At 40.9% G+C, this 57671-nt stretch carries 52 protein-coding genes and 1 riboswitch (1 of these 53 running past the window's edge); of the genes, 20 read left to right on the forward strand and 32 right to left on the reverse strand.

Annotated elements, in window-relative coordinates:
- Positions 1–55 precede the first annotated feature (55 nt).
- The 5 genes from surA to apaH are packed head-to-tail and all read left to right on the forward strand — an operon-like array spanning position 56 to position 4383.
- Positions 56–1375 carry a peptidylprolyl isomerase SurA gene (surA, locus tag PSF31_RS12745; RefSeq protein WP_036958000.1) on the forward strand — a complete coding sequence of 440 codons (1320 nt, stop codon included), beginning with the start codon at positions 56–58 and terminating at the stop codon, positions 1373–1375.
- Positions 1359–2351, forward strand: a complete 993-nt coding sequence (gene pdxA, locus PSF31_RS12750; protein ID WP_004257669.1) for a 4-hydroxythreonine-4-phosphate dehydrogenase PdxA — start codon at positions 1359–1361, stop codon at positions 2349–2351. The genes surA and pdxA overlap by 17 nt, the downstream gene beginning before the upstream one ends.
- Positions 2348–3157 carry a 16S rRNA (adenine(1518)-N(6)/adenine(1519)-N(6))-dimethyltransferase RsmA gene (rsmA, locus tag PSF31_RS12755; protein ID WP_004257672.1) on the forward strand — a complete coding sequence of 270 codons (810 nt, stop codon included), beginning with the start codon at positions 2348–2350 and terminating at the stop codon, positions 3155–3157. Before pdxA ends, rsmA begins: the two co-directional genes overlap by 4 nt.
- 18 nt (positions 3158–3175) lie before the next feature.
- A complete protein-coding gene (gene apaG / locus PSF31_RS12760) occupies positions 3176–3553 on the forward strand; it encodes a Co2+/Mg2+ efflux protein ApaG (RefSeq protein ID WP_004257676.1) in 378 nt (125 codons plus the stop codon).
- Between the two features lie 2 nt (positions 3554–3555).
- Positions 3556–4383, forward strand: coding sequence for a bis(5'-nucleosyl)-tetraphosphatase (symmetrical) ApaH (gene apaH, locus PSF31_RS12765; protein ID WP_036958002.1), 828 nt, complete (start codon positions 3556–3558; stop codon positions 4381–4383).
- A 73-nt stretch (positions 4384–4456) separates the two neighbouring features.
- Here apaH and folA read toward each other — a convergent pair whose 3' ends face one another.
- Entirely contained in the window at positions 4457–4951 is a 495-nt protein-coding gene (gene folA / locus PSF31_RS12770) for a type 3 dihydrofolate reductase (protein ID WP_096864071.1), read from the reverse strand.
- Positions 4952–5189: 238 nt separating this feature from the next.
- Between folA and PSF31_RS12775 the strand changes: the two genes are divergently transcribed.
- Positions 5190–5804 carry a LysE family transporter gene (locus PSF31_RS12775; protein WP_004257687.1) on the forward strand — a complete coding sequence of 205 codons (615 nt, stop codon included), beginning with the start codon at positions 5190–5192 and terminating at the stop codon, positions 5802–5804.
- 67 nt (positions 5805–5871) lie between these two features.
- On the opposite strand, the gene ftsP is transcribed toward PSF31_RS12775, so the two are convergent.
- From ftsP to nudF, 7 genes are all read right to left on the reverse strand, one after another.
- A complete protein-coding gene (ftsP, locus tag PSF31_RS12780) occupies positions 5872–7287 on the reverse strand; it encodes a cell division protein FtsP (protein ID WP_004257690.1) in 1416 nt (471 codons plus the stop codon).
- Between the two features lie 352 nt (positions 7288–7639).
- Complete coding sequence (locus tag PSF31_RS12785) at positions 7640–8374, reverse strand: 1-acylglycerol-3-phosphate O-acyltransferase (protein ID WP_036958188.1); 735 nt, start codon at positions 8372–8374, stop codon at positions 7640–7642.
- Positions 8375–8483: 109 nt separating this feature from the next.
- The gene (parC, locus tag PSF31_RS12790; RefSeq protein ID WP_096864070.1) at positions 8484–10739 is read right to left on the reverse strand and encodes a DNA topoisomerase IV subunit A; all 2256 of its coding nucleotides are present in this window, start codon (positions 10737–10739) and stop codon (positions 8484–8486) included.
- Between the two features lie 33 nt (positions 10740–10772).
- On the reverse strand, positions 10773–12668 hold the full coding sequence (gene parE, locus PSF31_RS12795) for a DNA topoisomerase IV subunit B (RefSeq protein WP_094961099.1): 1896 nt from the start codon (positions 12666–12668) through the stop codon (positions 10773–10775).
- Positions 12669–12755: 87 nt separating this feature from the next.
- A complete protein-coding gene (gene yqiA, locus PSF31_RS12800) occupies positions 12756–13337 on the reverse strand; it encodes an esterase YqiA (RefSeq protein WP_096864098.1) in 582 nt (193 codons plus the stop codon).
- Between the two features lie 7 nt (positions 13338–13344).
- The gene (cpdA, locus tag PSF31_RS12805) at positions 13345–14184 is read right to left on the reverse strand and encodes a 3',5'-cyclic-AMP phosphodiesterase (RefSeq protein ID WP_004257710.1); all 840 of its coding nucleotides are present in this window, start codon (positions 14182–14184) and stop codon (positions 13345–13347) included.
- Between the two features lie 143 nt (positions 14185–14327).
- Positions 14328–14966: an ADP-ribose diphosphatase gene (nudF, locus tag PSF31_RS12810; protein WP_164560938.1), complete on the reverse strand. Its 639-nt coding sequence runs from the start codon at positions 14964–14966 to the stop codon at positions 14328–14330.
- Positions 14967–15271: 305 nt separating this feature from the next.
- Between nudF and tolC the strand changes: the two genes are divergently transcribed.
- The 3 genes from tolC (at position 15272) to PSF31_RS12825 (ending at position 18934) form a co-directional block, all read left to right on the forward strand.
- Positions 15272–16660 (forward strand): outer membrane channel protein TolC, encoded by a 1389-nt coding sequence (tolC, locus tag PSF31_RS12815; protein WP_036958003.1) that lies wholly within the window; start codon positions 15272–15274, stop codon positions 16658–16660.
- Between the two features lie 399 nt (positions 16661–17059).
- The gene (locus PSF31_RS12820) at positions 17060–17764 is read left to right on the forward strand and encodes a DUF1190 family protein (RefSeq protein WP_176489297.1); all 705 of its coding nucleotides are present in this window, start codon (positions 17060–17062) and stop codon (positions 17762–17764) included.
- Between the two features lie 6 nt (positions 17765–17770).
- Positions 17771–18934, forward strand: a complete 1164-nt coding sequence (locus PSF31_RS12825; protein ID WP_004257729.1) for a glutathionylspermidine synthase family protein — start codon at positions 17771–17773, stop codon at positions 18932–18934.
- A gap of 81 nt (positions 18935–19015) precedes the next feature.
- Here the strand turns inward: PSF31_RS12825 and ygiD are convergent, their stop codons facing one another.
- Positions 19016–19819, reverse strand: a complete 804-nt coding sequence (gene ygiD / locus PSF31_RS12830) for a 4,5-DOPA dioxygenase extradiol (RefSeq protein WP_176489296.1) — start codon at positions 19817–19819, stop codon at positions 19016–19018.
- 225 nt (positions 19820–20044) lie between these two features.
- Positions 20045–20698 carry a 3,4-dihydroxy-2-butanone-4-phosphate synthase gene (ribB, locus tag PSF31_RS12835; protein ID WP_096864069.1) on the reverse strand — a complete coding sequence of 218 codons (654 nt, stop codon included), beginning with the start codon at positions 20696–20698 and terminating at the stop codon, positions 20045–20047.
- Between the two features lie 158 nt (positions 20699–20856).
- Positions 20857–21009: riboswitch (FMN riboswitch) on the reverse strand.
- Between the two features lie 232 nt (positions 21010–21241).
- On the opposite strand from ribB, the gene ubiK reads away from it, so the two are divergent.
- Positions 21242–21508 carry a ubiquinone biosynthesis accessory factor UbiK gene (gene ubiK / locus PSF31_RS12840; RefSeq protein WP_004257742.1) on the forward strand — a complete coding sequence of 89 codons (267 nt, stop codon included), beginning with the start codon at positions 21242–21244 and terminating at the stop codon, positions 21506–21508.
- Between the two features lie 40 nt (positions 21509–21548).
- Here ubiK and PSF31_RS12845 read toward each other — a convergent pair whose 3' ends face one another.
- From PSF31_RS12845 to PSF31_RS12860, 4 genes are all read right to left on the reverse strand, one after another.
- The gene (locus tag PSF31_RS12845) at positions 21549–21902 is read right to left on the reverse strand and encodes a type II toxin-antitoxin system HicB family antitoxin (protein ID WP_004257748.1); all 354 of its coding nucleotides are present in this window, start codon (positions 21900–21902) and stop codon (positions 21549–21551) included.
- A 170-nt stretch (positions 21903–22072) separates the two neighbouring features.
- Positions 22073–23500, reverse strand: a complete 1428-nt coding sequence (gene hldE / locus PSF31_RS12850; protein ID WP_096864068.1) for a bifunctional D-glycero-beta-D-manno-heptose-7-phosphate kinase/D-glycero-beta-D-manno-heptose 1-phosphate adenylyltransferase HldE — start codon at positions 23498–23500, stop codon at positions 22073–22075.
- A gap of 92 nt (positions 23501–23592) precedes the next feature.
- Positions 23593–26439, reverse strand: a complete 2847-nt coding sequence (glnE, locus tag PSF31_RS12855; RefSeq protein ID WP_164560937.1) for a bifunctional [glutamate--ammonia ligase]-adenylyl-L-tyrosine phosphorylase/[glutamate--ammonia-ligase] adenylyltransferase — start codon at positions 26437–26439, stop codon at positions 23593–23595.
- A gap of 12 nt (positions 26440–26451) precedes the next feature.
- On the reverse strand, positions 26452–27414 hold the full coding sequence (locus PSF31_RS12860) for a CYTH domain-containing protein (protein ID WP_096864067.1): 963 nt from the start codon (positions 27412–27414) through the stop codon (positions 26452–26454).
- Between the two features lie 280 nt (positions 27415–27694).
- Between PSF31_RS12860 and PSF31_RS12865 the strand changes: the two genes are divergently transcribed.
- Both PSF31_RS12865 and PSF31_RS12870 read left to right on the forward strand, forming a co-directional pair.
- Entirely contained in the window at positions 27695–28309 is a 615-nt protein-coding gene (locus PSF31_RS12865; protein ID WP_036958005.1) for a TIGR04211 family SH3 domain-containing protein, read from the forward strand.
- A 14-nt stretch (positions 28310–28323) separates the two neighbouring features.
- Positions 28324–29553, forward strand: coding sequence for a multifunctional CCA addition/repair protein (locus tag PSF31_RS12870; protein ID WP_096864066.1), 1230 nt, complete (start codon positions 28324–28326; stop codon positions 29551–29553).
- Between the two features lie 39 nt (positions 29554–29592).
- Here the strand turns inward: PSF31_RS12870 and folB are convergent, their stop codons facing one another.
- The gene (gene folB / locus PSF31_RS12875) at positions 29593–29952 is read right to left on the reverse strand and encodes a bifunctional dihydroneopterin aldolase/7,8-dihydroneopterin epimerase (protein WP_004257772.1); all 360 of its coding nucleotides are present in this window, start codon (positions 29950–29952) and stop codon (positions 29593–29595) included.
- A gap of 108 nt (positions 29953–30060) precedes the next feature.
- Between folB and plsY the strand changes: the two genes are divergently transcribed.
- Positions 30061–30717: a glycerol-3-phosphate 1-O-acyltransferase PlsY gene (gene plsY / locus PSF31_RS12880; RefSeq protein WP_004257775.1), complete on the forward strand. Its 657-nt coding sequence runs from the start codon at positions 30061–30063 to the stop codon at positions 30715–30717.
- Positions 30718–30990: 273 nt separating this feature from the next.
- The gene (locus PSF31_RS12885) at positions 30991–32523 is read left to right on the forward strand and encodes a methyl-accepting chemotaxis protein (protein WP_096864065.1); all 1533 of its coding nucleotides are present in this window, start codon (positions 30991–30993) and stop codon (positions 32521–32523) included.
- Positions 32524–32593: 70 nt separating this feature from the next.
- On the opposite strand, the gene tsaD is transcribed toward PSF31_RS12885, so the two are convergent.
- Positions 32594–33613, reverse strand: a complete 1020-nt coding sequence (gene tsaD, locus PSF31_RS12890; RefSeq protein ID WP_094961091.1) for a tRNA (adenosine(37)-N6)-threonylcarbamoyltransferase complex transferase subunit TsaD — start codon at positions 33611–33613, stop codon at positions 32594–32596.
- A gap of 330 nt (positions 33614–33943) precedes the next feature.
- Here tsaD and rpsU point away from each other — a divergent pair, with 330 nt between their 5' ends.
- The 3 genes from rpsU (at position 33944) to rpoD (ending at position 38116) form a co-directional block, all read left to right on the forward strand.
- A complete protein-coding gene (gene rpsU, locus PSF31_RS12895; RefSeq protein WP_001144069.1) occupies positions 33944–34159 on the forward strand; it encodes a 30S ribosomal protein S21 in 216 nt (71 codons plus the stop codon).
- A gap of 170 nt (positions 34160–34329) precedes the next feature.
- Positions 34330–36075 carry a DNA primase gene (dnaG, locus tag PSF31_RS12900; protein WP_094961090.1) on the forward strand — a complete coding sequence of 582 codons (1746 nt, stop codon included), beginning with the start codon at positions 34330–34332 and terminating at the stop codon, positions 36073–36075.
- Positions 36076–36181: 106 nt separating this feature from the next.
- A complete protein-coding gene (gene rpoD / locus PSF31_RS12905) occupies positions 36182–38116 on the forward strand; it encodes an RNA polymerase sigma factor RpoD (protein WP_071585863.1) in 1935 nt (644 codons plus the stop codon).
- Positions 38117–38186: 70 nt separating this feature from the next.
- On the opposite strand, the gene PSF31_RS12910 is transcribed toward rpoD, so the two are convergent.
- Both PSF31_RS12910 and PSF31_RS12915 read right to left on the reverse strand, forming a co-directional pair.
- Positions 38187–38579, reverse strand: coding sequence for a hypothetical protein (locus PSF31_RS12910; protein ID WP_096864064.1), 393 nt, complete (start codon positions 38577–38579; stop codon positions 38187–38189).
- Positions 38580–39911: an MFS transporter gene (locus PSF31_RS12915; RefSeq protein ID WP_164560936.1), complete on the reverse strand. Its 1332-nt coding sequence runs from the start codon at positions 39909–39911 to the stop codon at positions 38580–38582.
- Positions 39912–40010: 99 nt separating this feature from the next.
- Here PSF31_RS12915 and PSF31_RS12920 point away from each other — a divergent pair, with 99 nt between their 5' ends.
- Positions 40011–40910 (forward strand): LysR family transcriptional regulator, encoded by a 900-nt coding sequence (locus PSF31_RS12920; RefSeq protein ID WP_004257812.1) that lies wholly within the window; start codon positions 40011–40013, stop codon positions 40908–40910.
- 128 nt (positions 40911–41038) lie between these two features.
- Here PSF31_RS12920 and PSF31_RS12925 read toward each other — a convergent pair whose 3' ends face one another.
- The 13 genes from PSF31_RS12925 to PSF31_RS12985 form a co-directional block, all read right to left on the reverse strand.
- The gene (locus PSF31_RS12925) at positions 41039–41338 is read right to left on the reverse strand and encodes an HdeA/HdeB family chaperone (RefSeq protein ID WP_036958008.1); all 300 of its coding nucleotides are present in this window, start codon (positions 41336–41338) and stop codon (positions 41039–41041) included.
- A 233-nt stretch (positions 41339–41571) separates the two neighbouring features.
- Entirely contained in the window at positions 41572–42867 is a 1296-nt protein-coding gene (locus tag PSF31_RS12930) for an MFS transporter (RefSeq protein WP_004257818.1), read from the reverse strand.
- A gap of 93 nt (positions 42868–42960) precedes the next feature.
- A complete protein-coding gene (locus PSF31_RS12935) occupies positions 42961–43422 on the reverse strand; it encodes a RidA family protein (protein WP_096864063.1) in 462 nt (153 codons plus the stop codon).
- 9 nt (positions 43423–43431) lie between these two features.
- Positions 43432–44592 carry a M20 family metallopeptidase gene (locus tag PSF31_RS12940; RefSeq protein ID WP_272683198.1) on the reverse strand — a complete coding sequence of 387 codons (1161 nt, stop codon included), beginning with the start codon at positions 44590–44592 and terminating at the stop codon, positions 43432–43434.
- 15 nt (positions 44593–44607) lie between these two features.
- A complete protein-coding gene (locus tag PSF31_RS12945) occupies positions 44608–45675 on the reverse strand; it encodes an alanine racemase (RefSeq protein ID WP_096864061.1) in 1068 nt (355 codons plus the stop codon).
- 11 nt (positions 45676–45686) lie between these two features.
- Positions 45687–46346: a helix-turn-helix transcriptional regulator gene (locus PSF31_RS12950; RefSeq protein ID WP_004257829.1), complete on the reverse strand. Its 660-nt coding sequence runs from the start codon at positions 46344–46346 to the stop codon at positions 45687–45689.
- Positions 46347–46630: 284 nt separating this feature from the next.
- Positions 46631–47731, reverse strand: a complete 1101-nt coding sequence (locus PSF31_RS12955) for an ABC transporter substrate-binding protein (RefSeq protein WP_004257836.1) — start codon at positions 47729–47731, stop codon at positions 46631–46633.
- Positions 47732–47814: 83 nt separating this feature from the next.
- Complete coding sequence (locus tag PSF31_RS12960) at positions 47815–50016, reverse strand: TonB-dependent siderophore receptor (protein WP_096864059.1); 2202 nt, start codon at positions 50014–50016, stop codon at positions 47815–47817.
- A 214-nt stretch (positions 50017–50230) separates the two neighbouring features.
- Positions 50231–51001: a class I SAM-dependent methyltransferase gene (locus PSF31_RS12965; RefSeq protein WP_096864058.1), complete on the reverse strand. Its 771-nt coding sequence runs from the start codon at positions 50999–51001 to the stop codon at positions 50231–50233.
- Between the two features lie 13 nt (positions 51002–51014).
- Entirely contained in the window at positions 51015–51365 is a 351-nt protein-coding gene (locus PSF31_RS12970; RefSeq protein ID WP_096864057.1) for a cupin domain-containing protein, read from the reverse strand.
- A gap of 36 nt (positions 51366–51401) precedes the next feature.
- Complete coding sequence (locus PSF31_RS12975; protein WP_004257851.1) at positions 51402–52142, reverse strand: ABC transporter ATP-binding protein; 741 nt, start codon at positions 52140–52142, stop codon at positions 51402–51404.
- Positions 52139–53158: a FecCD family ABC transporter permease gene (locus tag PSF31_RS12980; protein ID WP_096864056.1), complete on the reverse strand. Its 1020-nt coding sequence runs from the start codon at positions 53156–53158 to the stop codon at positions 52139–52141. The genes PSF31_RS12975 and PSF31_RS12980 overlap by 4 nt, the downstream gene beginning before the upstream one ends.
- Positions 53151–54239 carry an ABC transporter substrate-binding protein gene (locus tag PSF31_RS12985; protein WP_096864055.1) on the reverse strand — a complete coding sequence of 363 codons (1089 nt, stop codon included), beginning with the start codon at positions 54237–54239 and terminating at the stop codon, positions 53151–53153. Before PSF31_RS12985 ends, PSF31_RS12980 begins: the two co-directional genes overlap by 8 nt.
- Positions 54240–54334: 95 nt before the next feature.
- Here PSF31_RS12985 and PSF31_RS12990 point away from each other — a divergent pair, with 95 nt between their 5' ends.
- Positions 54335–55051 (forward strand): Crp/Fnr family transcriptional regulator, encoded by a 717-nt coding sequence (locus tag PSF31_RS12990; protein ID WP_004257865.1) that lies wholly within the window; start codon positions 54335–54337, stop codon positions 55049–55051.
- Between the two features lie 39 nt (positions 55052–55090).
- Here the strand turns inward: PSF31_RS12990 and PSF31_RS12995 are convergent, their stop codons facing one another.
- Entirely contained in the window at positions 55091–57148 is a 2058-nt protein-coding gene (locus PSF31_RS12995; protein ID WP_096864054.1) for a TonB-dependent receptor family protein, read from the reverse strand.
- 258 nt (positions 57149–57406) lie between these two features.
- Here PSF31_RS12995 and PSF31_RS13000 point away from each other — a divergent pair, with 258 nt between their 5' ends.
- Positions 57407–57671 carry the 5' portion of a S8 family serine peptidase gene (locus PSF31_RS13000; RefSeq protein ID WP_096864053.1) on the forward strand. Its footprint extends 1280 nt past the window's final position, so the window shows 265 of its 1545 coding nt (coding positions 1–265); the start codon lies at positions 57407–57409; its stop codon lies off the right edge, out of view.

Consider the following 57671-nt stretch of genomic DNA (forward strand, 5'->3'; position numbering starts at 1 on the left):
TAAAAAGAGATTAGCCCGCTTTTGCGGAATCAAAGTCAATATTTATAGGACCATTATGAAGAATTGGAGAACGCTTATTCTGGGACTGATGTTCGCAAGCTCCACTGCTTTGGCTGCGCCTCAGCAAATGGATAAAGTGGCTGCGGTCGTCAATAACGGTGTTGTGCTGGAAAGTGACGTCCAGAATATGATCAACACAGTAAAACTGAATGCTCAGAACGCACGTCAACAGGTGCCTGATGATCAAACTCTGCGTCATCAGATCCTTGAGCGTCTCGTTATGGATAACATCATTTTGCAAATGGCTAGCCAAATGCAAATCAATATTCCAGATGAAGCCGTGGATGCAACTATTACTGATATCGCTCGTCAAAACGGTTTAACACTACAGCAAATGCAACAACGTTTAACCGCTGATGGCATCAATATGAATCAGTATCGTAGCGAAATTCGTAAAGAGATGCTGATTGCTGAAGTGCGTAACAATGAAGTTCGCCGTCGAGTGACTATTTTACCTCAAGAGGTTGATTCTCTTGCTGAACAAATGAGCTCACAAGCAAATTATGAGATGGGCGTTAATTTAAGCCATATCTTGATTCCGTTAGCAGAAAACCCAACACAGGAACAACTAAAAACCGCTGAAGCATTAGTGGATAAAATTTTAGCTGAACTGAAAAAAGGCGGAGATTTTGGTAAGTTAGCTATCGCTTATTCAGCAGATCCTCAAGCACTGAAAGGCGGTAATATGGGTTGGTCACGCCTGCAAGAATTACCCGTTGTGTTTGCTGAACAACTGAAAAATGCGAAAAAAGGTGATGTTGTCGGCCCTATTCGCTCTGGTGTCGGCTACCATATTTTACGTGTTAACGATGTCAGTGGTGGCAGCCAACCTATTTCTGTCACAGAAGTGAAAGCACGCCACATCTTGATTAAGTCATCACCAATTATGGATGATGCACAGGCAAGACAAAAATTAACCAAAATTGCTCAGGAAATTCGTTCAGGCAAAATCTCATTTGAAGATGCAGCAAAAGAAAACTCTGAAGACCCAGGTAGTGCGTTAAAAGGCGGTGAATTAGGTTGGAATATGCCTGATATCTATGACCCAGCTTTCCGCGATGCGCTAATGAGACTGAATAAAGGCGAATTAAGCCAACCTGTTCAATCAAACTTTGGATGGCACCTAATTCAATTAGAAGACACACGCAACGTTGATAAAACAGACGCGGCGCAAAAAGATCAAGCTTACCGTTTACTGTTTAATCGTAAATTTAACGAAGAAGCACAAAGCTGGATGCAAGAACAACGCGCTTCTGCTTACGTGAAAATAGTTGATGGTCGTGACAGCCAATCTACAGATGAAAAAACAAATTAAGCCTATTGTTATCACCCCCGGTGAACCAGCCGGGGTTGGTCCAGACCTACTTATTCAGCTCGCTCAACAGCAATGGCCTGTTGAGTTGGTTGCCTGTGCCGATCCTGATTTATTACGCCAGCGTGCCAAAGCGCTAAATTTGCCTCTGACATTAACTGAATATTCCCCCAATTCAATTAATGAAGAACAGCCAGCAGGTCACTTATCCGTTCTACCTGTTCATTTAGCAACGCCTGCAAAGGCAGGCGTACTCAATGTTGATAATGGCCAATATGTTGTGGAGAGCTTAGCAAAAGCATGTGACGGCTGTTTAAATGGCGAATTTTCAGCGCTTGTAACAGGTCCCGTACATAAAGGGATTATTAATGATGCAGGCATGTCATTTAGTGGTCACACGGAATTCTTTGCACAACGAAGTGGCTGTGAACGCGTTGTTATGATGCTAGCTACCGAAGAACTGCGTGTTGCATTAGCCACAACGCATCTGCCACTCAAGGACGTGTCGGCCGCTATTACCCAACAAAGCCTTCATGAAGTCATCACCATTTTACACCATGATTTACAAACCAAATTTGGTATTGAAAAACCGGCCATCTATGTTTGTGGTTTAAATCCACATGCAGGAGAAGGCGGCCATATGGGTACCGAAGAAATTGATACTATAGAGCCTGCACTTGAAAGCCTACGTACAAAAGGAATTAATTTGATTGGGCCATTGCCTGCAGATACCCTATTTCAAGCTAAGTATTTAGACCATGCAGACGCAGTGTTAGCAATGTATCACGATCAGGGCCTTCCTGTGTTAAAATACCAAGGTTTTGGCAGAGCAGTAAATATCACTCTCGGCCTGCCTTTTATCCGTACCTCTGTCGACCATGGGACAGCCCTTGAGCTCGCGGGGACGGGTCATGCTGATGCGGGAAGTTTTATCACCGCATTAAAGTTAGCTATCCAAATGACATCTAAGAATACATGAATAATCGAGTCCATCAGGGGCACTTTGCCCGCAAACGTTTCGGGCAGAACTTTTTAACTGACCAATTTATTATCGACAGCATCGTGGATGCCATGAACCCGCTGCCAGGTCAGTCCATTGTAGAAATTGGTCCCGGCTTAGGTGCCTTAACCGAACCTGTCGGTAGCCGAATCGATAAAATGACCGTAGTTGAACTTGACCGTGACCTTGCTGCACGTTTACACGTTCATCCTCAACTAAAAGATAAATTGACTATCATTCAGCAAGATGCAATGACAGTAGATTTTGGTGAATTAGCCAAACAAGCGGGCCAGCCCCTGCGTGTTTTTGGTAACTTGCCTTACAACATCTCCACGCCGTTAATGTTTCACTTATTCACATTCACCAATTCTATTTCTGACATGAATTTCATGTTACAAAAAGAAGTGGTGAATCGTCTGGTTGCAGGACCAGGTAGCAAAGCCTTTGGGCGCTTGAGTGTTATGGCGCAATATTATTGCAACGTGGTGCCTGTGTTGGAAGTACCACCAACCGCATTTACACCAGCGCCAAAAGTAGATTCAGCCATTGTTAGGTTGATTCCTCATCGTGAAAACCCGTATCCGGTAAAAGATATTAAATTTTTAAGCCGTATTACCACACAAGCTTTCAACCAACGCCGTAAAACGATTCGTAATAGTTTAGGGGATTTATTCAGCGTTGAAGAGTTAACAGAACTGGGTATTGATTTAAGCACCCGAGCAGAAAATATTTCTGTTGAACAATATTGTAAAATGGCAAACTATCTCTCTAACCGTTCAGAATAGTCTGTTGAAGGAGGCACTATGCTTAATGAGCCGAATGTAAGCATCCAAGTTCAGAGTGTCTATATAGAAAGCCAATCTCAACCCGATATTGCGAGATATGTGTTTGCTTACACTATCTGCATTCGTAATTTAGGACGAGAGCCTATTCAATTAATGAGCCGTTATTGGCTCATTACTAACAGTGATGGCCATAAGACCGAAGTTCAAGGTGAAGGCGTGGTTGGTGAACAACCGCTTATCCCACCAGGAAAAGAATACCGTTATACCAGTGGCGCAATCCTTGAAACTCCAATGGGTACGATGGAAGGTTATTATGTGATGATAAGCACACAAGGGGACAGTTTCCACGTTGATATCCCTGCTTTTCGTCTTGCTATCCCAACACTGATTAATTAATTATGTCGACATATTTAGTGGGTGATATTCACGGTTGTTATCGTGAGCTCCGTGACTTGATGGAAAGTGTCCATTTTGATCCAACCAAAGACACATTGTGGTTAACAGGCGATCTCATTGCCCGCGGAACTGAATCACTGCAAGTTTTACGCTATGTAAAAAGCCTTGGTTCTGCCGCACGTTTAGTGCTTGGTAACCACGATCTCCATCTGTTAGGAATTTACTGTAAAATTAGTCGTAACAAGCCGAAAGATCACCTCGATGAGTTATTACATGCACCAGATCTTGATGAATTGATCAATTGGTTACGTCGCCAACCTTTATTACAAATTGATGAAGAAAAAAAGATCTTGATGACCCATGCAGGTATAACACCACAATGGGATATCGAAACAGCACGAATGTGTGCAAGGGAAGTTGAAGCCGTGCTGTCTAGTGATGCATATCCGTTATTCATCGACTCCATGTATGGTGACATGCCAAACAACTGGTCTGAAAGCTTAATGGGGCTAGCGCGTTTGCGTTTTAGTACCAATGCTTTAACACGCCTGCGCTACTGTTTTCCAAACGGACAGCTAGATATGATTTGCAAGGAAAACCCTAAAAAAGCGCCCGCTCCGCTAAAACCCTGGTTCGATCTACCCAGTAAAATTCCTGAGGATTACTCAGTGTTTTTTGGTCACTGGGCATCCCTTGAAGGGAAATGCACTCCTGATAACGTTTATGCTTTAGATACGGGTTGCTGCTGGGGAGGGGAATTAACGCTATTCCATTGGGAAACTAAGCAGTACCACCAGCAAAAGTCATATCAAAAAAGCCGTAAAGAGTAATTTTTTGCCTAGTTAATTGCAAGTTATAGCAAAATGGCGCAATTAAGCGCCATTTTTGCATTCTAACTAAAAATTAGTCTCTTTTAGTTAAGATCTCAAAACAATAACCATGGGTATTGTTTTCGTCAGCTTCATGGTATTCGGTAAAAATAGAATCCCATTCATCAGGCTCATAAGCCGGAAAATGAGTATCTCCGATAACTTCAGCATCAACGTGAGTCAAATATAATTTATTCGCTAGCGGTAAAAATTGTTGATAAACTTTACCACCGCCAATTACCATCACCTCTTCAACATTTTCAATTGATTGCGCTGCAGCCAATGCTTCTTCAATTGACGTTACCCAAATAACATCAGAATCAGTACCAGGAGCACTACTTAATACAATATTCACACGTTGTGGCAATGGGCGCCCAATTGATTCATAGGTAACACGGCCCATGATAACCGGTTTGTTTAACGTATTTCGTTTGAACCACGCTAGATCCCCCGGCAAATTCCAAGGCATCGCTTTTTCCATGCCGATAACCTGATCGATCGCCATTGCTGCGATTAAGCTAATATTCATCTACTCACCTTAGAAACAAGATATAAAAATTGAGCACACTATACGGAAAGAGAATTGCTTCGTCGACTAAATTTAAACTTCCTTAAACAGGTTTGAATCACTTATACTCGAATTGATAAACTTATGACTAAAAATAACATTTAAAAACAAAATGAACCCTCTAAGACCAGTCTAAATGTGAGTGTCATTAGCAGGTCATTTTTATTTACCAACATTGAACGGGAAAAGAGATTATAACATGTACGAAACGAGTATTATGGTTGCGACCATCGCTGCACTCGGTATGCTTTCTCCAGGGCCAGATTTCTTTTTGATTGTTAAAAATTCAGCACGCTATCAACGCTCTGCCGCATTAATGTCTGCATGTGGTGTGATAGTCGCTATCGCTTTGCATATGTCTTACTGTGTTGCAGGCCTCGCTGTCTTGATTACAACTACGCCTTGGCTGTTTAATATCTTAAAATACGCGGGTGCAGCCTATTTAATTTGGATCGGTGTCAAAAGCTTACTTCCGCAATCCGGCCATAGCGTTGATCTAACAACCAGTAAACACGAAATTGTTTCATTCAAAAAAGCCTTTATGCAAGGTTTTCTCTGTAATGTATTAAACCCAAAAGCCACGCTGTTCTTTTTAGCGGTTTTTACCCAAGTGCTAGATATTAATTCCACTGTTGGCGAAAAGCTGTGGTTTGCCTTTATTATTTGGGGTTTAGCCGTCATCTACTGGCCTATTTTAGTATTTTTAATCCAAAGTGCCCCTGTAAGAAAAGGCCTGGCAAAAGTGCAAAAATACGTTGATAAGGTTCTCGGCGTTGTATTAATCGCCTTTGGTATTCGAGTGGCGCTAAGCTAGCTTTGTCAACAACCTAAAGCAGGCTAAATGCCTGCTTATTGGATATTCAATATTGTTGTAATACGAATTATTGCATGGTGTCTTGCGGTGCAACAACCAACTGCCCTACAGACCCTAAATCCGCCTTCTCTAAATTGTGGCTATAAAATAAGAACGGGAAATGGTTATAGGACGGTTGCATCATTTGAACTAATAATTCAACTCGGCTATCAACCCACACTGTATCTTTCCAGCCATAATCTTCTGGCGGTGTTGGTTTACCATTACGGTTTAAGACCTTAAAGCGCACACCTTCAATATGAAATGCTTGCGGTTCATTCGTCGTCACAACCCAACGTTCCCAATTGCCTTGGCGGCTTGAGAAATCAACCCTGTTTGTATCAATAGTCGCATTATTAATACCAAAACCATCATTAAGGTGAATATTACGTTGTGTAATACTGGATGTGACTTGCGTTTTATCTTCAACTAATTGTGCCGGTAAACCATCCGTTACCAATGACATTAATCCAGTTGCCTTGATAGTTAATACATTGGTTGAAATTAAGCTATTCGATGGTTCAAATAGCCCTTTTAAACGGTCCATAAAGGTAGCCGACTCGCCCGCAGTAATGGTTAACTCTTGCGTTTTCGCCATATCAATCAAGACTTCACGCCGTTCCCCCGGTGCTAATGGGAGTTCCTGAACACTAACAGGTACAGTTAATAACCCTTGATCAGATGCAATCAATGAAAATGGACGACCATCACTGATTTTCATTACATAATAACGGGAGTTCGACGCATTTAATAATCGTAGACGTACCCACCCTCGAGAAACTTCAATGTATGGATTTTGTACGCCATTAACCAGTAATGAATCGCCTAAAAACCCGTTTTCATCGGCTTTGTATTCAGGGACGCCAAAATTATCTAAACGCTTATCTTGAATAATGACAGGAAAATCATCAACACCATAGTGTTTAGGTAAACGCAGGTTTTTCGTCACATCATCTTCGATGATCCACATCCCCAATAAACCATTGTAGACTTGCTCGCCCATTTTCCCTTGAGTATTTGCATGATACCAAAGCGTTGCTGCATTTTGACGTATCGGGATCACTGGAGACCAGTCCGCATTAGGTGAAATTAACCTTGCCGCTCCACCAATTTGTGTTCCTGGTATTTGCAACCCGCTGATTGTCATCGAAACGGCTTCAGGTAAGCGATTACTATAAATAAGCTTAATATCATCGCCATTTTTTACTTTGACTGTCGGCCCAGGGGAAGAACCATTTACTCCCCAAATATCGGCTGAATATTTTCCATCATAAGACCAATGAATTTTTTGTAATGTTAAAAATAATGGCTGTCCAGACCGTGATTCTAATAATGGTGGCACAGGTAAAGCTGTCGCCCCCTCTGCATTTGCATAAATTGGCACATAGGACAAACATAGAGCCACCCCCGCCGCTATCAGGGCTTGGCATCGATTGAATGACATAAATTCTCCGCTAAACAAAAATTCCAGCGCATTTTATTATTTAGTATTGTAGATTTTCAGCCTATAAAATGGCTAATTTATGATTGGACCCAGCAATATAACAACTTAGATACAACAATTTAAGGTCGCAATAATTTGTAAGCCATGATATCGCGAAAAAAGGCTAAATTCTAAAAATATCTAGCAAATGTGTAAAAATATAATTAATAAGATTATAAATAGTAAGGGTAAGTAATTAAAAAAGGAAATAAGACAGGTAGGAAACAATAAAGTCAATTTATGCTGTATTCAACCTAAAAGAATGAGCAATATTTGTATATTGCCCATTTTTAAATAAATTCAATGAATTAAGTTATTTGCCTTGTTTTGCCATTTCTTCGACTTCGAGATCGAGTTCTTTTATTTTGGCTTCCATTAAAGCATGGCAATGCTCAGATAACTCCCTCACTTGCTCTCGGCTATAAAGCGATGTATCAATAGGGTCTAGCATTTCAATAATGACAGTACCGTTATTCCAACGGTTTAACTTAATTTTACCTTGTGTACTAGAAACGCAAACAGGCACAATCGGTACCCCTGCTGCAATCGCTGCATGAAATGCCCCCGTTTTAAATGGCAGTAAACCACGACCACGGCTGCGAGTACCTTCAGGAAACATCCACACAGAAATTTTACGTTTTTTAATCTGGTCAGCAACTTGCGTGATTGTGTTATGGGCTTTAGAGCGATTAGCGCGGTCAATTAAAATATTACCCGTTATCCAATATAAAAAGCCAAAAAAAGGTATATAAACCAAGCTTTTTTTACCAACGGTTACCGTTCTTGGTAATACCCCATTTGACATAGTCACCATATCGTAATTGTTTTGGTGATTACCAATATAAATACTCGGGCCATAGCTCTTAGCTTTCTCGGGTACACGATTTATAATGTTAATCCCAAAAACGACTGATAACCGCCCGAACATGTGACCAAATGTCATTACGTGTTTTGGGTTACGAGGGCTAAATAGACAGTAAATCCCCCCCCCTACACACACCGCAATCGTATAAATAATAACAATGATCGCTCTAATAAGCGCTAACATACTAACCCCAAATTGTAAGAAGCTTTTCAGCTCCATGATGAATATTATCTACTTATAAACCTTTTGAAGTTCATACTAAAAAAGGTTTATAAGGTTTGTTCTTTGTTAATTATTCAGACTCTACTGGCTCAATATCAATACGCTCAATATTGTGCATTCCACGCGGTAACGACGTCCCTTTACGACCTCGTTCTGAACGATATTTTTGTAAGTCTTCTGCTTTAAACTTCAGCTTCCGCTTACCGAAATGCAAGGTCATTGATGCCCCCACAGGCAAAATCATCAACCAAGTCAATAAATCATCGCCAGTTGCCGCTTGCGCACCTGCAATATTGATAATTTTATTCCCTTTACCTTTTGAAAGTTGGGGTAAATCCGCCACAGGGAATATTAACATACGCCCTGCCTTGGTAATTGCCAACAGCAAATCTTCCTGTTCATTATGCAGTTCAATTGGTGCCAATACTTTTGCATTTTCAGGCAAAGAAATTAAGGCCTTACCAGTTTTATTTTTAGTGACTAAGTCATTGAAGGTACAAATAAAACCGTAACCTGCATCAGAAGCCATTAAATATTTCTGCTCATCAGGCGCCATCAATACATGTTCAATGGATGCACCTGGAGGCAGAGTTAACTTACCCGTTAGAGGCTCACCTTGACTACGCGCTGAAGGCAATTCAAGCGGATCCACAGAATAACTGCGCCCTGTTGTGTCAAGGAATACCGCCGCCTGATTTGACTTACCTCGCGCAGCCCCTTTAAAACCATCTCCCGCTTTATAATTTAGGTTAGTCGGCTCGATATCATGCCCTTTAGCACTTCGCACCCACCCCATATCAGAAAGCACAACGGTAATCGGTTCTGACGGTAAAATTTCATGTTCGCTCATTGCTTTCGCTTCTTCACGCTCATGCAATGGGGAGCGACGGTCATCACCGTAATCTTTGGCGTCAGCTTGAATCTCTTTTTTAATCAGCGTATTTAAACGTCTTTCAGACCCAAGAATCGCTTGTAAATCATCGCGCTCTTTGGCTAATTCATCTTGCTCGCCACGAATTTTCATTTCTTCGAGCTTGGCTAAATGGCGTAATTTTAACTCTAAAATAGCTTCAGCTTGGGTATCACTGATATTAAAACGTGACATTAAAACCGCTTTGGGTTCATCTTCTGTACGAATAATTTCAATGACTTCATCAATATTCAGATAAGCAATCAATAAACCATCTAAAATATGTAAGCGTCTTAATACTTTTTCTAACCTGTGATTTAAGCGATTACGTACAGTTTGTCGACGGTAAGCGATCCACTCATTTAAGATCTCAACAAGCCCTTTTACCGCAGGTCGGTTATCTAAACCAATCATATTAAGGTTAACGCGGTAGCTACGCTCTAAATCCGTTGTCGCAAATAAGTGCGTCATAACCTGTTCAAGGTCAACACGATTACTACGTGGAACTATCACCAAACGTGTTGGGTTTTCATGGTTAGATTCATCGCGTAAATCTTCAACCATCGGCAATTTTTTCGCGCGCATTTGGCTGGCGATTTGTTCTAAAACTTTCGCCCCAGAAACTTGATGAGGGAGAGCCGTGATAACAGCATTACCATCTTCTTTTTCCCACACCGCACGCATGCGTACAGAGCCGCGCCCATTTTGATAAATCTTACGAATATCATCACGGGAAGAAATAATTTCTGCTTCCGTAGGGAAATCAGGTCCCGGCACAAATGCCATGATGTCATCAAGATTTAGCGTAGGTTTATCCAGTAAAGCAACCAAAGCTTGAGCCACTTCTCGGGCGTTATGTGGTGGAATATCTGTCGCCATCCCAACCGCAATACCCGTTGTACCGTTTAACAAAATATTTGGCAAACGTGCAGGCAACATTTTGGGCTCGTTTAGCGTACCATCAAAGTTTGGTACCCAATCGACGGTGCCATGGCCAAGTTCACTGAGTAAAATTTCAGCGTATTTGGATAGTCGTGATTCGGTATAACGCATTGCTGCGAATGATTTAGGGTCATCCGGTGCCCCCCAGTTTCCTTGACCATCCACCAGCGGATAACGGTAAGAAAACGGCTGCGCCATCAAGACCATCGCTTCATAACAAGCGATATCACCGTGTGGGTGATATTTACCGAGAACATCACCCACAGTTCTGGCGGATTTTTTATATTTTGCAGTGTTGCTTAAGCCAAGTTCTGACATTGCATACACAATACGGCGCTGAACAGGTTTAAGCCCATCGCCAATAAACGGTAATGCCCTATCCATGATGACGTACATCGAATAGTTCAGATAGGCATTTTCAGTGAAAGCATGAAGCGGTAAGCGCTCTACGCCATCATGAGTAATTTCACTCATTCAATTCGTTCCTTTCTCATCGCAATTCGGATATTAGACATCAATTTCAGCCATATCGCCTTTTTCTTGCAGCCAATTACGGCGATCTTCAGAGCGTTTTTTCGCAAGAAGCATATCCATGACCGCAAGTGTTTCTTGGTAGTTTTCATCATCGATAATTAGCTGTACAAGACGACGAGTATTTGGATCTAATGTCGTTTCACGTAATTGCAGTGGGTTCATTTCCCCCAGCCCTTTAAATCGCTGAACATTGGGTTTACCTCGCTTGCGGCTAAGGCGTTCAAGTACAGCATTTTTTTCGCTTTCATCAAGGGCGTAAAACGTTTCTTTGCCTAAATCGATACGATATAACGGCGGCATTGCCATATAGACATGCCCTGCTTTTACTAATGTTGGGAAATGACGGACAAATAACGCACATAGCAATGTAGCAATGTGCAAGCCATCGGAGTCCGCATCCGCAAGGATGCAAATTTTCCCATAGCGTAATTGACTAAGGTCTTCGCTATCAGGGTCTATTCCAATAGCAACAGAGATATCATGTACCTCTTGGGAAGCTAAAACCTCATCAGAAGACACTTCCCATGTATTGAGAATTTTACCGCGTAGCGGCATGATAGCTTGGTATTCGCGGTCACGCGCTTGTTTTGCAGAGCCCCCTGCGGAGTCCCCTTCTACAAGGAACAATTCCGTCATACTCAGGTCTTGCGAGCTACAATCGGCTAATTTACCCGGTAAAGCAGGGCCACTGGTGAGTTTTTTACGCACCACTTTTTTCGCTGCACGCATTCGACGCTGCGCGCTAGAAATTGCCATTTCTGCAAGCTGTTCAGCCACTTGCACGTTTTGGTTAAGCCATAAACTGAAGGCATCTTTTACCACGCCCGAAACAAACGCAGCGCATTGACGAGAAGACAGACGCTCTTTGGTTTGCCCCGCAAATTGTGGATCTTGCATTTTAACGGAAAGCACATAAGTACAGCGCTCCCAAATATCATCAGCTGAGAGCTTAACACCACGAGGCAATATATTGCGGAATTCGCAAAATTCACGCATCGCATCGAGCAACCCTTGGCGTAAACCATTAACATGGGTTCCACCTAGTGCTGTTGGGATAAGGTTAACGTAGCTTTCCGTCAGTAATTCACCACCTTCAGGCAACCAGAGCAACGCCCATTGTGCGGCTTCTGTTTCCCCTGAAAATTCACCTGTAAATGGCTTTGGGGGTAACGCTTCAAGGCCGTCAATTGACTCCATTAGGTAATCGGTCAACCCGTCACTGTAGCACCAACTTTGCTCTGTATCGTTGAGCTTATCCTTAAACGTGATTTTCACGCCAGGGCATAAAACAGCTTTGGCTTTTAAATTATGAGTTAAACGAGTTACTGAAAATTTTGGACTATCAAAATAGCTGCCATCTGGCCAAAAATGCACGCTAGTCCCTGTGTTGCGTTTTCCACAAGTCCCTATTACATGTAAATCTTCAACCTTATCGCCGTTTTCAAAGGCAATTTGATACACTTGGCTATCACGACGAACAGTAACTTCAATACGTTTTGATAACGCATTGACGACAGAAATCCCGACACCATGCAAACCACCTGAGAATTGGTAGTTTTTATTGGAGAATTTCCCCCCCGCATGTAATTGCCCCAGGATCAGCTCAACCGCTGACACTTTCATTTCTGGGTGAATATCGACAGGCATACCGCGCCCATCATCAATTACTTCAAGGGATTGATCGGCATGTAAAATAACCTCAATATGGCTCGCGTGCCCCGCAAGCGCTTCATCGACGCTATTATCAATTACTTCTTGAGCCAAATGGTTCGGTCGACTGGTATCGGTATACATCCCCGGACGACGGCGAACAGGCTCTAAACCACTGAGGACTTCAATGGCCTCTGCGTTATAACTAGATTGAGTCATGTTGTCATTCTGCGGTAATAGGTGATTAATTGAACTATTCAATCAGTGAGTTACTGTTGATAATAACAGTGTTCATACGTTTTGACACTATTTCTCTGCCAATTGTAGGAAATCAACAATTTGAGAAAAGTAAGCGTCAAAACCAATAAAGGCATGATTACCGTCAGGTTCCACAGTTTGTTTGCACTTTGAAAGATAGGCAACAGCCTCTCGATAATCAAGTACTTCATCGCCCATTTGTTGTAACAACCAGATAAGCTGAGGGGATGTTAATCTTTCAATGTATAAGGATTTTAGCTCATTAATGTGCTTTTCTTCCAACACATATTGTTCATGAGTATATGGGTTTGTATTGTCGCCTAAGTAATCTTGCAGTAAATCAAAAGGACGTACCGCAGGGTTTACGACGACAGCAGGAAGCTGATAACGCTCTGAAAACCAAATTGAAAAATAACCGCCGAGCGAAGAGCCGACTAACCCCATTTTCTCATGCTGATGCTGTTGGACAATATCATCCAACATAGCTTGAGCTTGCTGAGGGTAATTCGGTAACTGCGGTACAATCATATTAACTTGTGGATAATTCACCTCAATCCATTGCTTTAAGTTATTGGCTTTAGCTGATTGAGGGGAACTATTAAAACCATGAATATAAAGTAGAGTTGACATAAGCGAATTAATAACCGTCTGAGTCAAGGTCAGGGCTAAATTCCCTTGTATCTAAGCGATGAACGCGGGTTGTAATATGCCTTTGCCCTTGTTCATTAATACTTAATTCTAAATATCGCCAACCTGGCGCGACGGTATCAAGCGCAAAATTAGTACAGTGAGGCTTAAATTGCACACAGGTAGAAGGCGTTGCCAACAACCGAATACCGTGCCAGTTTTCATCCATTTCTTGGTGAATATGGCCACATAGCATCGCTTTAACATTTGAGTAGCTTTTTAAATAATCAGCTAAAATATGTGAATTTCTCAAACTGTGCTGATCAAGCCAAGTACAACCCGAGGCTAGAGGATGGTGATGCAGCATAATCAATGTAGTACGTTCAGGTTCAGCATCTAAGCTGGCTTTCATCCACTCTAACTGTTGCTCAGAAAGCTCGCCATGAGGTACATCTTGAAGTTGGCTATCAAGCATCAAGATTTGCCACTCATCACCAATTAAAACTTGTTTAGCGCTTGAAATCCCAGCAATTCTGAGTGTTTTGACCATAGCCGGTGGATAGTCATGATTACCAGGAAGCCATACGCAAGGAGCAGGAATACGCGCAATACCATCCGCAAAATGCTGATAAGCTTGTGGTGATTGGTCTTGAACTAAATCCCCTGTCGCCACAATTAAGTCGATTGGGAGATTTTCCTCTGAGATAGCATCAAGTACCGCCTGATAGCTACGGTAAGTATTTACCCCTAAAAGCGTATTTTCTGTATTAGCAAAAAGATGCGTATCAGTAACCTGTAAAATTCTCACAACTTTAGAGTTCTTTGCAGTCACTTCAAGCTGGCTGTCCAAAAGTATTCCTTTTCTTAAATATTATTTAGTACCTAATCTATTCATTACAACTATATAAAAGCTCAACATACTTACAACTATCTTAAAGCTTTACTTTCTAACTTTCTGATAATCAGCACACACTTCATCAGATTAATCGTTATTTAACACAGTTTCATCCACTTTTCATGAAGTTTTTGATAGTGAAGTTGTAACCATTGAATCGCTATCACTGTTGCTGCATTATCAATTGTGCCGTCTTCAACCCATTGAAAAGCTTGCTCTCGACTAACCACATGTACGCAAATATCTTCATTTTCTGACGCTAGCCCATGAACACCTTTCGCTTGGCTGCTATCAACTTCACCGATAAATACATGCATACGTTCAGTCGTACCGCCAGGGCTAGAAAGATAACTTACCGCTTTTTCAGTGCGACCAATAATAAGCCCAGCTTCCTCAACGGCCTCACGACGAATAACCTCTTCCAGTGATTCGTTTTGCTCTATCATTCCAGCTACTGCTTCAAGTAACCAGGGTGTTTCACTAGTCTCAATCGCTGGCAACCGAATTTGTTCAATTAAAACAACACTATCTGCTTTCGGGTCATAGGGTAAAACCACGCCAGCATGGCCGCGTTCAAAAACTTCACGGCGAATTTCTTTACTCCATCCCCCCGCGAAAAGGCGATGACGAAATTGATATTCAACCATTTGAAAAAAACCGTTAAATAATTTACGCTTGGATATAATTTCAACATCATTTTTGCCGTATTTAATTGGCTGCTCTATTTGTTTTGTCATTTCATTCTCCAAACCCAATTATTCCATCTTAAGGAAATAATTGTGGATTAAAACAGTTTTTAAGGTTTTTTAACCTTAGATGAGGTAATGTTTAATAAATTGAGACAAAATGGCACAAAAGGCTACCGTTAATAGAAGTGATACTCTGTTACAATAAGCGCCATTATTCAAATCAAAGAGCAACGTAGTGTCTGTTTTTAATAACTGTCTCTAAAACGGATAATTTAATATCTATCGCCTAGTTAGGCATGGTACGTTTTAGGCAACAGACTCAACTTAATTTGCTGTTTAATCAAGGAATCAAAATGAAGAAACTGCTTCCCCTTTTAATTTCGATGAGTTTTGTGGGTCTCAGTACCAATAGCTATGCAGAAGATTTACTACAGGTTTACCAAAAATCCAAAGAAAGTAACCCTGAATTAAGAAAATCATTAGCTGAACGTAATCAAGCTTTTGAAAAAATTAATGAATCTCGCAGCCCATTATTGCCACAATTAGGTTTAGGTGCAGGGGCTAGCTACGGCAGTGGTTACCGTGACGCAAGAAATACTGAAAGCACAGGTTTAAATGCTTCACTGAAACTCACTCAAGTTGTGTTTGATATGTCGAAATGGCGTCAATTGACTATCCAAGAAAAAACCGCGGGTATTTCTGATGTCACATACCAAACAAGTCAACAGCAATTAATTTTAGATACTGCAACTGCGTATTTTAATGTGTTAAAAGCGATTGACGCGTTATCTTATATTGAAGCAAATAAAGAAGCCGTTTATCGCCAATTAGACCAAGTTACACAACGCTTTAACGTTGGCCTTGTTGCCATTACCGACGTGCAAAACGCCCGTGCAAACTATGATAGCGTTATTGCACAAGAAGTCGCTGGCCGCAATGATTTAGAAAATGCGATTGAAAAACTGCGTCAAGTCAGTGGCGTGTACTACAGCCAACTTGCTTCTTTAAATATCGACCGCTTTAAAACCAATGAGTTGGGCGATATCAACGCTATCCTAAAAGAAGCAGAAGAGCGTAACCTCAGCCTATTAAGCGCACGTTTAGCACAAGATGTTTCTCGTGAAAATATTCGCTTAGCAGAAACAGGCCACATGCCAACAGTTAACTTAGATGCATCAACATCAGTCACAAATAGTTACCAACACGGCAGCGGTTATAATACTCCATATGGTGGTGGTGCGACCAACAGCTATAATGGTCAAAATAGCATTGGCTTAAATTTAAGCATTCCACTGTATACTGGTGGCGCAGTCAGTTCTCAAGTTGAACAAGCACAATATGGTTTCCAAGGTGCTAGTGAACAACTAGAAAGCGTTTACCGTAATGTGATTCAGTTAGTTCGCTCATCATTTAATAACGTATCATCGTCAATCAGTAGCATTAATGCCTACAAACAAGTCGTTGTTTCCGCACAAAGCTCATTAGATGCAATGGAAGCTGGCTATCAAGTAGGAACTCGTACCATTGTTGACGTGTTGACAGCAACAACTGCGCTATACCAAGCGAAACAAAACCTGTCTAATGCACGTTATGACTACATGATTAACCAACTGAATATCGAATTTGCTCGTGGCACATTGAACGAAGACGATATTGCCCGCCTAAATGCAAATTTAGGTAAAGAGATTTCAACCTCTGCAAGTAGTATTATTCGTAATACCAACGCGCCAAAAATGAATTAAAATTCTTAGTTTATTTGAAAATGATATAATGACCCGCTTATATAGCGGGTTATTTTTTGAAGGAAGCCAAGTAAATCGTTTAGAATTGCTAATTTGCACTAATTGAACCGCTTACAACCCCTTTTCATTAGCCTCTGGCACAAATTCAGTTAATTCTCACTCTTAATACTGCGCACTAGAGCAAAAAACAACCAATAGTTAACACATTGATATAAAATAAAAATATTATTTTTCCCTTTAACTAATACCATGCTAAATAGGAAAAAATAGCAAAAAGTTATCAAAATGATAAATTCAGCTCATTTCTCCTATATTTCTGCTTTAATTTTCAGCGTTTATCCCCTATCCTAGAGCTAACATCTAAAAACATCTTACTTAATTAAATTCAGGGTAATTACCATGACCATGAAGCGTACCAAAGATATTAATCAGAGCGCCTTCCGTAAGTCTTGGCGTTCATACCGTTTAGCGCCTGTGGCTGTTGCGGTCAGTGCCGTATTTATGCTTTCCGCTTGTGAAGAAAGTGATGAAACCGTCTCATTGTACACAAACGCACAAGACTGTAGCCAAGCGAACCCATCACAAGCAGAACAGTGCACTACCGCCTACAATAATGCGCTACAAGAAGCCGCTAAAACTGCACCTAAATATGAAACTCAAGCTGACTGTATTGCTGAGTTTGGTGAAGCTATGTGTACTCAAGCTCCGGCTCAAGCAGGTATTGCAGGCACTAGCTCAACAAATGGTGAACAAACGGCTCAAACACAAAGCAGCGGCGGTAGCATGTGGATGCCATTAATGATGGGTTATATGATGGGCCGTATGATGGGCGGTAGCGCTGCATCACAACCATTATTCAGCTCAAAAAACCCAGCTAGCCCTGCCAATGGTAAGTTTGTTGACGCTTCAGGTAAAAGCTATGGCCCTGCTGTTGCAGGTGGCCGTTCCATGAGCGTACCAAAAACAGCCATGGCACCTAAACCACCAACAACTTCAACAGTTACCCGTGGCGGTTTTGGTGACACCGTAAATAAACAAGCGATGGCACAGCGTTCATCTTCTTCTGCAAAATCAACCTCTTCTTCCCGTTCGATGGGTGGTTGATAAGTAATGAAACGAGTTCCTATAGTAGAGCGCCCAAACTGGCGCGAAAAAGCTTCTGAGTTTGGCTTTGAATTTCATACTATGTATGGTGAGCCCTACTGGTCAGAAGATGCGTATTACCAATTTACTATGGCACAAATTGAAGAAATAGAAGATGCAACCGAGCAGTTGCATCAAATGTGCCTAAAAGTGGTTGAACGTGTTGTTGAAAGCGATGAGTTAATGGCACGTTTTCAGATCCCTAAGCATTGTTGGGAATTTGTTCGCAGCTCATGGAAAAGCGAGCAACCTTCTTTATATTCCAGGCTTGACCTCGCTTACGATGGTATTAACCCACCTAAGCTATTGGAAAACAATGCGGATACTCCAACCTCATTATATGAGTCTGCATTTTTCCAATGGATCTGGCTAGAAGATCAAATTGAAGCAGGAAAACTCCCTGAAAACGCCGATCAATTTAATAGCATTCAAGAGCAATTGATCGAGCGCTTTACGCAATTAAAAGATCAGTATGGTTTCCGTTTGTTGCATATGTCTTGTTGCCGTGATACAGAAGAAGATCGCGGTACCGTTCAATATTTACAAGACTGTGCAAATGAAGCCGGTATTGCCACTGAATTCTTATATATCGATGAAATTGGTCTAGGTGAAAAAGGTGAATTTTCGGATACACAAGATCAGGTGATTAGTAACCTGTTCAAGCTATATCCGTGGGAATTTATGCTAAGAGAAATTTTCTCGACTAAATTGCAAGACGCTGGCGTACGCTGGTTAGAACCTGCATGGAAGAGCATCATTTCTAACAAAGCTTTATTGCCTATGTTATGGGAAATGTTCCCAGATCACCCAAATTTACTGCCTGCCTATTTTGCGGATGGCAAAACCCAGCCAGAACTCGAGAAATACGTTATTAAGCCATTATTTTCTCGTGAAGGTGCTAATATCCGTATTATCGAAAATGGTAAGGAAATTGCAGCCGCAGATGGCCCATACGGCGAAGAAGGTATGATTATTCAACAATTCCATCCACTTCCACAATTTGAAGGTAACTATACCTTAGTCGGAAGCTGGTTGGTGAATGATCAACCTGCGGGGATCTGTATTCGTGAAGATAAAGAACTGATCACTCAAGACTTATCACGTTTTTACCCACATGCGATCATCGACTAATCGTATTTAGCGTTAAAAGGAAAGCCCAAACATAGCAATATGATTTGGGCTTTTTTATGAAACAAAGCTATCGCAGAAAACTTACCCTACCTGAATAGACAACATACTTAACGATGCTGACACAATTCCCTCAATCGGTGTACTGATCTCTTCTTGCCCATCCCAAGTTCCTAAAATAGGTAAAATAGGCAAGTAATGTTCTGGTGATGGGTTAGATAATTTACCATCCTCCCGTTCTAATCCTTTAGTCAGTGGGTGAGGCGTTTCATGACTTTGCAGATTGTCATATACAAATTTTTCAAAAGATATTGCCCACGGGTACGGCTCAGCATGAGAGTTCTGCCAATTCATCGCCCGTAAATTGTGGACAACATTGCCACTGCCCATAATCAGCACGCCTTTCTCCCTTAAAACACTCAATTTTTTACCGAGTTCATAGTGCCAAGTGGCGGGCTTGCTACCATCGATACTCAGTTGGATCACGGGGATATCCGCTTCTGGATACATACGCAGCAAAATTTCCCATGTACCGTGGTCTAATCCCCACTCTTGTTCATCAAGGTAAATTGGCTCAGGGGCTAGTAATGAAACAACTTGCTGAGCTAATTCAGGAGAACCAGAAGCTGGATATTCGATTTGATACAAGGCTTCGGGGAACCCGCCAAAATCATGAATCGTTTTTGGTTTTAACATCGAAGTCACAGCAGTACCGCGCGTATACCAATGGGCTGAAATCACCAAAATTGCGCGGGGCCGAGGTAAGGCTTTACCGAGATTTTCCCACGCTTGAGTGTAAGGATTATCCTCAATCGCATTCATAGGGCTACCATGACCAATAAAAATGGCAGGGATCTTATTTTTTACCACCGAAGTATTTACCGACATGATGATTTCAACTCCAACTCAATTAGTTTCTCCCTACAGCATACGCTTTCCAACAAAAAACACAGTGGGCTAATTATGAGTATGATCATCAAAAAAATTGAAGAGGCCACGAGGTGTGCAACTCAGTGGCCTTTATAACATTCTATATGCTTAACAGACTATTTATTACCTAAATAACTAAAACCATTACATTAGATAATATTCAAGATATGACGAGAAAAAAGATTAGCTCGCTTTCTTTTCCTGCAACTGACGATACTGAACTAAGTCTTCAATCGTCACTACAGTCAAACCATGTTGCTTACCAAACGCAGCCACTTCAGGGGTACGAGCCATAGAACCATCATCATTGGTTAACTCACACAACACACCAGCTGGCTTGAAACCTGCCAATATTGCTAAGTCGATAGACGCTTCAGTATGACCACGACGCGTTAATACCCCGCCTTCACGGCCACGCAGAGGGAAAACATGTCCTGGGTGGTTAAGGTCTGAAGGAACGGCGTTATCTGCAATTGCGGCACGAATAGTGGTGATACGGTCTGCGGCAGAAACACCTGTCGTCACACCTTGTGCGGCTTCAATGGTCACAGTAAAGCCTGTTTGATTTTGGCTCGTATTGTTATCTACCATCATAGGTAGTTCGAGTTGCTTGCGGCGCTCTTCAGTAATACAAAGGCACACGATCCCACTGCTATAACGAATGGTAAATGCCATTTGCTCGGCAGTCATAGTTTCTGCTGCAAAAACTAAATCGCCTTCGTTCTCACGATCTTCATCATCAAGAACAAGAACACCTTTACCTTGGCGTAATGCCTCGATAGCATTTTCAACACGTTCGATAGGATTGCCAAATACAGAAAGTAGCGAATGATCCATGGTAAAAAACCTCTTAAATAGTTATTAACTAGTTACCAGAATCAAGGCAGTCTTAGGAATACGAGAAATGGTGAATATATAAATAGCCAATAAAAGGCATTTACCTATTCAGGTATGCAGAACACTATTGTGCGTAATCGCACAAACATGCAGATACTGTTAATTCTCTCCCATCCGGACTATAACCGTCGGCCCCAGATTCACACTGGGTCTGCTGACCTTTACCATAAAAATGATAAAGCGCTCGCGGGCTTCATGCGTGATGCATGTTTACCGCCGGTGGGGACTTTCACCCCGCCCTGAGATATACGCAATTAATATAACGCCAATAATTCAAGTTCGCAACGATGATAATCAAAATTGGCGAATGACTCACACTTTTAGCCAAAAAACATGAATAAAAACTTAGAGTTATCAAGGTTAATTTCACTACCGGCTCTAAACCTCTCTCTAAATAATTCAAGCTAGCGCAAGGCAGCAAGAGGTATTAAACTAGTCCCAACAATTCACAACAATATTTTGATAAACTTAAGGACCCGCGAAATGCTCGATCCGAAAAAAATTGAACAAGTTGCCCGCCAAATTCAAGGCGCTTTACCACAAGGCGTACGCGATTTAGGTGAAGATTTTGATAAAAAACTGCGTTCACTGTTACAATCACAACTCGGCAAATTAGACTTAGTCAGTCGTGAAGAATTTGATATTCAAACTCAAGTCTTATTACGCACCCGTGAAAAATTAGCGAAGATGGAACAACGCGTCAGCGCACTCGAAGCCCATTTAAATGTAGAAGAAAAAACGGCTGAGTAATTAAATTGAAAAAGTGGCACCGATTAAGGCGTCACTTTTGTTATTTGATATTCAGTTCACGCTCAAGCAGCTGAACAATATACTGATTTTTAGAAACATTATGCTCAGTTGTTACCGCATTTAAATAAGCCTCTAAGCGGCTTGGGTAACGCAGCGTAAATGACTTTACCGTTTCTTGTTCTTTGAACGGGTTAATCCCCTCTTCTTGGCAGCCTTCGATGTATTCTGCTAAAGAAATTCGCGCTTCTTTTTTTAACCCTTCAATGCTATCAGAAACAAAATCACAGTAACCACTTACATCTAAAAACTTACCACGAAACGCTTTAATTTCAGCTTCATAGATAACAGATGCAGGATGGCCGTCTATCGTCATCACATTACTGCTTTTAATCATATTCCACCCCTATCGTATTTTCCATGACGTCATATTGTGATATCAAAATCTAAAGCAAAAAAAATATGACGTCAACATTTGACGCCATATTGATTTTAAATAAATAAAAACCTCACGGCGTTTTTACATACCCACGTGAGGTTATTAACTTGCTAATTAATAATGATAAATTAACTGGTTTTCATGATATTTTTGATGATATTGGTTGTAGAAATACCATCTTCAAAGTTAAGTACTTTAACTTCGCCTCCCGCGGCCCATACCTCCGCACTGCCCGCGATCTCTTCAGGGCGGTAATCCCCCCCTTTAACTAAGATATCAGGCAAAACTTCTGCGATTAGACGCTGTGGAGTGTCCTCTTCAAAAGCCACGACCCAATCTACTGCCCCTAAAGCCCCTAGTACAGTCATACGCTGTTCTAATGGGTTAACTGGACGTGTTTCACCTTTTAAGCGGCGTGTCGAAGCATCACTATTTACAGCCACAATTAGGCGGTCACCCAATTTACGCGCGTTAGCTAAATAAGACACATGCCCAGCATGGAGAATATCAAAACAGCCATTAGTCATCACTACACGTTCACCGCGCAGTCTTGCATTCTCAACCGCTTGTTTTAATTCACTTTCAGTCATAACACCAAAACCAGTGTCAGCACGGCCACGAATAGCGTTTTCTAATTCAATAGGCGAAACCGTTGAAGTCCCTAATTTGCCCACCACCACGCCTGCTGCGGCATTAGCTAGTGCGCAGGCTTCATGTAATGGGCGGCCAGATGCAATAGAGGCAGCGAGAACACCAATAACCGTATCCCCTGCCCCCGTCACGTCAAACACTTCTTGTGCTTGAGTCGGTAAATGCAATGGGGCTTCATCACGGCGAATTAAGCTCATACCTTGTTCTGAGCGCGTAATTAGCAGCGCTTTAAGCTCCAATGACTGAAGCAGCTTCATGCCTTTTTCTTCAACGTCTTGGTTGTTTTTACATGGCCCAACAATCGCTTCAAACTCAGACATATTTGGCGTCAATAAAGTTGCCCCACGGTAACGTTCGAAATTGTTTCCTTTCGGGTCAATCAAGACTGGAACATTGGCCTTGTTGGCGAGCGCTATCATCTTTTCAACATGAGTTAACGCCCCTTTTGCATAGTCAGACAGCACTAGTGCGCCAATGTGTGGCAGTGCTTGTTCTATGCGCTCCAGTACAGGGGCAACATCCACGTTTTCAAAACCTTCTTCAAAATCGAGGCGAATAAGTTGCTGATTACGTGAAAGTACGCGTAATTTAGTAATGGTTGGATGGGTGGGGATAGCCACAAAATCACAACGAACCTGCACGGCATTTAAATTTTTAGTGAGTGCTTTTGCCGCGTCATCAATTCCAGTTAACCCCACAAGGCGTGAATTTGCACCCAATGACGCAATATTCATCGCGACGTTAGCCGCACCACCGGGACGCTCTTCGACCATCGTGACTTTAACAACCGGGACAGGGGCTTCTGGCGAGATACGGTTTGCGGGACCATGCCAATAACGGTCTAACATAACATCACCAACCACCAGCACACCGGCTTGTTTATAATCCGGAAGAGTTACTTTCATCCTGCACTCCAGTCTTAAAAAGGAAATCTGATAATAATTAGCAACAATACTAGCATATTGCGCTGTTTAGCTAAATAAAATGCGTTTGTTCTTTATTCTTCAAGCCATTTTTGCCAACTTGCTAAAACTTGTTCACGTTGCTGAGAAAATTGGCTTATCTCAACACGGCTTGGCAGTGATTGTAATGCTAAGTGATGGAGCTCATTACGCATTGTGACATACGCTAGAGTTAAAGCATTCGCTTCATCTTCTGGCATAAAACCATACTGCGCCATCAACTCGAAAATACGCACATTATCAGACCAACGTGTTAGCGCATTATTTTCTGCGGCAAAACGCAAAACTAAGTATTGTGCGATAAATTCAATATCAGTGATCCCACCAGGATCCGCTTTTAAGTCGAATTCATTAACTTGATGACTTCCTAGGTGCTGATGCATTTTCAACCGCATATCACGCACTTGCTGTTGCAAAGTTTTAGGGTCTCTTGGCATACACAGAGTTTCGTGGCGAGTCTGTATAAATTGCCGTTGTAAATCCTCATCACCAAACACCATTCGAGCTCGAATTAACGCTTGATGTTCCCATGTCCAAGCATCATTTTTTTGGTAATCATCAAATGATTGTATGGTACTGACCAACATTCCTGACTCACCGGAAGGCCTTAGTCGCGCATCAACTTCATACAACACACCAGAAGGGGTTCGAGTACTAAACAAATGGATAATACGCTGAGCAACACGCAAGTAAAATTGGCGAGCATCAATGGAACGTTCACCATTGGTGACAACATCTAAAGGGCAATCGAAGAGAAAAACGAGGTCTAAGTCAGAGCCATAGCCCAATTCCCAGCCACCTAGTTTTCCATAACCTAATACCGCAAACCCATATTGTTTTTTGTCACTTTGCTCTAGATGCGCTGGCTCACCATAGCGTTTTACCATTTTTTGCCACGCTTGGTGCACCACCGCATCAATAATTGCTTCCGCAAGGTAAGTCAGATGATCACTGACTTTCATTACCGGCAAAACACCTGAAATATCTTCAGCAGCAATACGCAATAATTGAGCTTGTTTGAATTGACGTAATGCTTCAAGTTGTTGTTCTTCGTCATCTTCAGGAACGCGCATTAAATATTGGCGCAGCTCATCACGGTAGGCCGTTAGCGGTAAGGGTTGGTATAATGATTGAGGGTCGAGCAACTCATCAAGTAACAATGGGTGGCGAGCTAATTGTTCCGCTATCATAGGTGAAGCCGCACATAAACGAATAACGTGCGTCAAAACCTCATCAAATTCAAGCATTAACTCTAGGTAAGTTGTGCGGCTAACAATGCTCAGTAACAGTGGTGTGATGCGCTCAATGACTTGCCCTGCATCATCACGCTCACCGACTTTAGCCAATAATTTAGGCATTAATTCATCAAGAACATCTCGCCCTCGAGGACCAATGGTGCGTTTATTGAGATCATGACGGAACATCACTATACCGTGAATGATACGTTGTGCAATCTCTTCACTTTTAGACGGCAAATAGCTGGCTAATTCTTCTTTTGATAATTCACTTTGCCATAATGTGATATAAATTTCATCGAATACATCAATGTTCTCAGAGTCATCCTCCTGGCCTATTTGCTCGGTGAATATTTGATGCACCGCAACCATTTTTTGACTCAAAACCTGATAAAATGCAGGCCAATCAGCAAAGCCCATCCCCCATGCTAAACGCGCTTGGTTTAAAGCCTCTTCAGGGAGTGTTTGTGTCTGTTGGTCATCGATACTTTGCAGTAAGTTTTCGACTCTACGTAAAAAAAGGTAACTATCTTGCAGGATATTAACCTGATCTTCGGTTAACAATGCGAGTTCACGGATCCCTTGTAACGTTGAAAATAAAGATTGCGACTGTAAAACAGGTTCTCGTCCCCCTCGAATGAGTTGGAAAACCTGTGAAACAAATTCAACTTCGCGGATCCCTCCAGCACCTAATTTGATGTTATTGACCAAACCACGACGCCGAACCTCTCGCTCAATCATATTTTTCATATTGCGTAAGGATTGGATCACGCTAAAGTCGATATAGCGACGATAAACGAAAGGACGCAAAAGCTTTCGCAAACACTCCTCATAATGGAGGCTATCAGCGCCCATAATACGGGCTTTAACCATCGCGTAGCGTTCCCAGTCTCGCCCTTGTTCTTGGTAATAATCCTCAAGCGCAGAAAAGCTAAAAACCAGCGGGCCGCTATCTCCAAATGGCCGTAAACGCATATCGACCCGATAAACAAAGCCATATTCCGTCACTTGATCGAGTACGCGGATCAATTTTTGCCCTAAACGCGTAAAAAATTGCGCATTATCTAACTCTTTTCGGCCACCTTGGGTCACCCCATTTTCTGGATAAGCAAAAATCAGGTCAATATCAGAAGAAAAATTGAGCTCTCGGCCCCCCAACTTCCCCATCCCTAAAACCAACAGCGGCTGCGGTTTTCCTTCTGCATTACAAGGTGTTCCCCATGACTGACGATATTCTTGATACAACCAGTCTCGCGCTGCAACAACCAAGGTTTCCGCCAATATACTGAGCTGATAAATCGTTTCTTTTTGCGTGCTAATTTCTAGCACTTGCATCCATGCGCAGCGCACTAACATATGATGACGAAATGAGCGCAACACTCGCATCAAGTGGTCTTCGTTGCTAACAGATGACAAATCTTGAGCTAACCATGATGCATAACTTTTCCATTCATCGGCTTGTGGTGGTCGAGAGCGAATTTCAAGTAAAAACCGCGGATGTGCTAATACTTGCTTTAACACAAAATCACTGAATGCAAGCACTTGAATTTCTTGTTCATTTAACGGTAATAATTCATTCGTTTGTTCCGCTAACTGGCTTAAAACGCGTTCACCTTGGCTTTGTAATAACTCAGGAAAAGCATGCATATTATCAATACCTTAATGGGCTTCTTGATAGGTTAAAGCACTTAACCACTGGATAAAGGCTAATTTACACTTTAACCACTGGCTGCTATAGCAAAAATCCTCAGCACTAATTGCTTCATCGGCAATATCTGAACGTAATTGTTCCAGTGGAGTGTCATGAATAAAGTGAGGTACAGAATTTTGGTAATGCACTAAAAATGCCTGAACAAAACGTAAAAACTCACTGAAGCCTTGGCGTGCATTGCTGCCATTTGCTAACCAGTAGTCTTCATGCTGCTGGCAAAGTAATTGCATATGCGTTAATGATTTTTCGAGGGGGTACTCTTCATAGTCAAACACCGAATTTGGAGGAGTTAATGGCGCTTTTGTCGGCGATAACAATGAATAACCACGTGCAGCTTTGCTAAGTGATGACAAATGTAAGCCGTCGATATCTGCAAATTTCTTCGCTAAATTGAGTACATCAGCAATAAAGCCTTTTTTTAGTTCTAGTTCAAACTCTTGAATAGGCAAATCCTTTGCGCCAGAGGAAATTTCACCTTGGTCAAAAACCACTTCTATTTCGCTATCTTCAAAAGTCACTAACCACTTTTCACGGGTAAAATTGGTGCTAAAGAGGATATTTAATTCAGACTGAAGCTGTGAAACATCAGTGCCTTCAGGCCAAATTTCAGCCGGTAATGCGGCTAAATCAAGCTCAGGTGAATCAATATCAACATTATATTCAGGCCGTTGGTGTAAGCCGCCTATCGCCTGCCCAGCCGTTTTCATTGTCATTTCATAACGACCATCACAACCGCGGATACGTAAGCCCATATCCCACTGACGTAACTGCTTATTTGCCGTATCAAAGTAGATATTGGTTAACTTCGTCGGCTCACTGTATTGGTGAGACAATGTCGATAGACACTGTCGTACAGCCTCTATTGCGGAACTCTTAGCGGCAAGTTTGAGTTCAACCTCTACGTGGCTCATACATATCCTTATTTAATTATTTCACTTCACTCATATTACCCCAATCAAGCTAAGCTGAGAAAAGAAACTGTATGATAAACAAAAATTCTACCTGTCATATTTCTTTCAGTGAGTTATATTGAAAACAAAGTAAAAATAAGGGTAATTTAGACAGTTAGGATAGTTCTCATTCTCCTTTAGACTGTAGAGACATCTGCGTTTAGGATTTGCACCCTCGCGTTTTACTCATTAGTATTCAATTAATATAAAACTCATTCACCATCAAAAGACTGTAAATACCATGCGAAAAATTCCATTATTATTAATTTCAATCATGGGGCTAGGCCTTTCCTTAAATTCACATGCAGCAGAAAAACGTTATGTGTCAGATGATTTATCCACATACGTTCATAGTGGACCTGGCACAAAATATCGTATTGTAGGTACGCTCAATGCCGGGGAAGCGGTTGAACTGCTTTCCACAGATAACAAATTTGCACAAGTTCGCGATGAAAAAGGTAGAACGGTCTGGTTACCTGTTGACCAACTCAGCAATACTCCAAGCATGAAAACCCGCATTCCAGAACTTGAAGCTGAGAATCAAAAGCTACGTCAACAACTCGACAATATCGACAGTACGTGGAATACACGAACTGCAGATATGCAGCAAAAAGTGGCTGATAATGACAATATTGTCAGCCAGCTAAAAGCCGAAAATGAAAAATTAAAAAATGAGTTGATCAAATCCGGTAAAAAGCTAGAGATTGCAGAGGTCAACTTAGATGATCGCCGTCGCGAATTAATCTTACAATGGTTTATGTATGGCGGTGGTGTTGCCGGTGTTGGCTTAATTTTAGGTTTGATTTTACCGCACATTATTCCGCGTCGTAAAAAACGTAATGATGGTTGGATGTAATTGAGGCCATTCAAATGAAAGTCTATCTCGTGGGTGGCGCAGTGCGTGACCAACTTCTTGGACTACCTATTTCAGATAGAGACTACGTGGTGGTTGGTACAACCCCCGAGGCAATGCTATCTCAAGGTTTTCAACAAGTAGGAAAGGATTTTCCGGTTTTCTTGCACCCAAAGACCCATGAAGAATACGCTTTAGCCCGAACAGAGCGTAAAATTGGTGCGGGCTATACTGGTTTTAGCTGCTATAGCGCACCTGATGTGACCATTGAAGATGATTTGCTACGTCGCGATCTGACAATTAACGCGATAGCACAAAGTGAATCAGGTGAAATTGTTGACCCATACCAAGGCGTGAAAGACCTCAAGAGCCGTGTTTTACGCCATGTTTCTGATGCATTTTCTGAAGACCCTTTGCGGGTCTTGCGGGTTGCTCGTTTTGCTGCTCGCTACTTTGAGCATGGTTTTACTATCGCACCAGAAACATTAACCTTGATGCAAACAATGGCCGCTACAGGGGAATTATCTCACCTCACCGCTGAGCGCGTTTGGACGGAAACAGAAAAAGCGCTGAAATCAAATTCCCCACAGGTGTATTTTGATGTTTTACGCCAATGTGGTGCTTTAGCTGTACTTTTTCCTGAAGTTGATGCGTTATTTGGTGTTCCTGCCCCTGAAAAATGGCACCCTGAAATTGATACGGGTATCCACACGCTAATGGTAATGAAAGTGATTGCCGAGCTATCTAATAATGTGGATATTCGCTTTGCTGCCTTATGCCATGATTTAGGTAAAGCGTTAACACCACCTGATATTTGGCCGAGCCATCCAAACCACGGTGAGGCAGGTATTCCATTAATAGAAACTCTCTGCGCAAGATTAAAAGTACCAACTACGGCTCGTGACTTAGCCCGTCTAGCGGCACGCTATCATGATAAAATCCATGTTATCAATAAATTACCTGCTAATGAGCTAATTGCGATTTTTGATGGGCTTGATAGCTGGCGTAAACCAGAACGTATTGAACAACTGAGTTTAATCAGCGAAGCTGATGCAAGAGGCCGGTTAGGCCTTGAACAGCAAACGTACCCACAAGGGATATATTTCAAGCAGGCTTTTACTATCGCACAAGCGGTTGATGTCAAACCTATCGTTGAACAGGGATTTAAAGGCCCTGAAATTCGCCAAGAACTTACAAAACAACGCATTGAAGCGGTAACAGATTGGCAGCAGCAACAAATCATCTAACGACCATAAAACTGGCGGCTAAACACCGCCAGTCATCATTTAAGCAGTTTTCATGCCTCTTTCTATAATAACCCCAACCTGCTTGGCTCGCGCCACGGCTCCCGGCTTAGCCACCTTAATACGAACCCATGGGCTAGCAAACTGTGTCATCAATAACTGTGCAACTTCTTCAGCAACACGTTCTACTAACCCAAACTTGTTATTCCCTACATGAGCTAGGATAGCCTGACTAACTTTGGCATAATCTAGGCAATATTCTACATTATCGCTCATAGACGCGCGTTTGTTATCCCATCCCATTTCGATATCGAGCACGAGTTTCTGTTCAATATCTTGTTCCCAGTCATATACACCAATCGTGGTGATGACTGATAATTGCTCAATAAATACGATATCCATCACGTCATTTTCTCATTTATGTACTGAATTGATACCACTTCAGCAAAAATATGCGTATTATCCAAGACTGAAGTGAATTTATGGCCTTAACCGTTTTTGGAGTTAGCTATGAGTGCAACCGCGCTTGGTATGATAATCTTCGCCTATCTTTGTGGCTCAGTTTCGAGTGCGATACTGATCTGCCGTTTGGCGAGACTACCCGACCCCCGTCAACACGGCTCTGGTAACCCTGGTGCAACTAACGTATTACGTGTAGGCGGTAAAGCAGCCGCTGCCGGAGTACTCATTTGTGACGTATTAAAAGGGATGATACCAGTTTGGCTTGCTTATTATTTAAATGTGCAGCCATTCTATCTTGGCTTTGTTGCAATTGCAGCCTGTCTTGGGCATATATATCCCATTTTCTTTCGTTTCAAAGGCGGAAAAGGGGTAGCAACCGCATTTGGTTCAATTGCTGCTATTGGTTGGGATCTTTCTGGTTTAGTCGCAGGGACATGGTTACTTACGGTATTGCTTAGTGGTTACTCATCACTCGGCGCGATTGTCAGCGCCTTACTTGCCCCCTTCTATGTTTGGTGGTTTAAACCTGAATTCACCTTCCCTGTCGCCATGTTGTCTTGTTTAGTGTTAGTTCGCCATCACGGTAATATACAACGCCTTTGGCGCGGTCAAGAAAGCCGTATTTGGCAAAAACTAAAAAACAAAAAGCAAAAAACCAATAAAGAAATAGCCCAAGAAACCAAAGAACAAGAACTAGATGACTAATCGTTAATATGATTTTTCCTAAGAAGAGCTGATTTCAGCTCTTTTTTTATGCTATTTGCCTTGTTTAAAATTTCCAAAAACTCCCCCAATAACAACCGTTCGATATCTCTCCTTAAAACTGTACTGATAGCAATTTGTGCTACGTTACATTTTTGCCATAACCAGCGCACACTTTTAAAAAAAAGTTAAATAATTGCAAATTTATTACTAAGGAATATTTAAAAGCTGTCGACTATATAAAAGGAAAATTAAACAATAATAATGGTATTTATAATGAGCAGAACCCCTTATATCACTCAAAACGAATATGTATTAGATGAAAATATCACCTTGATGACAACCAGCGATTTGCAAGGAAATATTGTCCATGCTAATGATTTCTTTGTACAGGTTAGTGGTTATGAATTAGATGAGTTATTAACACGTCCACACAATATTATCCGCCATCCGGATATGCCCAAGGAAGCTTTTGCCGACATGTGGGCAACTCTTAAAAAAGGAGAACCTTGGACTGGCATTGTGAAAAATCGTCGCAAAAATGGCGACCATTACTGGGTTCGAGCCAATATCATTCCAATGGAACGAAAAGGGGCTATTACGGGCTATATGTCTATTCGAACACGGGCAACACGTGAAGAAATTGCTACGGTAGAACCCATTTATGACGCAATGAATGAAAATAAAAGCCAACGAAAAATTTTTAAGGGAATTGTGCTTTCTAAAAAAATGCCATTTCACTTTTCAACATATTCAACGCGTTCGCGTATCCGGCTAATCATGAGTTTGTTATTTATTCTTTGGCTCATCATGGCAAGCTTCATTCCCCAGCCAATCGCACCTCTTATGATGATGAGTGCCTGTACATTTATCACGTTACTGATCGGTAATGTGGTATTTGAAAAAATGCTAGCAGCGCCATTGGAAGACATCACCAAACAAGCACTTGGTATTGCACGAGGAAATCGACATAGCGTTAACCATATGCAGCGCACAGATGAAATTGGCTTAGTATTACGTTCTATTGGGCAACTGGGGTTAATCTGCCGCTGGTTAATCAAAGATGTCTCCGAACAAGTTGATAACGTTCGCAAAGGCAGTGAATCTTTAGTCTCCGATTGTCGTGAATTAGAAACTCACACTCAGCAAACCGTCGGCTATATGCAACAAACCGTTGCAACAATGAACCAAATGGCTGTTTCCGTAAAAATGAATGCTGATAACACGATTCAAGTTGATCAGCTTTCCAATACCACCAGCGAAACTGCAGTAAGTGGAGGTGCCATGATGGAAGCTGTTGTTGATACCATGAATGAAATTGTCAGTAGTACCAGCAAAATCAATTCCATCACTGATGTAATTAAAGACATCGCATTTCAAACTAATATACTCGCGTTAAATGCGGCGGTAGAAGCCGCGCGTGCAGGTGAGCAAGGCAAAGGCTTTGCTGTGGTTGCCAATGAGGTCCGTAGTCTTGCAAGCCGCAGTGCAAGCGCAGTGAATGATATTCGCGAATTAATTAATGATTGTGAAAAGAAAGTCAATTCAGGAAAAAATCAAGTCCATACAGCCGGAGATACCATGAAAGAGATTGTTGACCAAATACAAAATGTCACACAATTGATCACCCATATTAGCCAAGCGACCTCTGAACAAGCGGCTGGTATCGCCGACATTACCCAAGCAGTCAGTGAGCTCGAAACCATCACACAACAAAGTACATTACTGGTAGAGCAAAGCACAGAGACATCAACGATGGTAAAAGCACGCTCAAGCCGACTTGAAGATGCGGTTGTTGTTTTACATTAATATCTAATTGAATAGCAAAAGGGCTGTCATCCAGCCCTTTTTACAAAAAATATGAATTCATTAACAATGATTATTTTTCTAAGGGTGGTAATTCAGCCAAAGGCCAGCGCGGGCGAACTGTTACACCAAGTCCTGCCGTTGTTCCACCTTTAAGACGAATAAGCCCCGCTAACGCAATCATCGCTCCGTTATCAGTACAAAACTCAGGGCGCGCATAAAAAACTTCACCACCGCGCTGTTTGAGGACGTCTTCCATTTTAGCTCTGAGAGCACGATTAGCACTAACGCCGCCGGCCATCACCAAGCGTTTAAAACCAGTTTGCTCCAATGCACGTTTGCATTTAATCGCAAGCGTATCTACCACCGCATCTTCAAAGGCTCTCGCAATATCTGCACGGGTTTGGTCGTCATCCGCATTTTCACGAATAGTATTGGCTGCAAAGGTTTTTAACCCTGAGAAGCTGAAATCCAGCCCTGGTCTGTCGGTCATTGGACGAGGAAAAACAAAACGACCTGCTGTGCCTTGCTCTGCCATTCGAGATAACACAGGGCCTCCAGGGTAGTCTAAGCCTAATAATTTAGCTGTCTTATCAAACGCTTCACCTGCCGCGTCATCGATGGACTCGCCAAGTAGCTCATACTCACCAATTCCCGTCACACTGATAAGCTGGGTATGCCCACCTGAAACCAGTAACGCAACAAAAGGGAATTCAGGGCTTTTCTCTTCTAACATCGGTGCCAATAAATGGCCTTCCATATGGTGAACGGCCACGGCAGGAACATTCCATGCAAAAGCTAATGAACGCCCAACAGTTGCACCAACCATTAAAGCCCCCACCAAACCAGGGCCCGCAGTGTAAGCTACAGCGTCGATGTCTTCACTGGTTAAATTGGCTTCTTTCAACGCCGCTTGAATTAACGGCACTGTTTTACGAATATGATCACGTGAAGCCAATTCAGGCACGACACCACCATAGTCTGCATGAACTTTAATTTGGCTGTATAATTGATTGGCTAATAAGCCACGCTCATCATCATAGATTGCGATACCAGTTTCATCGCAAGAGGTTTCGATACCTAAAACACGCATTGCACTACCCTTGTTTATTGCATAACCGCAAGTCTATCACTATTTTCGTTCAATCGCGTAATTAATGTTGTCAAAAGGCTGACTTTCCTGACTGTATAGTCTATAATCAGTCCCCTGTAATAAAAAATTTCGTGTGGCTAATTCTCATTATTATCTGGTTTTGTTTGCTTTTTCATCAAATGAACTGCAAATCAGGTAATCTTGTGTGATTCAATTTTATACGGCACTTTACAAACCCGTACTCATTGAAGTAAAATTCCGCACCATTTTAAATGAAGGCTGGTGAATCAGTACCAGCAACAAACCGATTTCTATTGAGGTGAGAGGCACATGCCGGTAATTAAAGTACGTGAAAACGAGCCATTCGACGTTGCACTGCGTCGTTTCAAACGTTCCTGTGAAAAAGCAGGTGTTTTAGCTGAAGTTCGTCGTCGTGAATTCTATGAAAAACCAACGACTGAACGTAAACGCGCTAAAGCATCAGCTGTAAAGCGTCACGCTAAGAAACTGGCTCGCGAAAACGCACGCCGTACTCGTCTGTACTAATTGTTTGCGGTGAAAGCCGCATTCATTGCAGACGATAGCTAATACAAAACTTTAGTTTCTCTCGTAGTCACTCAGTTTTTGTAGTAGTAAATAGCTAAGCAGTTAAAGGCCGTGCTTTCCACAAGGAAGCGCGGCTTATTATCGTTCATCAACAGGCGAAAAAGAGGCTTATGGCTGGACGAATTCCGCGTTCATTTATCAATGACTTGTTAGCAAGAACCGACATCATTGATTTAGTCGATGCAAAAGTCCCGTTAAAAAAACAGGGTAAAAACCATCACGCTTGTTGTCCGTTCCATAATGAAAAAACGCCTTCTTTTACTGTAAATGGTGAAAGGCAATTTTATTACTGTTTTGGTTGTGGTGCGCATGGCAATGCCATCGATTTTTTGATGAATTACGACAAACTCGATTTTGTCGAAGCTATCGAAGAATTATCTGCACTACACGGCCTTGATGTCCCATATGAAAAAGGAACGGGTTCAAGCCAAATAGAACTTCATCAACGGCAAAATTTATATCAGTTGATGGAAAAAATTAATCAATTTTACTGTGCTGCCTTAAGTCATCCTTCTGCTAATAAAGCGAAAGATTATTTAAGCCAACGTGGTTTAAGCACTGAAATTATAGAGCATTTTTCGATTGGCTTCGCCCCTGCGGGCTGGGACAACTTGCTCAAAAAGTTTGCTGTAAACCCAGAAAGTCGCAAACAGCTTGATGATGCTGGCATGTTAGTGACAAATGATAATGGCCGAGTCTATGACCGCTTTAGAGAGCGTGTCATGTTCCCAATCCGGGATAGGCGCGGTCGTGTGATTGCCTTCGGTGGACGCGTATTAGGAGATGCTCTTCCTAAATACTTGAACTCCCCTGAAACCGACATTTTCCATAAAGGTCGCCAGTTATTTGGCCTTTATGAAGCAACACAAAACAGTAATGAATTATCAAAATTACTGGTAGTTGAAGGTTATATGGACGTTGTTGCACTTGCTCAGTACGATATCCGCTATGCGGTTGCTTCACTGGGTACATCAACAACCTCAGAACATATTCAGTTACTTTATCGTTCAACAGATACGGTTATTTGTTGCTATGATGGTGACCGCGCTGGCCGAGAAGCGGCATGGCGAGCACTTGAAACAGCCCTACCTTATCTGACGGACGGCCGTCAATTGCGTTTTATGTTTTTACCAGACGGCGAAGACCCAGATTCATTAGTACGTAAAGAAGGCAAAGACGCTTTTGAGCAACGCATGAAGGATGCTCAAACCCTTTCTGCTTTTTTATTTGATTCACTTGTGCCTCAGGTAGATTTAAAAACGCAAGAAGGGAAAGCAAAATTTAGTAAACTGGCTATCCCTTTGATTAAGCAAATACCTGGTGAAACGCTGCGCCTTTATATGGCACAAGAGCTAGGAAATTTTATTGGTATACCGGATATTTCTCAAGTTCTTGCTATGATTGATAGAGAGAGCATAGAACAAGTTAACTATCAGGCTCCCAAATTAAAGCCAACCACAATGCGAATACTTATCGCGCTGTTGGTACAGAATCCGAACTTTTCGGAGCTTGTTCCCTCATTAGAGGGAATTGCCCATATTCAAATGCCGGGGCTTTCTCTATTTCAGGAATTGGTCGATGTCTGCCGTTCCACCCCCGGAATGTCAACTGGGCAGTTGCTAGAGCGTTATCGTGATAATAAATTTGCGAAACAGCTTGAAAAACTGGCAACGTGGAACGATATAGAAATAGAGGAGATAGCGGAAAATACTTTTATAGATGCCTTAAACCATCTATTTAATAGCGCACTCGACGAACGTTTCGACTATTTGATAGCAAAAGAACGAACTGAAGGGCTGACCCCAGAAGAGCGCGAAGAAGTCCGCTTAATCACTCTTTCCAGAGTGAAAACATAATCTAACCCAAAACAGAATTAATATTTTAAACGGCTTAAGTGCCGCTAAACACAAGGCAAATGCCTGTAAAATGCTACGAAAATAAAGGGCGTAGCGAATAATAAATATTCCCTTTGTATGTTCTTGTTGGCCGAATGTTTCGCCGACCGACACCAATCTAAATACTCAGAAGTGTGGATACCGTCTTATGGAGCAAAACCCGCAGTCGCAGCTTAAGCTACTCGTAACCAAGGGTAAAGAGCAAGGTTACTTAACCTATGCTGAGGTCAACGACCATCTGCCGGAAGATATCGTCGATTCAGATCAAATCGAAGATATCATTCAGATGATTAATGACATGGGCATCCAGGTCATGGAAGAAGCACCTGATGCCGATGATTTAATTTTGGCTGAAAATACTTCCGATACTGATGAAGATGCAGCAGAAGCCGCTGCACAAGTGCTGTCCAGTGTTGAAAGTGAAATCGGCCGTACAACCGACCCTGTTCGCATGTATATGCGTGAAATGGGAACCGTCGAGCTTCTCACTCGAGAAGGCGAAATCGACATTGCAAAACGTATCGAGGATGGTATTAATCAGGTTCAGTGCTCTGTTGCTGAATATCCTGAGGCTATCACTTATCTTCTTGAGCAATATGACCGTGTTGAAGCAGGAGAAAGCCGTTTATCTGATTTAATTACTGGCTTTGTTGACCCTAACGCGGAAGAAGATCTTGCACCAACAGCGACTCACGTTGGCTCTGAATTACCACAAGAAGAGCTTGATAAAGACGATGACGAAGACGAAGAAGATGAAGACGGTGATGACAGCGATAGCGATGACGATAACAGCATCGATCCTGAATTAGCACGTCAAAAATTCTCTGATCTTCGTGAGCAATATGAAAAAACGCGTCAACATATTAAACAATATGGCCGTAGTGATGCGAAAACGGCTGCCGCTATCGAGCAGCTTTCCGAAGTATTTAAAGAATTCCGTTTAGTTCCTAAGCAATTTGACTATCTGGTCAATAACATGCGTGAAATGATGGACAGAGTTCGCTTACAAGAGCGTACCATCATGAAACTATGTGTTGAACAGTGCAAGATGCCGAAGAAAAACTTCATTACTTTATTCAGTGGTAATGAGACCAGTGAAACTTGGTTAACTGCTGCAAAAGCAATGAACAAGCCTTGGTCAGAAAAACTACTTGAAGTTGAAGAAGAAATTCTGCGTTGCCTACAAAGACTGCGTCAAATTGAAGAAGAAACGGGTCTGACTATCGAACAAGTTAAAGATATCAACCGTCGTATGTCTATCGGTGAAGCGAAAGCACGCCGTGCGAAGAAAGAGATGGTTGAAGCAAACTTACGTCTGGTAATTTCTATTGCTAAGAAATACACCAACCGTGGCTTGCAGTTCCTTGACCTGATTCAAGAAGGTAACATCGGTCTGATGAAAGCCGTTGATAAGTTTGAATATCGCCGTGGTTATAAGTTCTCAACTTATGCAACTTGGTGGATCCGTCAAGCTATCACGCGTTCAATTGCTGACCAAGCACGTACTATTCGTATCCCGGTTCACATGATTGAAACTATCAACAAACTGAACCGTATCTCTCGCCAAATGCTGCAAGAAATGGGCCGTGAGCCATCGCCAGAAGAACTGGCAGAACGCATGCTAATGCCGGAAGATAAAATTCGTAAAGTACTGAAGATTGCTAAAGAACCTATCTCTATGGAAACCCCTATCGGTGATGATGAAGATTCACATTTAGGTGATTTTATTGAAGATACAACTTTAGAGCTGCCTTTAGACTCTGCAACGTCAGAAAGCTTACGCTCTGCAACTCACGAAGTGTTAGCAGGCTTAACCGCTCGTGAAGCAAAAGTGCTACGCATGCGTTTTGGTATCGACATGAATACTGACCACACCCTTGAGGAAGTTGGTAAACAGTTTGATGTTACCCGTGAGCGTATTCGTCAGATCGAAGCGAAAGCGTTACGTAAATTACGTCACCCAAGCCGCTCAGAAGTTCTGCGCAGCTTCCTTGACGAATAATTGATTTATTTATATCTAAAAACACCTGCTCCGGCAGGTGTTTTTTTATGGTCACAAAAACCATGGAAAGCTACACTACCGGTGTTTCATGCAAATAAAGCCAAACACACTTTTCGGGTTCGACCCTGATACATGCAGTCGAAATTCTTAACGACTCAATACCATTTATTTGCTGTTTTTCTTGATACTGAACCCAGCAATAGCCATTGTCTTCGCGCAATGGAATCAGATTAATACACTCTGTAGAAAATGATGTTCTAGCCCCTACATTCTGACTAAATAACTGAGTCACTGCATTTAATCCAATACAATGGCCTTGTGTGGTAACCATTTTGAAGTTGTCATCGAAGCTGGCTAATAACGGCGCCAAACTTTTATTACCACGACGCCCTGTAAAAATATCCTCAATAAGAATATGTAAATCCACCACGCTTTGCTGCGCTCTTCCCATTGTTTCACTCATTTATTTTTCCTTGATCACTGAAATTAATGAAAGTAACCCGAGTATTGATGCAATAAGAAACGTAAATTGATAACGTAATAAATCACTCGAGAAAGTCATTAAGCTAAATATAGAAATAAATACGACTGCACCAACACTAAATGCGACTTGTCGATTAATATTCCATAACACGCTACCTTGAAGTAAATCTTTGTCTTTGAAATCCATCAACGAGCTAATTTGTGCAGTATTGGCGCTCAACCCTCCGCCCATCCCCATCAATAAATAAGCGATTATCAATAAACTGAGCTGGCTGGAAGATGAGACCCAATAAAGCAGAAAAATACCAAAGCTATGTAATGTAATACCAATAATAAATAATCGTTTTTTTCCTATCTGTAAGTAAAGACGTCCACCAGTTAACATTGATATTACCGCCCCCAATGCATATAGCACCATAAATAGCCCGGTTTTTGCTGCACTGAACCCCATGTTCTCTTGTAGATTAAAAATATTGAGTAAATTAACTCCCGTAAAAATACCGGGAACAGCATAGTAAACAATAAAAGCATTACGCAGATTGCTATTTTTCAATAACTGAAAATTTAAAATAGGTTCTCGACATTTTTGGGCATATTTAAGGTAAACAATAAATACGAATACAGAAGTAAAAAAGCTCGCCAAAGCCAATAGTAAATTGTGATAATCATTATAAAAAGAGAATGATAATAATAGGCTTAACAAACTTAAACTCACCATTATTAGCCCCAAACTATCTGGCTTTTCTCTTATTTTTTTCCCATCATTTTTTATCCATATCCAAGCGAGTACTGCCGTTAGTAATGAGAAAGGTAAATTAGAATAAAAGACCCAATGCCAAGACAAAGAATCAATAATTAGGCCGCCAATTGCAGGTGAAAATGCGGGAGCAATTAACGCGACTGTCATAATCAATGTTGATATACGCTGACGATCATTATTTGGAAATAATGCGAAAACTAACGCCTGACCTACCGGAATTAATAACCCTCCCGCAGCTCCTTGGATAAAGCGCCAAAAAATTAAGCTATATATTGAATCACTGCTTCCACTGAGCCAAGCTGCAATAGAAAAAAGTAGCATGGAATAACACAGTAATTTTTGGTTACCTAACCTACCTGCTAACCATAAGCTGATTGGCATCACCAGAACTAAACCTAAAATATAGGCATTGGCAACCCAAGCCACTTGAGATTGGCTTGCTGAAAATGATGCAGCAATGTCAGGTAATGCTATCGCTGACATAAAAATATTAATACAATCAATAAAGAAACCGAGTAAAAATACTGTGGCAATTTTGTATCGATAAGTCATGGACTTCCTCCAGTGGCAAAGAATAGGTTTAAGTACTTTCTTTGTCGATACAAGGGAGGTAACATGATTGTTTAATAAAAAAGAACAATCGTTATCATTATGCAAAGAAATCTTAAAAAGATTATCAGTTTTCTACAGGTTGTTGATTCGGGTTCATTCACTAAAGCCGCAGATATTTTAGGGCTAAGTCGCTCTATGGTTAGTGTCGATATCAAACAATTAGAAGCTCAGCTTAATGTAAGCTTGCTAACACGAAACACGCGAAATATTGCATTAACAGAGGTAGGAAAACATTTTTATGACGACTTTAAACGTATTCAAAATCAAATAGATGAAGCATTCGAAAAAAGCCAAAATTTAGGGACGAATATTGCTGGTTTGCTACGTTTTTCATCAACGAGTGAATTTGGCCAACGTTTTATTTTGCCGCTACTCCCTGAATTTTGCCGCCTTTATCCTAAGTTAAGGTTACAATATTCATTTAACTCATCATTAGATGACCTGATCACAGAAAAACTCGATTTATCTATTCGATTAGGTAATTTAAAAAATTCATCTCTTAAAATGAAAAAACTAGGTGAATATGAGATTTACTTAGTCTCCACTCCTGAATTTCTAAAAAAATACCCAATCAAACAACTCACTGATTTAGCAAATGTCCCATGGATTAACCATGCGCTATTAAACTGGCAAGATCCTCAATATTTTTTACAGAATTCAAAAAATGAAAAATATTACTTACCTTTAATTAAAAACCAATATGAGTCTAATTCTGCGGCCGTTATTCACCATATGGTGCTAGCCTCTTTAGGTATTGCTATCTGCCCTGCTTGGATGGTTGACGACGACTTGCAGCATGAGCGTTTAGTTCATGTGTTACCCGAATACCGTTTACCGAAACAAAATATTCAATTACTTTATCCAAATACTTTTGTTTTACCGGCTAAGACACGTGCATTTATCGATTTTTTAGTCGATAAATTAGCTGTAAATAAATAAAAATATAAAGATATAAAGATATATCGATTCAATGTTTCTAAAGTGTAGTTTCTAATCTACCACAGTATAAAAACTCATTTTTCTCATTGTTCATGGCTATTATGCCCTCCATGGCATAATAGTTAGCATTATTTCTTAGATGCTAAATAATCTTGCAGAGTGCCTTCCGGTTTTTTCTTACAAAACTCAACAATCTGAGGGACCTCAGCAACACTTTGCTCTGTTAGCGCAACATAATCTCCACCTTTAAATTGCGTTTCTTGGTTTGTTACCCATAACGCAACAGGTGCCCAGCTTTGAGGATCTAAATTAATAAATTGCTGGCAAGTCATATTCTCAGGTGTAACCGTATTTTTGTCTGCTGCCATTGAGTTAAATGAAATTGTAGATACAGCAAATAATACACTAGATATAATAACCTTTCTCATTTTAAACTCCTTTGGAAAATTAAAAACATATAATCATGTGGCTGGTTATTATTAGCATATTATTTATGAGAATTACATATTCCAATTTTGATGATTAAATTTATACTGAATTAAAGAATCGAATAAAAAATAATAAAAACAATCAATTACAAATAATGACCCAATTAGAGCATCAATATAAGATTTGTTTTTTTATAGAAAAGCCACTTATAAAAAGTGGCCATAAAATTTAACTATACTACTTTTACTTCCATCTCTGCAGGGTCTTTAATTGGTTCATTAACAAAGAAGAAATAAACCAATGATGCAAGGAATGCGACCGTTGCACAAACAACAAGAGCTAAGGTAAATGAATGTGTTTGGTCAATAATAATACCGGTAATAATCGGAGCAAATGACCCTCCAATAAAACCACCGAAATTTTGAATACCACTCACTGAGGTAATTAAACGAGAAGGCACTGAAACTAAAATCAATCCCCAAGCAGAAGTCCCTGCAAAGTGAATAGAAAACAAGGCCATACTAATACAAGCAACAGCTGAAAATGTGCTGTCAGTATAAGCAGCAGGTAGTGTAAACATGGCAGCAAATAATAAGCCTAAGCAAATCATCCATTTACGGCTTTTCATTTTGTCAGCGCCACGTTTCACCACATAGTCTGCAACAACACCATTTACGAGCATTCCAAGCGCACCAAATAAAAAGGGTATTGCGGCAACCCAGCCAGTTTTTTCTAGACTTAAACCTCTGGAGTTTTCAAGATAAGCGGGCAACCATGTTAGATATAGCCAAACCATATAACCCACACCATTAAACCCAATAATCATTCCCCATAAAGAACGTTGTTTAAATAATGATGCCCATTCTTTGAAAGAAACTTTATTCGTTGAAGATGGTGGAGCTCCGTCATTTAAATAGTTTAATTCATCATCTGTTAATTCTAATTGTTCACGATTACGATAGAAAATAAACCAAAGTATAGACAGAATAATCCCACTAATACCGATAATAATAAACATTGTACGCCAGCCAAAAGCTAACATTAATGCAATGAGCAAAGGTGGAGCCAGCGCTTGAGCTAACGTAGAGGACATATTAACAATCCCCATAGGTAATCCTCGTTCACGAATATTATACCAATCATTAACGACTTTAACGCCTGTAGGTAAATGTGGGGCTTCACCAATACCTAAAATAACTCGCGCAATAATTAAATGGGTAAATGAAGATAATAGCCCTGTAACCGTTTGTGCTAACGACCATAAGAACAAACCAAAGCCATAAATCTTTTTAACTCCAAAGCGCTCCATTACCATACCTATAGGTAATTGGCATAACGCATAACCAAATGAAAATACTGATAACAGTAATCCCATTTGGGTTGCACTAAATCCTAATTCTTTACTTATTGTAGAGTTAGCAATAGAGAGTGATGCTCTATCTAAAAAGTTAATGATACCTGCTATCAACAAAAATGTAAGCGCAATAAGCTGCCAGCGCTTTAGTCTTTTACTCGCATGTAGTGACATAATTAAGTACCTTTAAGACGTAACAGGACCCTGCGGAATAATATTTACTCCGCAGATTTATTTTATTAATAATCTTTAGTTGTTATCTATTATTTACGACTTTAGCTTTAATATTAATTCTATTTCCACTGGCGTATCAAAAGGCAATGTATTCGTACCTATTGCTGAACGTGTATGCTTACCTTTATCACCGAGTATTTCAATTAAAAAATCTGAAGCTCCATTCATGACTTGTGGCTGGTTTTTAAAATCATCAGTGCTTTGTACAAAGCCCAATAATTTTATACATTCATCAATTTTATCTAAATCTCCTAAATAGGCTTTTAACGAGGAAAATATATTAACAATACATTGTTTTGCTGCTTCTTGGCCTTGCTCGACTGTTAATTCTTTACCTAATGTACCACTATAAATTAATACTCCATCTTTTTGACAATCATGGCCTGATGTATAAAGTAAATCACCATACTGCTTAATAGATACATATGAAAACTTTGGTGCCTCTGGTGTGGCAAGTTTAATTCCTTTTTCTTCTAATTTCTTCTCAATATTCATTCAATTTTCCTATTTATTCAGCAATGTATTTGCCATGTCATAATAAATTTCAGCCGCAAGATATAACTCTTTTATTTCAACAAACTCATCTTTAACATGAGCTTGAGCTAGTCCCCCAGGCCCCATAATAAGTGTAGGGATCTGGCTGGTAACCGAGAAAAAAGGCGCCTCACATGTCGCTTCAAATATTTCAGGTAGCGCTGTTTTTTCTATGAAACGGCTCACTGTATCTAATGCAACTTTAGTTAATTCGTGATCCGCTGGGATATCTGAAGCGGGAATAAATAAGTAATTATCTAAGTGATAATCTATCTCTTCACCTTTATTATATTGCGCGATAGCTTGATGTAATCTCGCTTCTATTTCTTGTTTTTCTTCCCCTGGAACGAGTCTTCTATCTATTTCAATATCACAATGCTGCGGAACAATATTCGGAGCTGTGCCACCATTAATAGTGGTTATAATCATTGAAGCACAACCTAATAGTGGATGACTAATTTCCTCAACAGAAGCGCGATGTTGTTCTATAGCAGGTAGTATTTTAGACATCTTAGAAATTGCACTATCAGGATAACGAGTTTTTGCTGCATGGCCTGCAGTGCCTTTAGTACTTAAATTATAGCGGCTAACGCCTTTATGTGCGATGCATACACCAAGAGAAGTTGGCTCACCAATAATGGCATAATCTGCAGAAATTCCATCTTTAATATAATGCAGCATGCCAAGATTAATTCTCTCCTCATCCACATTAAATACTAAAGTTAAATTACCTGAAAATGTATCTTGATTACGTTTTAATAATGTTGCCGTATACATCATTGCAGCAACACCAGATTTCATATCTGCAGCCCCTCTCCCAAAAACCTTTCCATCTTTAATCACAGGGTCGAATGGCTCGGTACTCCAACCACAGCCACAAGGCACAACATCTATATGACCGTTAAATAATAAATGTTTACCTTTTCCTGAACCTTTTAAATGTGCAATAACATTTGGACGACCAGGAGCTACCTCTTGCATTTCAACATCAATATTTTCTTGTTTAAAATAGTGATATATAAATTCAGCAACTTGTTGTTCTTCCCCTGGCGGGTTTTCGGATTTATGCCGAATTAAGGCACAAAGAAGCTCTAGCAACTCATGTTGTTGCTGTTCATTTAATTTATACATTTTATTCTCCGATATTTAATATCGTGCGTCTGGTGTAATAATATGGTCTATTTCATTATTATTTAATGCATATATTTTGTTTGTTAAATTAGGAATGACACAACTGTGATTCGGTATAATATTTAATACATCACCAATATTTAATTTAATTTGTTTTGGGTCATAGCGAAGATAGCCATGTTCTTCATTTAATTTAACTAGTTTTATAGTTGGGTCTTCCACTATATAACCAAAGCCTGGTTCTGCAGATTGGTCAGAAGTTAATGTTTTTGTCCCTGCATCTACTGTTGCATACCCCTCAATAGGAATACTCACAACAGTTGTTCTTATTGTTAAAGCGCAATCTTCAGGCGTATAAATACCACCATAGATAGCATTCATATCTCCAAAAATAAAGTTCCCAGCCCGTGACTCTGTAATCCCTTTTAATTCATCAGCATAGAATGAAGATAGTGTTGACCCGCCAGATGTCCGAGGCGCTGTAATACCCGATTTTTCTAACCGTTCTTGGCAAGATAATAAAAGATCTGCTTCTGCTTTTGCCGCTTTACGTATTTCAGGCTCGGTTCGGTATTGGTATATTGTTCCTGCATAAGTAAATACACCAATAATTTTCAAATTAGGTAATTTTTGTATTGCCAGTGCAAATGGCTCTAAGTCATCTAATTGAATACCTTCCCGGTGAGCACCATAATCAACAGCAATATAGACCTCAATAATTTGGTTTTCTTGCTTTGCTGCTGCTGATAATTGTTCAGCACCTTGTAGGCTATCAATAATCGTTCTTAATTTTATTTTTTTAGCTAACTCAATAAATTGCTGACATTTTTGTTCACCAATCATTGGGTAAGCAAGCAGAATATGATCAATTCCGCCTTTCGCCATAACCGTCGCTTCTTGCAATGTGGCACATGTAATTCCTTTTGCACCACAGGCGATCTCAAATTTCGCTAATTCTACTGATTTATGTGTTTTTATATGCGGCCAGTGTTCAATACCTTGCTGTGTTAGCTTGCCTGTCATGCCTCTGACATTTTTTTCAAGTTGCTGTAAGTCTAAAGCAACGTAAGGCGTTATTGACATAAAAACCTCTCTTATTCTTCATTATTGTCTTCCCCTTTTAATTCCGCTAAATAGGTATAAAGGGTATATTTGGAAATATTTAAAAACTCACAGATTTTCTCACCTGCTTTTTTGATTAAGAAAGCACCTCTATCATCAAAGAATTTAATTGCATCCATTTTTTCTTTTTTACCCATATTGATGACAGGGACTTTGATAACCTGCATGCATTCTTGAATAAGGTGATCTAAAATTTCATTAACGTCCGTGACAAAAACTTCCTTAACCGTATCTTGCTCAATACTATTACGTTGTGTAATGCCTTGAATGGCTTTTTCTGCGGCAATAAATTCTGAGATATCTTGATTAATACAAAGCGCCCCAGAAACTTTGCCAGTTTCATCACGTAAATAAATTGAAGTTGAACGCAACATTTTCCCATCTTTGGTTTGGGTAAAATAATTGTATTTGTCGCCATCAACATCTGTCCCACGCAGTACCTCAAGCCCTAAATTACTACTTGGGTCTCCCACCTTTCGTTTCGTAACATGGCCATTAATAATTGCAACAATACTACTTTCTAACCCTTTGCTATGGTCATGTAATACCACTTCACAATTGTCGCCAAATTGGCCCGCAATTCCTTTCATAACTGCCAATAACATTTCAAAGTTGTCTTGAATAATTTTCATTTTCTACCAAACTTATTTTAAGCCTAACTAAATATTAGTTAGATAATAATGGGGGCTCAATCAAGATTTGAGCAATTTGTGATCTATCTCTTGATTCTAGCTAACAAATTTTTAGCTGGCATGACTAACATAGCAATACTCCCAGTTTATAAAAAAACTGGGAGATATGATAGAACAAGGGGTTTCAGAGAGTTTATTGATAAATGGGAAGCTATGCGGAGACAAATTAGCGACCTAACTTTTTGTTAGTTTCTATTACCAACAAAAAGTTAGCAGCCCTATTTTTATAAACTCACCCAAAACACGCCAGTTTCTCGGATCTCTGTAAATTGATTTTGGAATTCGACTAAGTTTTGTTCTGGATTTAATGCGCTAAATCGTTCTGGATGCATAAATTTAGCCATAGCTTCAATGGCAAATATATTCATCGGATTGTTGTAAAAATTATGGTAAATCGCCATAACGCGCTTTTCTTTAACTGCCGTTAATGATGAGATCCCTTGTCTATCCATTAATACTGATAACTGCTTCTGCACGTTAGCTTTATTTGCATTATATCCTAAGCTTACTGCGAGCGAACGACGATTAAAGTTGTGCCAATCGGCGCCTGTCAGTAAATAATATTCTGGGTTTAATGTAATAATATTCTCAATGGAACTTTCAGCCCCTTTTGCAGGAAAGCTATCTGCAACTAGATTATTTCCACCTGCCAGGGCCGCTAAAGAACCGTAACCTGAACGACCATAAAGTTGACAACAATTATCGCTAAATAACCCTGCATTCGCTTCAATCAAAACAGTTGGAAATGGCTGAGCTAATTGGCTTTCAATCGCATCTAATTTTTCTTGGTACAGTTTCGCAAACTGTTCAGCTCTTTCTTGTGTTCCTAATAATTTCCCTAATAATAAAATGCTTTTCGGCGTGTTTTTCGCGATATCCATTCGAAAATCAATAAAAATAACTTGAATACCGGCGGCTTCAAGTTGCGGTAAAATTTGGCTATCACGCATCGCACCATAATTAGCCTTATGCATAATTACCACATCAGGCATTAATTCGATCAATTTTTCAACTTGAAGACCCGCTTCACGAGTTTTCTTTAAGGTTGGAATTTTGTCTAATTCAGGCAACACACTGAAATAAGCTTGTTTTAAATCTGGCGCGTACTGCGTAAGCGAATCACTCCAACCCGCAATACGAGATATCCCACTTTTACCCGCAGCAATATCCACTGGCAAAATATCACGACTATCCACCAAAAATAATTTTTCAACGGGAAGATTAACTGTGACTTCACGACCTTGTAAGTCGGTAATCACCGTTGGCGTTTTTGCCTGCCCCCAAAAGCTTAGTAAGCACAATAATCCTGTGAGAAATAATTTCATGGAAAATCTTTTACCTTAAATTTAAATAGGTTGGTATGAATAAAGCCACTGTACAGTGGCTTATCATTAGTTAAAATATCAAATTAGAAAGTCACACTGTAATTAAGGGCAAAAGTTCGGCCACGGCCTTTATAATCGTACAGGTTTGCAGCGCCATATTTAGGGCTATATAAGCTTTGTGCCCGCTGTCCCCAAATTGTGGAGTAATTTTTATCCAGCAGGTTTTCGACAGCAAAGCTAACTTTACCCACTGGTAGCATATAACTTCCTAATAAATCAACGGTATTATAACCATCGAGTTTCTTACCAGCCGCATCCGTTAAATTGAACGTTTGCTGGCTTTGTAAGCGTAGCGCCCAGTCATTCGGCTCCCAACCAATATAGGCATTCACTTTTGATGGGCTCGCGAAATCAACGCTCCATTTTTCCCAACTACCATCCACTTTAGTTTCTGATTTTTGTAGATTGAAGTTACTTCCAACACTCCAATCTGAGTCAGCAAAGAAGTAATCCACCGCACCTTCTACCCCATAGATACGGCGTTTATCGGTTTTCATATAGATGGTCATGTCATCTTTATTAATGCCGTAGCTTCTATCAGACAAAGAATAATAGGTAGCAACTTGTGTGCGTAAGTTTTCCCCTGTGTAACGCCATCCTAACTCGAAAGAGTTAACCTTAATTCCTTTTACCTTGGTATCATTAATGTTAACACTTTTATTGAGATGATAGTGGCCATTGGCATCTGGGGTCTTCGCATAATCACCTGTTCCGTAATACTTAGCAATATCAGGAATTTCAAAGCCTTGAGAGAAATTAAACCATGTTTGTTGCTCTTCGGTTAAGTTAACCAGCAGCCCTGCGTTAAACAGTAAGTTGTTGTAATCCGTTTTCCCACCCGGTACTGCATCGGCTGATTTACCTTTGCCGTTAGCAATCGCTTCTTGCTGTGCATAACCAATAAAATCATCGACTTTATTTTCTGTGTACTGATAACGCACACCACCGCTTAACGTGAACATTGGCGTAATGTCATAACTACTTTGTAAAAATGTCGCCATATTCGTCGTGGTATAGCTTGGATAGCGGCCAATTTGGAAATCTTTAGTTAAGTCCATTCCCCCGGATTCTTTCGCTTTATCTAAATCAAAAAACATTTGGTTCGCACGAAATTGCTCATGCTCTGCATCCACACCATAAGTTAACGTTAATTCATCGATAGGTTGGCTATTGAACGTCAGCTTAGTTCCATAAAAATTGGTTTTTTGATCCGATGAGCTGATACTTGTAACATCTTTGCCTGTAAGGGTTGGGAAAGGATAAAACTTTTGTGATTCATCACGATAATAAACTTGTGCAACAAAATCCTGCCCAAATACATCTGCATTTGAATATTGTAAATTGAGCAAATTACGCTCAGTTCCCGGCAAACGGTCAGAACTTAATTTGCTGCTGTTATAAGCTTCACCTTGCCCTTTAACCGCGGAAAAATTTTTTCCTAAATAGAGGCCGTGTTTACCATCAGACTCACTTTTATAATGCTGATAAACAGCTTGAACCTGTTGTTTTTCATCGATTTTGATAGTACCTGACGCCATCACATCCAAACGATCAGAAAATTGCAGCCCTGTTTGGGTATTATCAATATTAATCGCATTACCTTTGCCATCATACCAACCGCCATAGCGTTGATAAGCAACAGAAACACGTCCGTGAGCGTTCTCATTACCACCACTTACTGCTGCAGCAATATTTTCATCGTGATCTTTACCACTGTTAAAGCCTGTTTTTCCACCTAATTGCAGGGAAACTTGTTTTTCTTCTTGGCCTTTTTTCGTCACAATATTAATCAAGCCACCACTGCTACCACCACCGTACATCGCCGTTGCGCCTGAAATAACTTCGATATGATTAATATTAAAAGGATCGATAGAATCTAATTGGCGACTATCACTACGAGAAGAGTTAAGGCGTACTCCATCCACCATCACAATCATTGAACGGCCACGCATATTCATGCCATAGTTTGTCCGCCCTTGGCCACTGACACTCATTCCTGGAATAAGCTGCGCTAAAATATCTTTTAATTCTTTTCCACCTTCAGCTTGCTGCTCAATTTCAGCATTATCAATCACCCATGTGGTTTGTGCCATTTCTGAAACGGTTTTATAACCACGTGTAGCAGATACGGTTATAGACTCTTCTTTTTTATCGGCGCCAAATACGGAGGGGGAAATAAAAGGGAGAAAGCAAGGAGAGATAATAAAAAAATGCTTTATTTTCATTAAATTAAACCTTTACATTATTAGAATTGCTGTTATTGAATCTAAAAAGTAAATCACAATGCATAACTAAATTACTGTTTATTATTTTATCAAATAATTATTATCAACAGTAACTAAGAATCAAGATAAATATAAGAATTATTATTATTAACAACAGATAATGAAAGGTTATTCAGTACTAGTCACGCATCCTTGCGCAAGGTCTTCCTATTAATTACTTAACGCTAACGACTGCAATATAATTCAATTTTCCACGATTTTGCCGAAAATGACGGAACATACGCAAAAATTGGGGACGATTTTCTTTCTTCAATGCATTACGGATAATCTTTAGGGCACCCAAAATACCTTCATCGTAAATCAACCCTTTTGGTGATAGCAACGTCATTGGCCCAGTGTGAGATACCACTTGCTGGAAGCCCGCTTGTTGAAATAATTCTACCCATTGCGCTTCAGGTAATGGCTGTGCTTTAACATTAATCGCTTGCTGCATTTGGGAAACCACACTTTGAACAGCTTGGGCATCCTTAAATGCAATATCATGGGTTAATAAACAGCCACTCGGTTTTAGTACTCGATAATACTCCTGCAATAGCTTCGCTTTCGCTTTATCGCCGTACATGGTTAGCATGGCTTCATTAATAACCACATCAAAACTGTTGTCCTCAAACGGTAGTTTTGATGCATCCGCCATTTGGATTGTCACTAAATCTGTTAGCCCTTTATTCGCAACATTCTTTTGTGCTTGTACGAGCGCCTGCTTGTCCATATCAATACCCGTAATATGACAATGGAATTGGGAGGCAATTTCAATGGCAGTGGTTCCCATATTACACGCGACTTCAAGAACTTGGCTGTTCTTGTGTAACCCTGATTGGCTAAGTAACCATTCGGTTGCTTCTTTTCCCCCTGGGCGTAAACGTTTTTTCCCCAAGCGTGCTAGAAATTTGTGCCCTGCTTCGTGGGCGGTAAATGATTGGTCCATTTTCACCTCCAAGTTAATGTGTACAAGCCGTTTCAGGCTCACGTAACATAACTAACAGCATTTTTGCGGGCTCAAGCGCATCTACCGCATGAGGAATATTAGCAGGCATTCTGACAACTTCCCCCGGTTTAGCCATTACTGGCTTTCCTTCGATGGTAAGTTGTAAGCTCCCTTCAACAACCATCACAATCGCATCAAAAGGGGCGCTGTGTTCAGACAGCGCTTGGCCTTTATCAAAAGCAAATAAAGTGATATTTCCCCCGGCATTTTTCGCTAATATGCGGCTTGCAATACCTTGTTCAGTATAATTAATTAACTGATTGATAGTCAGCGCTTCTGAAGGTGTTATTGTGTTATTGCTCATCGTTTAATATTCCTTAATTCAATCGTTTTCATTCAGTTATCTAAATAGCGGAATGACCCCTTGGGTCTGCCGGCCTTGATAATCCATTGGCGTAATTGCGACGGGTAATTGGTACAGTTGTGTCAGGTTTTCTTCCGTTAAAATTTGTTCAGTTTCACCAAATAAACAACCGCTGCCGTTAAATAACAACAGTGAATAATCAGCGATATGCAGCGCATGCTGTGGATAATGACTCGTGAATAAGATAGTCATTCCGCGATGTATGGCTAAGTCACGTAAGACGCTGAGCACACTGTCTTGGTTGGCAAGGTCCAATGCGGATGTAGGTTCGTCAAGAATCAGAATTTCTGGTTCGCTGGCTAATGCCCTCGCAATCATGACCATTTGTTTTTCCCCTCCACTGAGGCAGTTAAAGGGTTGGTCAGCAAATTTGCTTATGCCTAAGTACGCTAAACACTGCTCTACAATTTGGTTATCTTTTTCATTGGGTGAGGCATACCAAGGTAAATGACGAATACGCCCGAGACTCACCATAGTGCGAACAGAGTAATGAAACAGTGAACCACTAAGCTGTGGAACATAAGCGACGGGTGCATTTAGGGAAATATTGCCTGTTGATCCTTTTTGTAAGCCGAGTAGTAGTTTTAATAAAGTTGTTTTTCCGCGGCCATTTGGCCCTAAAATCGCGCCAATACTGCCCTTTGGTTGCCGAAAACTAACATTCGTAAATAATTGGCGTTGGGCTATTTTGAAATTAAGGTGTTCAACTTGGATCATAAATCGGCCACCTTTTTATTCAATGTGTGGATCAGTAGTGCAAAAATAGGGGCGCCGATCAGTGCGGTGATCACACTTAATGGAATTTCTGCATTCGTCATACTGCGTGCAAAGGTGTCGACAGCTACCATATAAATCCCACCAATGACCGCACTGGCAGGCAGTAATATCCGGTGATCATGCCCTACCATTAGCCGTGCAATATGTGGAACAATCAGCCCTACCCAGCCGATGGTGCCGGATACCGCCACTGTCGCACTGGTGATCAAGGTTACGCTGAGTAACACAGTCCAGCGGGTTCTATTAATTTTCATCCCTAAAGCTTGTGCATTTTCTTCCCCAAGGGACAGCACATTGATACGAAAACGCAGCGCAAAAATGACCAAGACACAGACCAGCACAACCGGAAAAACAATATTGAGTTTGAGGTAAGACGCACTGGCAAAGCTGCCCATAAGCCAAAAAACAATGGTTTGTAACGTGTTGTTTGGGTCTGCAAAATAGGTAATTAACGAAATTAATGCAGCAAAAAAAGCATTAATAATGACTCCAGCAAGAATCAACATTAATAGCTGGCTGCCTTGGCGATTCAAACCCAATAAGAAAACCAGCACGATAGCTAGCAACCCACCGATGAAAGCCAATGAAATGGTGACCAACAAAGAAGAAAATAATAAAATAGCTAGCGCGCCACCCAATGCAGCCCCTGATGAAACACCAATAATTTGCGGCCCAACTAATGGGTTGCGGAAAATACCTTGCAAAGCCGCCCCCGCAACCGCCAACCCAGCCCCTGCCGTTCCTGCTATCAGAACACGCGGTAAGCGCACATTCAGCACCACATTTTGTTCCGTTCGGCTATAGTTCCCCATCATTTCATTACCAAAAATAGTGTCATAGAGAATATGCCAAACCGCGGAAAACGAAACTGGGTAACGCCCACAGCTTAGGGCCAAAACAAAAGTCAACAATAAGCAAATGGCAAAAACGAACCAAAGATATTGGGGCTTACGCATGCGGTTCCCCCATTAAAGAAAGGTAGTGTTGGCTACTTTTGTTCATCTCTATTTGCAAAATTCCGTCAATTTGCTCATCTGACACGTCATAGCCATAAAGTTGCTGATATCTAAGGCGAATTTCCTCACGCAATGGCATTTTCATCGTTTCTGGGTGAAAAATCATCGATAACCATTGCCAGTACAGTGGTGTTTCTTGGTTTGGTGCATCCCAGATAAAACCACCAATAGGGAGCTTATACACACGCTGGTTTTTCACGGCGGTGACTTCACTTAGCATAGGGTTGCGGTAAACATCAGCTGGCGATAACCCTTCTTCGAAATTACCCAATAGAATAATGTCAGGGTCCCAAACCAGAATTTGCTCAATATTGAGTGTTCTTGGCCCAGTGAGGTCACGGTTTAAGCTCACCCCACCCGCCAGTGCAAAATCTGCATTGTTGTGTGATGTTGAGCCAAATGTTTGAATACTCTGGTTAAAATGGGATAGATACAGGACTCGGGGCTGCTGCGCTTCTGGGATTTTAGCGGTGGTTGCCGATAATGCATCGACAACTTGTTGCCGCCACTGGATCATCTTTTGCGCTTTATCATTGTGGCCAAGTGTTTGCCCCATTAGGCGAACCCACTCTTGCGTATAGCGTTCTTGCCCATAATCTAACGTAGCAACAGTCAGCCCTGCATCACGCATAGGAGAAATAATGTCATCTCCTCGATGCCCCCATTGCCACACTAAATCGGGCTCCACATTAAGTAATGCTTCAATGTTTGGCGTAAAATTGTTACCCACCACATTTGAATTCACTTGTAGAACAGGAGAAAACATTTGGCTTAGCATGCCATCTCGCGCAGCAACCTTTGCAAAAGGATGCATTCCGACTAATTTTTCACTGCTTTCATCCATGCCAACTAACATCGAAGCGGCAGGGATTGGGATCACAACAATACGTTTTGCAGGGGCTGATAAATGAATTTTATCACCTGACATATCTGTGAAATCAACAGCTTGTGATGCATATACATTGGCTATTCCACCAAAAGTTAGAAAAACGGCGGCGAGTCTAAAAGCATTATTTATCATAGGGTTATTCAGCTCTCTGCTAACATCTCAATTGATAATGTGTATGATTATCATTTATACTTAAGCCATTCTAAGACGGCGTAAGAGGATGACCTATGACATTTGTCAAAAACGTTTTCCCCCATGCACAATCACTCAATGCCCTTAAATCGTGCTTACTGTTTAATGGGGTAGAAGATGAGAAACTGGCATTACTGCTGGAAAATTGTGGCCATATTCGCTTTAAAAGTGGTGAAATTCTGAACCATGAAGGGGAACCATTTAAGCATTGTCCCTTGATGATCAGCGGGCAAATGGAAGTGTATCGCCACACCTATTTGGGTGAAGAAAAAATTTTTGGTTTGTTTTGTACGGGGGAAATTGTTGCCATCGCAGCCGTTTTTATGCCTCACAACCGTTATCCCATGAGTTTACGGGCAAAAACCGACGGTGAAGCTTTGCTACTTGATAAACGCGATATTTTACGACTATGCCATGCCTGCCCGCAAATTATGGAAAAACTGCTAAGGCGTTTTAGTAGCAAACTATATGAGAACATTAACCATATCGACTGGCTAACTTCGAGTTCTGCTGAACAACGGCTAGCGGCCTATATTCTCGATTTAAAACATAAGCAACTGACTTCAAATATTGTTTTGCCTTTATCTCGGGGCCAGCTCGCGGCTAAATTAGGCATACGTTACGAAACACTCAGTCGGTTAGTTTCTGGGTGGCGGCAAAAAGGGTTTATTGATATCGAGAAAGACACTGTGCATATCCATAATGAAAACTACTTAACGAAATTATCTATTTCTGCACAGCGCCCATTTTAAGAATAACGCATTAACGAATATTAATGCGTTTATTCATTATTAGAAGTTATAGGTTACACCACCATTCACATTAAAGCCCATACCGGGGAACAAGGTGCTATCTTTTGCTGTGACGGTCTGATTAGCAACTGATGTTGTCGCATAACGTTCATCCGTTAAATTATCCATCGATAAATACACAGACCACTGCTCTGTTGGTTTATAGCTACCTTTAAGCCCTAATACGGCGTAATGTTTACGTTTTTGAATATCGAGATTGTTTTGGTGATCAACAGCCATATCCGTTGGCGCCCAATGAATATTTGGCCCGAAGCTCCAATCCCCAATTTCATATAACACCTCGGCAGCGACAATATTGCGAGGAATACCTGCGATATAGTTGCCGTTATACTCTCCCCCCATAAAACGGAAATCATTATAAGTCCATGAAACTCGGTAATTGATATCCCCCGGCCCTGCGCCAACACGTCCTGTCAGCCCAGCTTCTAAGCCTTGATGGCGGGTTTTCGCGGCATAATTAAACACGCCAACAACCGTCCCTGCACTGTCATAAGTGGTAATATACTCATCTTTAATTTGGCTGCGGTACAGCGCAAGGTTCCATTTCAACCCATCAGTGACATCCCCTTCCCCACCAATTTCATAAGTAATGGCTTTTTGTGGTGAGAGTTTCGTCAGTTTTCCATTGCTAGAGTTAATAATTTCCCAAAATGTTGCAGGTTCTTCACTCGCACTGATATTAGCAAAGTAGCGCTGGCTTTCCGTTGGGCGCCAAATAACCCCCGCTTTTGGTGTCCAAAATGTCCAACTTTGGTCTAACGACAAATGACTTTGCCGTTTTTCTACGTCACGGCGTGCATGCGTACCTTTGACATCTAAGTTAACTGTCACTGTTGGTGTAATATGTAAGTCTACCCCCACACTGCCATAGAGGTTTTCAGCTCGGCCATCATATTTGCCTATTTTTGTTTTGTCTGCCGGTGTCCCTTTACGGTTTTGCATTAATTCAGTCTGCAAGGTCATTTGGTCCCATGCAAGTGCCGTACGATATGTCACGGATTCAGTTTCAATATTATAGGTAAATTGTAGTCCTTCACTGTGGCTGCGGCTAAAACGGTAGTAAGCGGGAGTAGTAAAATTATCATGAGTACGAATGTGCCAAACTCCAGCGCCAATCGCTTGGTTATCCACTTGCCAGTCAGAGCGGTTAGCCACTCGGAATTGCTCAACATTACGGTGTGGGTCACGTAGCCACACCATCGGGTACACATCTGTAGGGTTATTATTGAGTACCTCTTCAGAAACAGGCCCCGCAACGTCAAAGCGCAAATCTGTCCAACTCAACCAAGTTCGGTTTTCAAAATTATTAGTCACATAACCAAAGTTGCTGCGTAACGTTTTACGTTGAGAAGCAGAGTGTTTGCGATAGCCATCAAAATGGTCATAAGTGAAATTAACACGACCATCAAATACCCCATCGTCAGAAACGCCACCAAATGCCGTTTGTAACCCTTCGCGACCATGGGAGCCGTACTCATAACGTAGGCGGCCTTGCTCGTTTCGACCCGTGTAAGAGAGCACATCCAATTCACCTCCCAAACTATTACTTTGTGGGTTAAGGCTATTTGCGCCGCGGCGTACACTCACCATCCGCGCATCACGCATTTCTAAGGTGCTGATGTGAAAACTGCCGTCAGCATCCGTCGCGGGTAAGCCATCTTGGAGCAGCAATACACCACGAGCAAGCGGTGCGCTTTGTACTCCAGACCCACGAATATTCAAACGCGGCTGATCAATACCACCAAAGAAATTTTGAATCACAAGCCCAGGCTGATAATCAAGAGCATCTTGTAAGGTCGCAAGGCGAGTCTCTTTTTCGATAACAACTAAATTTGTTCCGCCAGCCACTTTTTCAAGCTTGCCTTTTTCTTGCTGTTCACTCGGTGACAAACGGCTTTGACCTGTTGAAGACGTGACGATCAGTTTGTCCGATGTCACTGCTGGTGCAGCGAACCCAATTGGTGTCGCCAAAGTTCCTATACCTAAAGTGAGTGCAATACAATGCGCCAATTGGTGCCGTTTTAAACGATAAGACATATATTCACCCCAATAACAGTAATGGTTATCATTTTCATTTAAGGGGTTTAAAATAGAGGATGGGTTTAGATATCCCTATGACATTTGTCAAAACCAAAATAAATTAATTTATTATTTATATTAAAATTATAGTTTCCATTAAATTCTATTAAATTATCAATCTTGTCATAAATTCATTTTCACTTTTAAATAACGTACCCAACCTAATGCTTAAATAATTAAAAACATATCAACATATGTTATATAAAAAGAGAATATATGAATATAAAAACCTTTAAATTTATCGATAAGGATTCAAATGGCATTGTCGTTAATTTTGATAATGGAAACAAAAAAACAGTCACAATTAGCTTATTTTTAGATAATGAAAATATAGAAACCATATCAACTAATAATGACCATTATCTTTTCAAGGTAGGTAAATCGGGAAACTACCATGTAACTATCTCATTTGTTGATAGTAATAAAAATATTTTACACTTAATTGATAGCCCTGTTAGCTATCGTCTTCCCCATCAGAAAA

It is taken from the genome of Providencia sp. PROV156 (assembly GCF_028480905.1).
Classification (GTDB): domain Bacteria; phylum Pseudomonadota; class Gammaproteobacteria; order Enterobacterales; family Enterobacteriaceae; genus Providencia; species Providencia hangzhouensis.

What these genes read in the sequence shown, in the direction of transcription:
- tolC (WP_036958003.1), top strand. Translation starts at nt 15,272, where the DNA reads ATGAAGAAACTGCTTCCCCTTTTAATTTCGATGAGTTTTGTGGGTCTC.
- tsaD (WP_094961091.1), bottom strand. Translation starts at nt 33,613, where the DNA reads ATGCGTGTTTTAGGTATCGAAACCTCTTGCGATGAAACTGGTATCGCA.
- yqiA (WP_096864098.1), bottom strand. Translation starts at nt 13,337, where the DNA reads ATGTCAACTCTACTTTATATTCATGGTTTTAATAGTTCCCCTCAATCA.
- rsmA (WP_004257672.1), top strand. Translation starts at nt 2,348, where the DNA reads ATGAATAATCGAGTCCATCAGGGGCACTTTGCCCGCAAACGTTTCGGG.
- PSF31_RS12960 (WP_096864059.1), bottom strand. Translation starts at nt 50,016, where the DNA reads ATGAAAATAAAGCATTTTTTTATTATCTCTCCTTGCTTTCTCCCTTTT.
- PSF31_RS12915 (WP_164560936.1), bottom strand. Translation starts at nt 39,911, where the DNA reads ATGACTTATCGATACAAAATTGCCACAGTATTTTTACTCGGTTTCTTT.
- PSF31_RS12950 (WP_004257829.1), bottom strand. Translation starts at nt 46,346, where the DNA reads ATGAAAATTATTCAAGACAACTTTGAAATGTTATTGGCAGTTATGAAA.
- ftsP (WP_004257690.1), bottom strand. Translation starts at nt 7,287, where the DNA reads ATGTCATTCAATCGATGCCAAGCCCTGATAGCGGCGGGGGTGGCTCTA.
- dnaG (WP_094961090.1), top strand. Translation starts at nt 34,330, where the DNA reads ATGGCTGGACGAATTCCGCGTTCATTTATCAATGACTTGTTAGCAAGA.
- surA (WP_036958000.1), top strand. Translation starts at nt 56, where the DNA reads ATGAAGAATTGGAGAACGCTTATTCTGGGACTGATGTTCGCAAGCTCC.
- folB (WP_004257772.1), bottom strand. Translation starts at nt 29,952, where the DNA reads ATGGATATCGTATTTATTGAGCAATTATCAGTCATCACCACGATTGGT.
- PSF31_RS12930 (WP_004257818.1), bottom strand. Translation starts at nt 42,867, where the DNA reads ATGTCACTACATGCGAGTAAAAGACTAAAGCGCTGGCAGCTTATTGCG.
- PSF31_RS12865 (WP_036958005.1), top strand. Translation starts at nt 27,695, where the DNA reads ATGCGAAAAATTCCATTATTATTAATTTCAATCATGGGGCTAGGCCTT.
- PSF31_RS12920 (WP_004257812.1), top strand. Translation starts at nt 40,011, where the DNA reads ATGCAAAGAAATCTTAAAAAGATTATCAGTTTTCTACAGGTTGTTGAT.
- PSF31_RS12985 (WP_096864055.1), bottom strand. Translation starts at nt 54,239, where the DNA reads ATGATAAATAATGCTTTTAGACTCGCCGCCGTTTTTCTAACTTTTGGT.
- ribB (WP_096864069.1), bottom strand. Translation starts at nt 20,698, where the DNA reads ATGGATCATTCGCTACTTTCTGTATTTGGCAATCCTATCGAACGTGTT.
- rpsU (WP_001144069.1), top strand. Translation starts at nt 33,944, where the DNA reads ATGCCGGTAATTAAAGTACGTGAAAACGAGCCATTCGACGTTGCACTG.
- PSF31_RS12785 (WP_036958188.1), bottom strand. Translation starts at nt 8,374, where the DNA reads ATGTTAGCGCTTATTAGAGCGATCATTGTTATTATTTATACGATTGCG.
- glnE (WP_164560937.1), bottom strand. Translation starts at nt 26,439, where the DNA reads ATGCATGCTTTTCCTGAGTTATTACAAAGCCAAGGTGAACGCGTTTTA.
- PSF31_RS12980 (WP_096864056.1), bottom strand. Translation starts at nt 53,158, where the DNA reads ATGCGTAAGCCCCAATATCTTTGGTTCGTTTTTGCCATTTGCTTATTG.
- hldE (WP_096864068.1), bottom strand. Translation starts at nt 23,500, where the DNA reads ATGAAAGTAACTCTTCCGGATTATAAACAAGCCGGTGTGCTGGTGGTT.
- apaH (WP_036958002.1), top strand. Translation starts at nt 3,556, where the DNA reads ATGTCGACATATTTAGTGGGTGATATTCACGGTTGTTATCGTGAGCTC.
- apaG (WP_004257676.1), top strand. Translation starts at nt 3,176, where the DNA reads ATGCTTAATGAGCCGAATGTAAGCATCCAAGTTCAGAGTGTCTATATA.
- PSF31_RS12935 (WP_096864063.1), bottom strand. Translation starts at nt 43,422, where the DNA reads ATGAATATTGAGAAGAAATTAGAAGAAAAAGGAATTAAACTTGCCACA.
- PSF31_RS12945 (WP_096864061.1), bottom strand. Translation starts at nt 45,675, where the DNA reads ATGTCAATAACGCCTTACGTTGCTTTAGACTTACAGCAACTTGAAAAA.
- ygiD (WP_176489296.1), bottom strand. Translation starts at nt 19,819, where the DNA reads ATGTCGGTAAATACTTCGGTGGTAAAAAATAAGATCCCTGCCATTTTT.
- PSF31_RS12825 (WP_004257729.1), top strand. Translation starts at nt 17,771, where the DNA reads ATGAAACGAGTTCCTATAGTAGAGCGCCCAAACTGGCGCGAAAAAGCT.
- PSF31_RS12845 (WP_004257748.1), bottom strand. Translation starts at nt 21,902, where the DNA reads ATGATTAAAAGCAGTAATGTGATGACGATAGACGGCCATCCTGCATCT.
- PSF31_RS12910 (WP_096864064.1), bottom strand. Translation starts at nt 38,579, where the DNA reads ATGAGTGAAACAATGGGAAGAGCGCAGCAAAGCGTGGTGGATTTACAT.
- PSF31_RS12940 (WP_272683198.1), bottom strand. Translation starts at nt 44,592, where the DNA reads ATGTATAAATTAAATGAACAGCAACAACATGAGTTGCTAGAGCTTCTT.
- pdxA (WP_004257669.1), top strand. Translation starts at nt 1,359, where the DNA reads ATGAAAAAACAAATTAAGCCTATTGTTATCACCCCCGGTGAACCAGCC.
- PSF31_RS12970 (WP_096864057.1), bottom strand. Translation starts at nt 51,365, where the DNA reads ATGAGCAATAACACAATAACACCTTCAGAAGCGCTGACTATCAATCAG.
- nudF (WP_164560938.1), bottom strand. Translation starts at nt 14,966, where the DNA reads ATGACAAAACAAATAGAGCAGCCAATTAAATACGGCAAAAATGATGTT.
- parE (WP_094961099.1), bottom strand. Translation starts at nt 12,668, where the DNA reads ATGACTCAATCTAGTTATAACGCAGAGGCCATTGAAGTCCTCAGTGGT.
- PSF31_RS12870 (WP_096864066.1), top strand. Translation starts at nt 28,324, where the DNA reads ATGAAAGTCTATCTCGTGGGTGGCGCAGTGCGTGACCAACTTCTTGGA.
- PSF31_RS12925 (WP_036958008.1), bottom strand. Translation starts at nt 41,338, where the DNA reads ATGAGAAAGGTTATTATATCTAGTGTATTATTTGCTGTATCTACAATT.
- PSF31_RS12995 (WP_096864054.1), bottom strand. Translation starts at nt 57,148, where the DNA reads ATGTCTTATCGTTTAAAACGGCACCAATTGGCGCATTGTATTGCACTC.
- PSF31_RS12955 (WP_004257836.1), bottom strand. Translation starts at nt 47,731, where the DNA reads ATGAAATTATTTCTCACAGGATTATTGTGCTTACTAAGCTTTTGGGGG.
- folA (WP_096864071.1), bottom strand. Translation starts at nt 4,951, where the DNA reads ATGAATATTAGCTTAATCGCAGCAATGGCGATCGATCAGGTTATCGGC.
- PSF31_RS12885 (WP_096864065.1), top strand. Translation starts at nt 30,991, where the DNA reads ATGAGCAGAACCCCTTATATCACTCAAAACGAATATGTATTAGATGAA.
- parC (WP_096864070.1), bottom strand. Translation starts at nt 10,739, where the DNA reads ATGAGTGAAATTACTCATGATGGCGTAGAGCGCTTACCGCTTCATGCT.
- plsY (WP_004257775.1), top strand. Translation starts at nt 30,061, where the DNA reads ATGAGTGCAACCGCGCTTGGTATGATAATCTTCGCCTATCTTTGTGGC.
- PSF31_RS12990 (WP_004257865.1), top strand. Translation starts at nt 54,335, where the DNA reads ATGACATTTGTCAAAAACGTTTTCCCCCATGCACAATCACTCAATGCC.
- PSF31_RS12975 (WP_004257851.1), bottom strand. Translation starts at nt 52,142, where the DNA reads ATGATCCAAGTTGAACACCTTAATTTCAAAATAGCCCAACGCCAATTA.
- PSF31_RS12860 (WP_096864067.1), bottom strand. Translation starts at nt 27,414, where the DNA reads ATGAGCCACGTAGAGGTTGAACTCAAACTTGCCGCTAAGAGTTCCGCA.
- ubiK (WP_004257742.1), top strand. Translation starts at nt 21,242, where the DNA reads ATGCTCGATCCGAAAAAAATTGAACAAGTTGCCCGCCAAATTCAAGGC.
- PSF31_RS12820 (WP_176489297.1), top strand. Translation starts at nt 17,060, where the DNA reads ATGACCATGAAGCGTACCAAAGATATTAATCAGAGCGCCTTCCGTAAG.
- PSF31_RS12965 (WP_096864058.1), bottom strand. Translation starts at nt 51,001, where the DNA reads ATGGACCAATCATTTACCGCCCACGAAGCAGGGCACAAATTTCTAGCA.
- PSF31_RS12775 (WP_004257687.1), top strand. Translation starts at nt 5,190, where the DNA reads ATGTACGAAACGAGTATTATGGTTGCGACCATCGCTGCACTCGGTATG.